The 57671-nt window shown below is 34.1% G+C and carries 51 protein-coding genes, 1 pseudogene and 1 riboswitch (2 of these 53 cut by a window edge); of the genes and pseudogenes, 39 read left to right on the forward strand and 13 right to left on the reverse strand.

The genetic code is table 11. The features are described from left to right. Positions 1–870, forward strand: partial view of a class I SAM-dependent methyltransferase gene (locus ACX9TM_RS09735; protein ID WP_002025623.1) — the 3' portion only. It extends 1176 nt beyond the left edge of the window; the window shows 870 of its 2046 coding nt (coding positions 1177–2046); the start codon falls outside the window, past its left edge; the stop codon is at positions 868–870. 117 nt (positions 871–987) lie between these two features. Next, positions 988–1263, forward strand: a pseudogene (locus ACX9TM_RS09740) (SPASM domain-containing protein); the annotation flags it as partial. Positions 1264–1380: 117 nt separating this feature from the next. Here ACX9TM_RS09740 and ACX9TM_RS09745 read toward each other — a convergent pair. Beyond that, entirely contained in the window at positions 1381–1911 is a 531-nt protein-coding gene (locus tag ACX9TM_RS09745) for a GNAT family N-acetyltransferase (RefSeq protein WP_065382331.1), read from the reverse strand. A 144-nt stretch (positions 1912–2055) separates the two neighbouring features. Between ACX9TM_RS09745 and ACX9TM_RS09750 the strand changes: the two genes are divergently transcribed. From ACX9TM_RS09750 to ACX9TM_RS09760, 3 genes are all read left to right on the forward strand, one after another. Next, a complete protein-coding gene (locus ACX9TM_RS09750) occupies positions 2056–2754 on the forward strand; it encodes a response regulator transcription factor (RefSeq protein WP_000414514.1) in 699 nt (232 codons plus the stop codon). Beyond that, positions 2720–3820: a HAMP domain-containing sensor histidine kinase gene (locus tag ACX9TM_RS09755; protein WP_171287436.1), complete on the forward strand. Its 1101-nt coding sequence runs from the start codon at positions 2720–2722 to the stop codon at positions 3818–3820. Before ACX9TM_RS09750 ends, ACX9TM_RS09755 begins: the two co-directional genes overlap by 35 nt. Before the next feature lie 71 nt (positions 3821–3891). After that, positions 3892–4752, forward strand: coding sequence for a M23 family metallopeptidase (locus ACX9TM_RS09760; protein ID WP_065382332.1), 861 nt, complete (start codon positions 3892–3894; stop codon positions 4750–4752). 60 nt (positions 4753–4812) lie between these two features. Here the strand turns inward: ACX9TM_RS09760 and ACX9TM_RS09765 are convergent, their stop codons facing one another. Further along, a complete protein-coding gene (locus tag ACX9TM_RS09765) occupies positions 4813–6108 on the reverse strand; it encodes an Nramp family divalent metal transporter (RefSeq protein ID WP_001030679.1) in 1296 nt (431 codons plus the stop codon). A 478-nt stretch (positions 6109–6586) separates the two neighbouring features. Between ACX9TM_RS09765 and trhO the strand changes: the two genes are divergently transcribed. Next, entirely contained in the window at positions 6587–7546 is a 960-nt protein-coding gene (gene trhO / locus ACX9TM_RS09770; protein ID WP_000246231.1) for an oxygen-dependent tRNA uridine(34) hydroxylase TrhO, read from the forward strand. 200 nt (positions 7547–7746) lie between these two features. Here the strand turns inward: trhO and ACX9TM_RS09775 are convergent, their stop codons facing one another. Beyond that, complete coding sequence (locus tag ACX9TM_RS09775; protein WP_025710134.1) at positions 7747–9222, reverse strand: hypothetical protein; 1476 nt, start codon at positions 9220–9222, stop codon at positions 7747–7749. 175 nt (positions 9223–9397) lie between these two features. On the opposite strand from ACX9TM_RS09775, the gene panE reads away from it, so the two are divergent. After that, positions 9398–10342 (forward strand): 2-dehydropantoate 2-reductase, encoded by a 945-nt coding sequence (panE, locus tag ACX9TM_RS09780; RefSeq protein ID WP_072770018.1) that lies wholly within the window; start codon positions 9398–9400, stop codon positions 10340–10342. 63 nt (positions 10343–10405) lie between these two features. On the opposite strand, the gene ACX9TM_RS09785 is transcribed toward panE, so the two are convergent. Further along, entirely contained in the window at positions 10406–10534 is a 129-nt protein-coding gene (locus ACX9TM_RS09785) for a hypothetical protein (RefSeq protein WP_000031873.1), read from the reverse strand. A 140-nt stretch (positions 10535–10674) separates the two neighbouring features. Continuing rightward, positions 10675–10820: riboswitch (cyclic di-AMP (ydaO/yuaA leader) on the forward strand. A 144-nt stretch (positions 10821–10964) separates the two neighbouring features. Between ACX9TM_RS09785 and ACX9TM_RS09790 the strand changes: the two genes are divergently transcribed. The 4 genes from ACX9TM_RS09790 to nheC all read left to right on the forward strand — a co-directional run bounded on the left by ACX9TM_RS09790 (position 10965) and on the right by nheC (position 16978). Then, entirely contained in the window at positions 10965–12791 is a 1827-nt protein-coding gene (locus tag ACX9TM_RS09790; RefSeq protein WP_000254887.1) for an APC family permease, read from the forward strand. Between the two features lie 593 nt (positions 12792–13384). Further along, a complete protein-coding gene (gene nheA, locus ACX9TM_RS09795; protein WP_048538214.1) occupies positions 13385–14545 on the forward strand; it encodes a non-hemolytic enterotoxin NHE subunit A in 1161 nt (386 codons plus the stop codon). Positions 14546–14582: 37 nt separating this feature from the next. Beyond that, on the forward strand, positions 14583–15791 hold the full coding sequence (nheB, locus tag ACX9TM_RS09800; protein ID WP_000162975.1) for a non-hemolytic enterotoxin NHE subunit B: 1209 nt from the start codon (positions 14583–14585) through the stop codon (positions 15789–15791). Between the two features lie 107 nt (positions 15792–15898). Further along, complete coding sequence (gene nheC, locus ACX9TM_RS09805; protein WP_001171990.1) at positions 15899–16978, forward strand: non-hemolytic enterotoxin NHE subunit C; 1080 nt, start codon at positions 15899–15901, stop codon at positions 16976–16978. 594 nt (positions 16979–17572) lie between these two features. Here the strand turns inward: nheC and ACX9TM_RS09810 are convergent. Next, the gene (locus tag ACX9TM_RS09810) at positions 17573–19348 is read right to left on the reverse strand and encodes a M60 family metallopeptidase (RefSeq protein WP_061113362.1); all 1776 of its coding nucleotides are present in this window, start codon (positions 19346–19348) and stop codon (positions 17573–17575) included. Positions 19349–20535: 1187 nt separating this feature from the next. Between ACX9TM_RS09810 and ACX9TM_RS09815 the strand changes: the two genes are divergently transcribed. The 4 genes from ACX9TM_RS09815 to ACX9TM_RS09830 all read left to right on the forward strand — a co-directional run bounded on the left by ACX9TM_RS09815 (position 20536) and on the right by ACX9TM_RS09830 (position 24817). Further along, positions 20536–21765 carry an aminopeptidase gene (locus ACX9TM_RS09815; RefSeq protein ID WP_065382558.1) on the forward strand — a complete coding sequence of 410 codons (1230 nt, stop codon included), beginning with the start codon at positions 20536–20538 and terminating at the stop codon, positions 21763–21765. A gap of 146 nt (positions 21766–21911) precedes the next feature. Next, positions 21912–23282 carry an alpha/beta hydrolase family protein gene (locus ACX9TM_RS09820; RefSeq protein ID WP_072770307.1) on the forward strand — a complete coding sequence of 457 codons (1371 nt, stop codon included), beginning with the start codon at positions 21912–21914 and terminating at the stop codon, positions 23280–23282. A 263-nt stretch (positions 23283–23545) separates the two neighbouring features. Continuing rightward, entirely contained in the window at positions 23546–24130 is a 585-nt protein-coding gene (locus tag ACX9TM_RS09825) for a TetR/AcrR family transcriptional regulator (protein WP_000710981.1), read from the forward strand. Positions 24131–24193: 63 nt separating this feature from the next. Continuing rightward, positions 24194–24817 carry a GNAT family N-acetyltransferase gene (locus tag ACX9TM_RS09830; protein ID WP_065382478.1) on the forward strand — a complete coding sequence of 208 codons (624 nt, stop codon included), beginning with the start codon at positions 24194–24196 and terminating at the stop codon, positions 24815–24817. 283 nt (positions 24818–25100) lie between these two features. Here the strand turns inward: ACX9TM_RS09830 and ACX9TM_RS09835 are convergent, their stop codons facing one another. Continuing rightward, the gene (locus ACX9TM_RS09835) at positions 25101–25412 is read right to left on the reverse strand and encodes a heavy metal-binding domain-containing protein (RefSeq protein ID WP_000637505.1); all 312 of its coding nucleotides are present in this window, start codon (positions 25410–25412) and stop codon (positions 25101–25103) included. Positions 25413–25561: 149 nt separating this feature from the next. After that, positions 25562–26212, reverse strand: coding sequence for a CPBP family glutamic-type intramembrane protease (locus ACX9TM_RS09840; RefSeq protein ID WP_063219851.1), 651 nt, complete (start codon positions 26210–26212; stop codon positions 25562–25564). A gap of 624 nt (positions 26213–26836) precedes the next feature. Here ACX9TM_RS09840 and ACX9TM_RS09845 point away from each other — a divergent pair. From ACX9TM_RS09845 to ACX9TM_RS09875, 7 genes are all read left to right on the forward strand, one after another. Continuing rightward, positions 26837–27427: a TetR/AcrR family transcriptional regulator gene (locus tag ACX9TM_RS09845; protein WP_025687223.1), complete on the forward strand. Its 591-nt coding sequence runs from the start codon at positions 26837–26839 to the stop codon at positions 27425–27427. Between the two features lie 366 nt (positions 27428–27793). Continuing rightward, positions 27794–28741 (forward strand): DNA-binding transcriptional repressor DeoR, encoded by a 948-nt coding sequence (gene deoR / locus ACX9TM_RS09850; RefSeq protein ID WP_000409781.1) that lies wholly within the window; start codon positions 27794–27796, stop codon positions 28739–28741. Between the two features lie 304 nt (positions 28742–29045). Then, positions 29046–29717, forward strand: coding sequence for a deoxyribose-phosphate aldolase (deoC, locus tag ACX9TM_RS09855; RefSeq protein WP_001017440.1), 672 nt, complete (start codon positions 29046–29048; stop codon positions 29715–29717). 99 nt (positions 29718–29816) lie between these two features. After that, entirely contained in the window at positions 29817–30998 is a 1182-nt protein-coding gene (locus tag ACX9TM_RS09860; protein WP_000876188.1) for a NupC/NupG family nucleoside CNT transporter, read from the forward strand. Between the two features lie 36 nt (positions 30999–31034). Continuing rightward, positions 31035–32336: a pyrimidine-nucleoside phosphorylase gene (locus tag ACX9TM_RS09865; RefSeq protein WP_001983022.1), complete on the forward strand. Its 1302-nt coding sequence runs from the start codon at positions 31035–31037 to the stop codon at positions 32334–32336. 33 nt (positions 32337–32369) lie between these two features. After that, on the forward strand, positions 32370–32765 hold the full coding sequence (locus ACX9TM_RS09870; protein WP_000358533.1) for a cytidine deaminase: 396 nt from the start codon (positions 32370–32372) through the stop codon (positions 32763–32765). A gap of 208 nt (positions 32766–32973) precedes the next feature. Next, positions 32974–33453, forward strand: a complete 480-nt coding sequence (locus ACX9TM_RS09875) for a CcdC family protein (RefSeq protein WP_000561074.1) — start codon at positions 32974–32976, stop codon at positions 33451–33453. Between the two features lie 47 nt (positions 33454–33500). On the opposite strand, the gene ACX9TM_RS09880 is transcribed toward ACX9TM_RS09875, so the two are convergent. Continuing rightward, on the reverse strand, positions 33501–33731 hold the full coding sequence (locus tag ACX9TM_RS09880; RefSeq protein ID WP_000789782.1) for a DUF896 domain-containing protein: 231 nt from the start codon (positions 33729–33731) through the stop codon (positions 33501–33503). A gap of 188 nt (positions 33732–33919) precedes the next feature. Between ACX9TM_RS09880 and ACX9TM_RS09885 the strand changes: the two genes are divergently transcribed. Beyond that, complete coding sequence (locus tag ACX9TM_RS09885; protein ID WP_000842980.1) at positions 33920–35203, forward strand: aminopeptidase P family protein; 1284 nt, start codon at positions 33920–33922, stop codon at positions 35201–35203. 94 nt (positions 35204–35297) lie between these two features. On the opposite strand, the gene ACX9TM_RS09890 is transcribed toward ACX9TM_RS09885, so the two are convergent. Next, positions 35298–35933, reverse strand: a complete 636-nt coding sequence (locus ACX9TM_RS09890) for a pentapeptide repeat-containing protein (protein ID WP_000687265.1) — start codon at positions 35931–35933, stop codon at positions 35298–35300. Between the two features lie 362 nt (positions 35934–36295). On the opposite strand from ACX9TM_RS09890, the gene ACX9TM_RS09895 reads away from it, so the two are divergent. After that, on the forward strand, positions 36296–37936 hold the full coding sequence (locus ACX9TM_RS09895; RefSeq protein ID WP_489574224.1) for a multicopper oxidase family protein: 1641 nt from the start codon (positions 36296–36298) through the stop codon (positions 37934–37936). A gap of 51 nt (positions 37937–37987) precedes the next feature. On the opposite strand, the gene ACX9TM_RS09900 is transcribed toward ACX9TM_RS09895, so the two are convergent. Then, positions 37988–38533 (reverse strand): hypothetical protein, encoded by a 546-nt coding sequence (locus ACX9TM_RS09900; RefSeq protein WP_065382249.1) that lies wholly within the window; start codon positions 38531–38533, stop codon positions 37988–37990. A 333-nt stretch (positions 38534–38866) separates the two neighbouring features. On the opposite strand from ACX9TM_RS09900, the gene topB reads away from it, so the two are divergent. Together topB and ACX9TM_RS09910 are read left to right on the forward strand one after the other, a co-directional pair. Beyond that, positions 38867–41011, forward strand: a complete 2145-nt coding sequence (gene topB / locus ACX9TM_RS09905; protein WP_000766771.1) for a DNA topoisomerase III — start codon at positions 38867–38869, stop codon at positions 41009–41011. A gap of 204 nt (positions 41012–41215) precedes the next feature. Beyond that, on the forward strand, positions 41216–42463 hold the full coding sequence (locus ACX9TM_RS09910; protein WP_001024720.1) for a DUF4153 domain-containing protein: 1248 nt from the start codon (positions 41216–41218) through the stop codon (positions 42461–42463). Between the two features lie 204 nt (positions 42464–42667). Here ACX9TM_RS09910 and ACX9TM_RS09915 read toward each other — a convergent pair whose 3' ends face one another. Further along, positions 42668–43633, reverse strand: coding sequence for an arsenic resistance protein (locus ACX9TM_RS09915; protein WP_000103809.1), 966 nt, complete (start codon positions 43631–43633; stop codon positions 42668–42670). Positions 43634–43925: 292 nt separating this feature from the next. On the opposite strand from ACX9TM_RS09915, the gene ACX9TM_RS09920 reads away from it, so the two are divergent. The 5 genes from ACX9TM_RS09920 to ACX9TM_RS09940 all read left to right on the forward strand — a co-directional run bounded on the left by ACX9TM_RS09920 (position 43926) and on the right by ACX9TM_RS09940 (position 49407). Beyond that, positions 43926–44618, forward strand: coding sequence for an FMN-dependent NADH-azoreductase (locus tag ACX9TM_RS09920; RefSeq protein WP_000522528.1), 693 nt, complete (start codon positions 43926–43928; stop codon positions 44616–44618). Positions 44619–44856: 238 nt separating this feature from the next. Then, entirely contained in the window at positions 44857–46215 is a 1359-nt protein-coding gene (gene brnQ, locus ACX9TM_RS09925) for a branched-chain amino acid transport system II carrier protein (RefSeq protein ID WP_001284786.1), read from the forward strand. An 84-nt stretch (positions 46216–46299) separates the two neighbouring features. Beyond that, a complete protein-coding gene (locus ACX9TM_RS09930; protein WP_000750850.1) occupies positions 46300–46719 on the forward strand; it encodes a VOC family protein in 420 nt (139 codons plus the stop codon). A 328-nt stretch (positions 46720–47047) separates the two neighbouring features. After that, entirely contained in the window at positions 47048–48697 is a 1650-nt protein-coding gene (locus tag ACX9TM_RS09935; protein ID WP_065382370.1) for a copper resistance CopC/CopD family protein, read from the forward strand. An 89-nt stretch (positions 48698–48786) separates the two neighbouring features. Then, entirely contained in the window at positions 48787–49407 is a 621-nt protein-coding gene (locus ACX9TM_RS09940) for a YcnI family copper-binding membrane protein (protein ID WP_065382369.1), read from the forward strand. Between the two features lie 42 nt (positions 49408–49449). Here the strand turns inward: ACX9TM_RS09940 and ACX9TM_RS09945 are convergent, their stop codons facing one another. Further along, positions 49450–50355, reverse strand: coding sequence for a DMT family transporter (locus tag ACX9TM_RS09945; protein ID WP_000192812.1), 906 nt, complete (start codon positions 50353–50355; stop codon positions 49450–49452). Positions 50356–50452: 97 nt separating this feature from the next. Here ACX9TM_RS09945 and ACX9TM_RS09950 point away from each other — a divergent pair, with 97 nt between their 5' ends. The 7 genes from ACX9TM_RS09950 (at position 50453) to ACX9TM_RS09980 (ending at position 56427) form a co-directional block, all read left to right on the forward strand. Next, positions 50453–51322: a LysR family transcriptional regulator gene (locus ACX9TM_RS09950; RefSeq protein ID WP_000156743.1), complete on the forward strand. Its 870-nt coding sequence runs from the start codon at positions 50453–50455 to the stop codon at positions 51320–51322. A gap of 120 nt (positions 51323–51442) precedes the next feature. After that, positions 51443–51874, forward strand: coding sequence for an Rrf2 family transcriptional regulator (locus tag ACX9TM_RS09955; protein WP_000704073.1), 432 nt, complete (start codon positions 51443–51445; stop codon positions 51872–51874). A gap of 70 nt (positions 51875–51944) precedes the next feature. After that, complete coding sequence (locus tag ACX9TM_RS09960; RefSeq protein WP_000216673.1) at positions 51945–52595, forward strand: DsbA family oxidoreductase; 651 nt, start codon at positions 51945–51947, stop codon at positions 52593–52595. A gap of 57 nt (positions 52596–52652) precedes the next feature. Next, positions 52653–53255, forward strand: a complete 603-nt coding sequence (locus ACX9TM_RS09965) for a nitroreductase family protein (RefSeq protein WP_001277021.1) — start codon at positions 52653–52655, stop codon at positions 53253–53255. 126 nt (positions 53256–53381) lie between these two features. Continuing rightward, positions 53382–53513: a hypothetical protein gene (locus tag ACX9TM_RS09970; protein WP_000997344.1), complete on the forward strand. Its 132-nt coding sequence runs from the start codon at positions 53382–53384 to the stop codon at positions 53511–53513. Between the two features lie 111 nt (positions 53514–53624). Further along, a complete protein-coding gene (locus ACX9TM_RS09975) occupies positions 53625–55235 on the forward strand; it encodes an amidase family protein (protein ID WP_065382189.1) in 1611 nt (536 codons plus the stop codon). Between the two features lie 178 nt (positions 55236–55413). After that, on the forward strand, positions 55414–56427 hold the full coding sequence (locus ACX9TM_RS09980) for an AI-2E family transporter (protein ID WP_065382190.1): 1014 nt from the start codon (positions 55414–55416) through the stop codon (positions 56425–56427). A gap of 86 nt (positions 56428–56513) precedes the next feature. Here ACX9TM_RS09980 and ACX9TM_RS09985 read toward each other — a convergent pair whose 3' ends face one another. After that, complete coding sequence (locus ACX9TM_RS09985) at positions 56514–57458, reverse strand: L-lactate dehydrogenase (RefSeq protein ID WP_000715321.1); 945 nt, start codon at positions 57456–57458, stop codon at positions 56514–56516. Between the two features lie 200 nt (positions 57459–57658). Here ACX9TM_RS09985 and ACX9TM_RS09990 point away from each other — a divergent pair, with 200 nt between their 5' ends. Then, positions 57659–57671, forward strand: the beginning of a protein-coding gene (locus ACX9TM_RS09990; RefSeq protein ID WP_065382191.1) for a flavin monoamine oxidase family protein. It continues 1424 nt past the right edge of the window; the window shows 13 of its 1437 coding nt (coding positions 1–13); its start codon is at positions 57659–57661; its stop codon lies beyond the right edge, outside the window.

Below are 57671 nucleotides of genomic sequence, written 5' to 3' on the forward strand. Positions count from 1 at the left end.
GCATATGATAGATTCCATAACGAAGAAGTGTATCTGGAGCATATGAATAGCTCGGCTGATGATAAACGAATTATTCTTGATTATATAAAGGGAGATACGATTGTAGATGTCGGAGCCGGTGGTGGTGTCATGCTAGACATGATTGAAGAAGAGACCGAGGATAAACGAATCTACGGTATCGATATTTCCGAAAACGTGATTGATACGTTGAAAAAGAAGAAGCAGAACGAGGGGCGTTCTTGGAACGTCATTAAAGGGGATGCAATCAATTTAAGCAGCTCATTTGAAAAAGAATCGGTTGATACGATTGTATATTCTTCTATCCTTCATGAGCTGTTCTCTTATATCGAGTATGAAGGTAGGAAATTTAATCATGAAGTAATTAAAAAGGGGCTGCAGAGTGCTTATGAGGTGTTAAAGCCAGGAGGCCGTATTATCATTCGTGATGGCATCATGACCGAAGATAAAAGGTTAATGCGGGTGATTCGTTTTAAAGATGCAGGCGGAATGAAGTTCTTAGAGCAGTATGTCCAAGAATTTAAGGGGCGTATAATCCAGTATGAGGTACTTGCAGACAATACAGTCAAAATGCCTGTTAATGATGCAATGGAGTTCTTATATACGTATACTTGGGGTGAGGATTCCTTTGTTCATGAAGTGCAGGAGCAGTTTGGAATTTTTACGCCAAACGACTATAAGGACTTCGTAAAGGGTATCTTTGGAGATAAAGTAAATATCGTTCAAGCTATGAACTATTTGCAGGATGGATATACAAACCATCTTAGCGAGAAAATCGAGTTTACAGATGAGTCTGGGAATGCTGTTACGCTACCAGATAGTACGTTCTTTATGGTTTTAGAAAAGAGGTAATGATGTTGAAAGACTTTAAAAATATAATTTTAAGAAACTTAATTTAATAGTCTTCAGTTAAATAGCGTATTTTTAGAGTAATGAAAAATTCCTAATTTCTTAACTTTATACCGAGAAACATATCCAAGTGGGGTATTGACGATTAAAACCGGGAATATTAGAACAAATTCGCTAGCTGAAATCTATCGAAACTCCCCTGTTTTTCAAAATCTTCGTAATCCTGACAAGTATAAGGGAAAGTGTGGTGTTTGTGAGTTTCGATATGTTTGTGGGGGATCTCGTTCTAGAGCATATGCAATGACGGGGGATTATATGGAAAGTGAGCCTTTCTGCGTATACGTACCAAAAGCATTGCGAAAACAGAAAAAGAACATAAAAAAGGGCTATGAGTAAAAGCTTACTCACAGCCCTTTTTTAATGTTTTATAATGTATAGTACTTCGCATCCGTCATTAAAAATTCGCTACCTATAACTGTTGTACTGAAACAAGTTTTTTACACATGTATTCTACTAAACCGATTTTAATAAAGAATAAAAATTCGTATCATAGGGAATGTCATCTTGATACATATAATTTTTTAGAACTCCTTCTTTTTCAAAACCTAGTTTTAATAGCACTTTATTGGAAGCTTCATTTTCAAGAAATACAATTGCCCCAATCCGCTTTAAATGAATCGTATGGAAACCGTATGATATAACCTCAGAAACAGCTTCAGTCGCATATCCTTTTCCCCAGTGTTCAGGCAAAAAGGCATAACTTATATTGGCTCGTTTATGCTCAGAAGACCAATCGTGAAAACCAATGGTACCGATGAGTTCTTTCTTGTCTTTTAATTCGATTCCCCATTTTATACCGTTTCTTGCATTGTAACTCAACTTAAAGTTATGAATGATTTGTTTCACTTGATTAACATCTTGTAACGGTTTTTGGCCATAATAGCGCAGTACATTAGTATTAGAAAAGCATTGTAGTATACGCGGTGCATCTTCTTCGGTAAGTTCTCTTAAAATAAGTCTTTCAGTTTTTAATAAAGGAAACATATTTTCGCTCCTTTTCACATGAAAATAGAATGTATTTGTTATTATATAATTTAATCTGAAAATAAAGATTATTCAAGGTGTAAGGGTAGATTTGATTTATGATAAACTTAGATGTGGAATATATTTCAAAAAAGAGGTTTGGAAATGGAAAAAAATTCGATATTAATTGTAGATGACGATAAAGATATTATTCAATTTATTAATGTGAATTTAAAACAAGAAGGTTTTAAAGTTTTTAGTGCTCATAACGGAGAAGAGGCTTTAGAAATAATAAATAATAACAGTATTCAACTTGCTATTTTGGATATTATGATGCCTCAAATGGATGGTATAGAACTTTGTAGAAGGATTAGAGAGAAACATAGTTTACCAATTATGTTTTTAAGCGCGAAATCATCGGATGTAGATAAGGTAATTGGATTTAGTACTGGGGCAGATGATTATATTGTGAAGCCGTTCAGTACAATTGAATTTATCGCAAGAGTGAAAGCTCAATTAAGAAGGTATACATATTTCAATCAAAATGCTCCCCAAGTAATGGAAAAGAAAATAAATATTAGAGGTTTAGAAATAGATGAAGTGTCGAGAACAGTAATGTTATATGGAGAAAGAATCAATCTTACGAAAACTGAATATGATATTTTTCACTTAATGGCAGCTGCAAGGAATCGTGTGTTCACAATTGAAGAAATATATGAGAGCGTTTGGAACGAAAGAGCCTATGAAAGTAATAATACAGTAATGGTTCATATTGCAAGATTGAGAAATAAAATTGAAGAGAATCCAAAAGAACCGAAGTTTATTCAAAATGTTTGGGGAGTCGGATATAAAATTGAAGATTAAATCATTACAAGGCATTAGAGCTAAGTTTTTTATCGCATTCATATGTAGCATCTTGTTAGCGACTGTAAGTATAATAGTGTTTCAAATTTTAGTTGGAAATATATATAGTCATGTTACTGCATTAGAAGAAAAATATTCATTTTTATATTTTATAGTTTTTTTGATTTTTACTACAACATACTTTGCATGTATGACAAAAACACTGATGAAAAGGTTGTCTCAAATTAACAAGAACCTGAAGGAAATAAGTGACGGTAATTTTGAAATACATATACCTATTTTGAAAAATGACGAGATTGGTGAACTAGCGGCAAATGTTAATAGAATGGCGAAAAGCTTAAAAGAGTCTATCGAGAATGAAAAAAAATCACAGGAAATGAAAAATGAAATGATTAGTAATATTTCTCATGATTTACGAACGCCAGTAACATCTTTAATCGGTTATGCGGACCTGTTAGGAAATAAACTTCATTCGAATGGAGAGGAATGTGAACAGTATGTAAGTATATTAAAGCGAAAAAGTTATGAATTAAAACATCAAATAGATGATTTATTAGAATACTGTCAAATAAATTATAGAGAGATTGAATTACATAAAGATGAAGTAGATATGAAAGCATTAATTGAACAAATCATGATTGACTTTGTACCACAATTAGATGATGCTAATATGAGCTTTTATATTAAAAGTGATGAAGTGCTGCATGTAGAAGTTGATGTAGCACTTATAGTGAGACTATTTGAAAATGTAATAGGTAATAGTATTATGTATGGAAAAGATGGAAAGGAAATTGCAATTGAAATTTCCAATAAAACAATGAATGTTGAAGTAGAAATTAAAAATTTTGGACAATGCATTCCGAAAGAGGACCTTCCTTACGTTTTTGAGAAATTTTATCGTAGTGAAAAATCACGTAGTTCTCATACGGGCGGGAAAGGAATAGGACTTGCAATTTCAAAAAGTATAGCCGATCTCCATCAAGGGGATATCACTGTACGTAGTAACGATAAAGAAACAGTTTTTACTGTGAAATTACCGCAGTATAAAAAAGTAAGAAAGTCGTAAGTATTTCTTTTATATGTTGTAATTTTTACTTTGTATCATTGAGAAAAAGGATATGAGAGTAGGGATGCGACATGTGGAAGAAATTTTTATTAGTAATTATAGTTTCTTTTTTAATTATAAGTTGGATCTTAGTTTATGTAGCTAATGGTGTTACATCAGTTTTTGTTTGGTGGAGTATTCAGGCTTTTAGTTTTATTTCAGTTTTCCTTTTGGTAGGATCAGTAATAATATTTTTTTGGAAAGGCATTTTTAGAAAACGGATAGATAGAACGCTATTTTTAATCATTCTGTTTTCTATCATTGGAGCTTGGCCTGTCGGTTGGTTTGCTAATATAGGTAGAATTGCTTATCCAGCAGATATACAATCTATGAGTCCTAAAGCAGTAGTTCGTTTTCCTTTGAATGAGCGAGCATTAATAGGTTGGGGTGGTGATCGGTTAGAAATGAACTATCACGTTATAAAACCAAATGAAAGGTGGGCATATGATATTCTCATTCCACCTGCTGAAGTGAAAAGTAGTAAGTTAGAGGATTACGGAATATATGGAGCGAAAGTAATGGCACCAGCTTCTGGGACGGTTGTATCAATTAATAATAATGAACAAGATTTAGTTCCGGGATCGGATAATTTTCAGTCAATGGCTGGGAATCATATTTATTTACGACTAGATGAAACGGGCACATTTTTAATTCTTGCCCATTTAAAGAAAGGATCAATTAATGTGAGAGAAGGACAACATGTAAATGAAGGAGAATTTCTTGCTCAAGTCGGTAACTCAGGAAGTTCAAGTGAGCCGCATTTACATATTCATCATCAAAGGCAAGATCCGTCCAAGGTAAGTATGTTTTTTGCGGAAGGATTGCCACTTTACTTTCGAACTGAAAATGGTGTCATGATGCCGGAAAGAGGGACATACACAAGTGGTAACTAGAAGAAAATCATTTCATCCAAAAAGGGTAATCCAAATTAAAATTGGAATACCCTTTTTTCATTACCCTACAAATGTTTGATACAGTAAGAAGATATTTAAAACGATAACGAGTGCTGCAATTATCCAAGCGATAAATGTTGTTATACGGTGGTTAACGAGTGCACCCATAATCTTTTTGTTACTTGTAAACATAATAAGTGGCACTAGTGCAAATGCAATACCGAATGATAAGACGACTTGGCTCATGACTAGAGCGTAAGTTGGATTTACACCTAAAGCGATAATAACTAATGGTGGAATCATTGTAATAAATCGGCGTAAGTATAACGGAATATGCATGCGAATGAAACCTTGCATAATAATATCACCCGACATTGTACCGACAGAAGAGCTAGATAGTCCTGCTGATAAGAGCCCAATTCCAAACAAAGCAGCTGATACAGGACCTACTAAGTTGGTAAATTGAGTGTAAGCAACATCTAAATCTTCAACGTGCAAGCCGTTTTTAAAGAATAGTGCAGCAGCAACAATTAACATACTTGCATTAATTGCTCCAGCAATAACCATTGCAATAATAATATCGATAAATTCGAAACGAAAAATCTTTTTCTTTTGTTCGTCAGTTGTTCCGACCACACGGCGTTGTGTTAATGCAGAATGCAAGTATATTGCATGCGGCATAACTGTCGCACCTAAAATCCCTGCTGCAAGTAATATACTGTCTACACCTTGGAATTTTGGAATAAATAGTCCTGAAAGAAGGGGACTTAATTCTGGTTTTGCATAAAAAACTTGAATCCCAAAAGCAATTACTACAATGAAAATCATTCCTGTAATAATAGCTTCTAGTGGACGAAATCCTCTACGTTGAAATTCAAGGATAATAAATGATCCGGCTGCTGTAATTAAAGCGGCAGGTAGCATCGGGATTCCAAATAGTAAGTAAAGCCCCAATGCAGCTCCAATAAATTCCGCTAAATCTGTAGCCATAATAACTAGTTCACCTTGTATCCATAAACCGATAGACACAGGCTTTGGAAAGTTTTCACGAGCTATTTCGGGTAAATTGTTTCCTGTAGCAATTCCTAATTTAGCTGATAAAGTTTGGATTAATACAGCCATTAAGTTAGAGGCGAGTATAACCCATAATAGTAAATATCCATATTGTGAACCAGCTGCGATATTTGTAGCAAAGTTGCCAGGATCAATATAAGCAACGGACGCTATAAAAGCGGGTCCTAAAAATGGTAACAGTCTTTTCCAGCCTTTTGTTTCTCCACTTAAAGCTAAGTGAGCTGATTGTACGGTTGTACTTTCAGAAGGGAGATGTTCATCTTTTGTTATATCTTTATTCATAGTAGTTTTCCCCTTTAAAATGTTAACTTGATGAAATTATTGTATTTATTCTTACTCATTATTTCAATACATTTAGATATGTTATATGATAATTTCATTTGAACACGAAAGTTTCCTTAATGCAAATTATATGCCTTTATGCAATGGATGGTGTGATAACGTAAAATAAATTGGGAGTTTATGGTGTGATGACGTGGGGAAACATAATAAATTAAAGGGTCAATTTTGAAATTTATGTGAACATAAAGCCGATAATCCAGCATATTAATTGATGGAATTGCATTTGTATGATATATAATATATTGGGATTACAACATAACCATAGTGTTTTGATGTGTAATCTTGTTTTTTATTTTTGTTAACTGATAGAAAATAGTATAAAGAAAAGAAAATGGGATTCATTTTCTTATTATATATGTTTTGATATGAACGTTAACTTATACATGATTTTAAAAATTAGATAGGTGGTAGAATTACATTGGCAACTACAAAACCATACAGAGTATTACTATATTACATGTACACAACAATTGAAAACCCAGAAGAATTCGCGGCAGAGCATTTAGAATTTTGTAATTCACTTGAATTAAAAGGAAGAATTCTTGTAGCGAAAGAAGGTATTAACGGAACTTGTTCTGGAACTGTAGAACAAACAGAGAAATACATGGAAGCAATGAACAATGATCCACGTTTTGACGGTATCGTATTTAAAATAGATGAAGCTGATGGTCATGCATTCAAGAAAATGCACGTGCGTCCTCGTCCAGAGTTAGTTACACTTCGTCTAGAAGATGACATTAACCCACACGAAATAACTGGGAAGTATTTAGAGCCAAAAGATTTTTATGAAGCAATGAAACAAGAAGATACAGTTATCATTGATGCACGAAATGATTATGAGTTTGATTTAGGTCACTTCAAAGGTGCGATTAAACCTGATATCGAATCATTCCGTGAATTACCAGATTGGATTCGTGAAAATAAAGAAGTACTTGAAGGTAAAAAGATTTTAACTTATTGTACAGGCGGAATTCGTTGTGAGAAGTTTTCTGGTTGGTTAGTTCGTGAAGGCTATGAAGATGTAAGTCAGCTTCACGGAGGAATTGTAACGTACGGAAAAGACCCAGAGGTACAAGGTGAGCTTTGGGATGGACAATGTTACGTGTTCGATGAGCGTATTGCTGTACCAGTAAACCAAAAAGAACATGTTATCGTTGGTAAAGACCACTTTACAGGTGAACCTTGTGAGCGCTATGTAAACTGTTCAAATCCAGAATGTAATAAGAAAATTTTATGTTCTGAAGAAAACGAAGCGAAATATTTACGTGCATGTTCTCATGAATGTCGTGTAAGTCCACGTAACCGCTACGTAATACAACATGAATTAACGGAAGAGCAAGTAGCTGCTGCATTAGAGCAAATCGAAGCAGGGAAGTAAACTGAATTCGTATAATAAAAGGGGTACTCCAAGTTTTATTTTGGAGCACCCTTTTTTTATTATCCGGTCCTGTCATTTGTCGGTAAGTCGATATATTAAAAAAATCGCTGATATATTTCGAGTTGCGCCGATATAATCGGAAAATCGCTCATAAAAATTTCACTTAATGCAGCGCGCCAAGAATTTGAAAATAACCTTTTTTAATTTTTATCTTCTTTCTCTTTAACGGCAGAAAGTACAGTTTGTTTTACCCAAGCTTTTCTTCGTTTATGCTGTAGACCCCATTGGTATAAACTTTGGGCTCCTAAAATAAGTGAAATGACAATGCCGCTAATCGCAATTAATAGAGCGAAAAATTCAAGAGGTGACGATATTTTGTTTGAATCGGTGTTTCTTAAAAGGTCAATCATAGTAAACCCTAACATTTGGCCCACTACAGAGTAGAGCGTTAAAATTAATAATAAGAGGCTATCTTTTTTAGAGGCGACATTTTCTTGATATTTAAACAAACTATCAAGATTTTGTTTCGCGTTCGAGTATAGAACCTCAATATTAAAAAGTTTTCTTAAACGAAAGAAAATATCTTCACTTTGTGATTGGGATACTAATTCTAAAGAAAAATAATTAGCAGTGAACGAATTGATCGAATAAATTAATTTCTCTATTTCATTAGTATCTTGTTCAATGTTTAGCTCAGCATAGGCGTTAGCCATTTTTAATAAAACAATTTTATGGAATAGGTTTAATAATAAAGCGTAATAAAATTCTCCGTACATTTGACTAGCAAGTTTAGCGATTTTACGTTCTCCTTCATTTGTTACACATGTAAAAATATGTTCTTCCATTATGAAATAACGATTTGGAGCCCATCTCTGGTAAGCGTGTTTTTTTAAATAGTCATGAATGTAAGGAAGGTTATTTGCGCTCACATATGGCTTACCATCACTTGTTAATCCGGAAAGACTAGAAGTACGATAAACATCCACTTCATTAAGCTCCATACCTTCTTTTAGTGACAATAAAGTTTGGACGTACATTCTTTGGTCTTCGAAGAAAGGGAAGGTTTGAAAGTATGAACTTCTTAATCTCTTCTTTTCAAAGAAATCAGTTACACCATGAAATAAATAACCAAAAATGAATTTTTCAACTTGGGAATACTTTTTTCCGTTACATTCAATACAAATAGTCTCATTTGTATCATTTTTAGTTTCAAGTACACGGAAGCGAGCAGCGAATTCGATTGCTTCAGATAAAGTCATGTTTGGAGCAGTGTTTACTTCTGTTCGAATTGTTAAGAAGCCAAGTTCATAAGGACAAAGTGTGACATCAATAGAGTGTATCTTGAATGGAATTGAAATAAGGTTTGTTGTTAAATGTCCAGTTAAGTTAAGGTCCTTTGAATAACGTTGCAAGCCCTTTTGATGCTCTGAGTGAGGAAAGAGAATTTTATTTGTAAATGAAAGATAGTATGCTTCCATATTTTGATGTGAAACTTTAAACTCCCCATAATATGTATTTTCATCATCGAGATGATCGAGCCGAAAAGGACGAAAATCGTTTTTTTGTAAGAAAGGGAACATCTCTTGTTCATATCCAGCTTTAAACGAAAACGGGAATATAAATTGAAATATAGCTGTTGCTACACCTTTTTCCTCAATTGATTGTATTGCCTCCATCTACATTGTGTCCTTTCCATATATGCTATAGAAACAACATGCCCAAATTTATTTGAAAATAACCACTCTTTTATACTCAATTGAGAGTGAAAATTCAGCTTATTTAGCAGGGAACATGTATAATGTTATGTATACTAAAAGTTATAAAATTGTATTTTGAAAAGGGGGATGCTGTATGCGGATTTTAGTATTAGGCGCTGGTGGAGTCGGAGGATTTTTTGGTGGCAGATTAGTCGAGAAGGGAGAAGATGTCACGTTTCTTGTTCGTAGTAAACGGAAAAAACAATTAGAGGAAAGAGGACTTGTAATCCGAAGTGTTAACGGGGATTTTTCCTTCCGACCGAAATTAATAACGAAAGAAGAGCGAACTTCTCCATTTGATGTTATTTTATTTTCAACAAAAGCGTATCACTTAAACGAGGCAATTCAAGATTTGAAGCCGTTTGTTGGCGAAAATACTGTAATCATTCCATTGTTAAATGGTATCGCTCATTTATCGCTATTACAAAAAGAATTCGGCGAAGAAAAAGTAATTGGCGGTTTATGCTTTATCGAGACGACGTTAAACGATCAAGGAGAAATTGTACAAACCAGCGCTGCCAACAGACTTGTGTTTGGAGAAATTAAGTCTCAAAATTCAGAGAGAGTAAAGCATATTTCTAAAGCATTTTCAGGTACGAAATCTAGTTTTGTTTTAAGTGAAAATATTACGCAAGATATGTGGCATAAATATTTATTTATTACTGTAATGTCAGGTGTGACAACGTTAATGCGTGCACCAATTGGACCAATCCGTGAAAGTGAAGGCGGCCGTGATTTTATCCGTAATGTGTTTGAGGAATCTGTACAAATCATGAGAGTATTAGGAGCTCCAGTAAAGGCTAATATTGCCCAGGAACATATGAAAACGATTGATAAAATTTCGTATGATATGAAGTCATCAATGCAACGTGATATGGAAAAGGGTTCGTTTATTGAAGGGAAGCACTTGCAAGGATATTTACTGGATGTAGCAGAGCAATTTTCTATAGCGGCACCATTATTAGGCACTATATATCAAAATTTAAAGGTGTATGAAGAGATGACCTTTAACAGATCTGTAATAGAATTAGATGTATGAAAAAATAAAAAAGATAGCAATATATAAGTGTATTGCTATCTTTTTTATTTTTTGTATGACAAATTATTTATTTCTTTTCGTTCTATCTGTCAAATTTATTTCCTGTTCACGTTTACCATATAACTGATTAATTTCATTTGCTACTGCATCTAAATATGAATCGGAAAAAATAGGCTTCTTTTCTTTAGACATATGGGTCTCCTTTGCGGATTTTTTAGTATTCATTATGTATATTTCTCAGTGGATTATGCGCAATCATTTTAATTTTTTTCTTATTAAAAATTTTTGTTTACTTTTTGAAAATAAAGGAGTATTATAATCCACAGTTTCAATTTTCTAAATCGCTGAAACCGCATGGTACGGGGGACCCGTTTTTACGGATTAGTACATAATCCGATGGGGTGAATCCTTGAAAAGGTAGGGCTACTCATAGGCCCGAATCCGACAGCTAACCTCGTAAGCGTTATATTGAGAAGGAAGGTGGAGCTTGTGCGACAAAAAAAATAATGTCTACAAGTCTATTTCGCTATGGCTTGTAGACATTTTTTGTTTTCTGAGGAAATCGTTTACTGGCTGTAACAAGCAGTAAAGTTCGTACAAAATTATTGGAGAGTGGACAGCATTGGTTTCATCTATTAAAAGATTTTTAATTGGAAGACCGTTAAAATCAACGGAGCTTGGAGAACAGAAGCTTAATAAAACGAAAGCTTTAGCTATTTTATCTTCTGACGCATTGTCATCAGTTGCTTACGGTCCAGAGCAAATTTTAATTGCTTTAGCAGGTGTTGGAGCGATCGCTTATTGGTATTCCATTCCGATCGCTGTTGGGGTATTAGTATTATTGACAGCCCTTATTTTATCTTATCGTCAAATTATTTTTGCTTATCCGCATGGCGGGGGAGCGTATGTTGTATCAAAAGAAAATTTAGGGATGAATCCAGGCTTAATTGCTGGAGGATCTTTATTAGTTGACTATATTTTAACTGTTGCGGTAAGTGTGTCCGCTGGTACAGATGCAATTACGTCTGCATTTCCTAGCTTACATGCACACAACGTAATTATTGCGGTTATATTTGTTATATTAATTACGATCTTAAATTTAAGAGGAGTAACGGAATCAGCTTCCGTTTTAGCATATCCTGTTTATTTATTCGTTTTAGCATTATTTATATTAATTGGTGTAGGCATATATAATATTTTAACTGGTCATGTTTCACCCACTTTACATGCGCCGATTGGTACACCAGTTGCAGGGATTAGTTTATTTTTATTACTAAGAGCATTTGCATCAGGTAGTTCTGCTTTAACAGGTGTTGAAGCAATTTCAAATGCAATTCCGAACTTTAAAGATCCTGCGCCAAACAATGCTGCAAAAACATTGCTTGCAATGGGTGCATTACTTGCTGTGTTATTTTCAGGAATTGTGTTTTTAGCCTATTATTACGGAGTGACTCCGAGTAAAGAAGTAACAGTTGTTTCTCAAATTGCTGAACAAACATTTGGACGTAATTTCATGTACTATTTCATACAAGGTACAACAGCTTTAATATTAATTCTTGCTGCTAATACAGGTTATTCTGCATTTCCTTTATTAGCGGTTAACCTGGCAAAAGATAAATTCATACCGAGAATGTTTACGATTAGAGGAGACCGTCTAGGTTACTCAAACGGTATTATTATACTTGGAGTTGCTTCGATTATTTTAATTGTAGCTTTCCAAGGACAAACAGAACATTTAATTCCACTATATGCAGTAGGTGTATTTATTCCATTTACACTTTCTCAAACAGGAATGGTATTAAAATGGCTTCGCGAAAAGCCTGAAGGATGGGCTTTAAGATTAACGGTTAATTTAATTGGTGCAGTTATTAGTTTTATCGTAATGAGCATGTTCTTTTTAACTAAATTTGCACAAGTTTGGTCGATTCTTATTTTCTTACCAGTTATTATCTTCTTATTCCATCGAATTAAGAAGCATTATGATGCAGTGGGTGATCAATTAAGTTTAAAAACTTGCGAGCCTCTTATTCCGATTGAGGGGAATGTAATTGTCGTTCCTGTAGCAGGTATGACGCATGTAGTAGAAAATTCATTGAACTATGCGAAGTCTCTTTCGGCAGATCAAGTTATCGCTGTATATGTTGCTTTTGACAGAGAAGAAGAAAAGAAATTTGAAGAGAAATGGAAGAAGTGGCAACCTGAAGTAAGGCTTGTTACATTACATTCTCATTATAGAAGTATTATTCAGCCGCTAACGAAGTTCATTGATACAGTGCAATATAAGGCAAGTGAATCGAATTACCGCGTTACGGTCGTTATACCACAGTTCATTCCGAAAAAAGGTTGGCATAACATTCTTCATAATCAATCCAGTTTACTCATACGTGCGTATTTACTTTATAAAAGAAATGTTGTTATTACGACAGTTCCATATCATTTGAAAAAATAAGAAGATTTTTTAAGGATAGTTTCATGAAAATGAAGCTATCCTTTTTGTGTATATGCTATGCATAATTGCATATGGATTTAAAAATTATATTAATATAATTTTATCGGTTATTTGCAAGTAGTGTTTTCTGTTGTGATATGTAGATATTTCAATCGATAAAGTGAATCGGATTATATTTTGAAATAAGGACATGAAAGCTTGAAAATAAAGGGAATGAAAATACTTCTTTACGTTATATAAACAGCTGTGTTTAAATGACCTTACAGTACAAAACTTATATGAAAACAAAACGAAATTTCATATTTACGTATGTTGTTTAGTTTAAAATGAATAATATTTTTATGTAATATATTCACTGTGTGAATGTGGGAATTTCGATGAAATAGAAAATTTATACAATATTATTCATACTAAACACATATGAAAAGTTTTATAACAATAAGTAAGTACTGTAGCAATAACAGTTGGGAGAGATGGTTCATACATAGATCACGGTGAGAACGTTCTCTATTTTAACCATCTCAAATTATGGGCAAGAAAATAGAATAATAAAATGCGATAGTAATAGTTGCTAATACATAGGAGGAGTTAAAGTGAAAAAGACTTTAATTACAGGGTTATTGGTTACAGCAGTATCTACGAGTTGCTTCATTCCTGTAAGCGCTTACGCTAAGGAGGGGCAAACGGAAGTGAAAACAGTATATGCGCAAAATGTAATTGCTCCAAATACATTATCCAATTCAATTAGAATGTTAGGATCACAATCACCGCTTATTCAAGCATACGGATTAATTATTTTGCAACAGCCAGACATTAAGGTAAATGCGATGAGTAGCTTAACGAATCATCAAAAGTTTGCAAAGGCGAATGTACGAGAGTGGATTGATGAATATAATCCGAAGCTAATTGACTTAAATCAAGAGATGATGAGATACAGCACTAGATTTAATAGCTATTATAGTAAGCTCTATGAACTAGCAGGAAACGTAAATGAAGATCAGCAAGCAAAAGCAGATTTTATGAGTGCATATGGAAAATTACAATTGCAAGTACAGAGCATCCAAGAGAGTATGGAGCAAGATTTATTAGAGTTAAATCGATTTAAAACCGTATTAGACAAAGATAGTAACAACTTATCAATTAAAGCCGATGAAGCAATAAAAACATTACAAGGATCAAGTGGAGATATTGTGAAATTAAGAGAAGATATTAAAAGAATTCAAGGAGAAATTCAAGCTGAACTAACTACTATTTTGAATAGACCTCAAGAAATCATTAAAGGTTCTATTAATATCGGTAAACAAGTATTTACAATCACAAATCAAACTGCACAAACGAAAACAATTGATTTTGTTTCTATCGGTACTTTAAGTAATGAAATTGTAAATGCTGCAGATAGTCAAACGAGAGAAGCAGCTCTTCGCATTCAACAAAAGCAAAAAGAGTTATTACCACTTATTCAAAAGTTATCACAAACTGAAGCAGAGGCGACTCAAATTACATTCGTTGAAGATCAAGTAAATAGCTTTACAGAATTAATTGATCGTCAAATTACAACTTTAGAAACGTTATTAACGGATTGGAAAGTTTTAAATAATAATATGATCCAAATTCAAATGAATGTTGAAGAAGGCACGTATACAGACAGTAGTTTACTTCAAAAACATTTCAATCAAATTAAAAAAGTAAGTGATGAAATGAATAAGCAAACAAATCAATTTGAAGATTACGTTACAAACGTTGAAGTACATTAAACAGAAAAATAATTAGCGATATAGGGAGAGAAGAAAAATGACAAAAAAACCTTATAAAGTAATGGCTCTATCAGCACTGATGGCAGTATTTGCAGCAGGAAATATTATGCCGGCTCATACGTATGCAGCTGAAAGTACAGTGAAACAAGCTCCAGTTCATGCGGTAGCAAAAGCTTATAATGACTATGAAGAATATTCATTAGGACCAGAAGGCTTGAAAGATGCAATGGAAAGAACAGGTTCAAATGCTTTAGTAATGGATCTGTATGCTTTAACAATTATTAAACAAGGTAATGTTAACTTTGGAAATGTATCGACTGTTGATGCAGCTTTAAAAGGAAAAGTGATTCAGCACCAAGATACAGCTAGAGGAAATGCGAAGCAATGGTTAGATGTATTAAAGCCACAGCTTATTTCAACGAATCAAAACATCATTAACTACAATACGAAATTCCAAAACTATTATGATACTTTAGTTGCTGCGGTAGATGCAAAAGATAAAGCGACTCTTACGAAAGGCCTAACTAGATTATCAAGTAGTATTAATGAAAATAAAGCACAAGTGGATCAGTTAGTAGAAGACTTAAAGAAATTCCGAAATAAAATGACGTCGGATACGCAAAACTTCAAGGGTGATGCAAATCAAATTACATCTATATTAGCTAGTCAAGATGCAGGGATTCCCCTTCTGCAAAATCAAATTACAACGTACAATGAAGCAATTAGTAAATATAATGCAATTATTATCGGTTCATCTGTTGCGACAGCTCTAGGACCAATTGCAATTATTGGTGGTGCAGTAGTTATTGCTACGGGTGCAGGAACACCGCTAGGAGTCGCATTAATTGCAGGTGGTGCAGCAGCTGTAGGCGGTGGTACAGCTGGTATCGTATTAGCGAAGAAAGAACTTGACAATGCACAAGCTGAAATTCAAAAAATAACTGGACAAATTACAACTGCTCAATTAGAAGTAGCTGGGTTAACGAACATTAAAACACAAACTGAGTATTTAACAAATACGATTGATACTGCAATTACAGCGTTGCAAAACATTTCAAACCAATGGTATACAATGGGATCAAAATACAATTCTTTACTTCAAAATGTGGATTCAATTAGTCCAAACGATCTTGTTTTCATTAAAGAAGATTTAAACATTGCGAAAGATAGCTGGAAAAACATTAAAGACTATGCAGAAAAGATTTATGCTGAAGATATTAAAGTAGTAGATACGAAAAAAGCATAATCGAATACGAATCGTTAGGGCGTTAAGTGTTGATGAATGATTTGAAGCTCCTGTTCAGTTGTGAGCAGGAGCTTTTGATATCCTTATAAAGAGAATAGGTGAAAAATATGCAGAAACGATTTTATAAAAAATGTCTTTTAGCGGTAATGATTGCTGGGGTGGCAACGAGTAACGCATTTCCTTTACATCCTTTTGCAGCAGAACAAAATGTAACGGTGCTACAAGAAAATGTGAAAAACTATTCTCTTGGACCAGCAGGATTCCAAGATGTAATGGCACAAACGACATCAAGCATATTTGCAATGGATTCATATGCAAAATTAATTCAAAATCAACAAGAGACGGATTTAAGTAAAATAAGTTCGATTAATAGTGAATTTAAAGGGAATATGATTCAGCATCAAAGAGATGCAAAAATTAATGCGGCATATTGGTTAAATAATATGAAGCCTCAAATTATGAAAACAGATCAAAATATTATAAATTACAATAATACTTTTCAATCGTATTATAATGACATGTTAATAGCGATTGATCAAAAGGATAGCGGAAAATTAAAAGCGGATTTAGAAAAGTTGTATGCGGATATTGTAAAGAATCAAAATGAGGTAGATGGATTATTAGGAAATTTGAAAGCTTTTCGCGATAGAATGGCGAAAGATACAAATAGTTTCAAAGAGGATACAAATCAGTTAACATCGATATTGGCAAGTACGAATGCTGGTATTCCAGCTCTAGAGCAACAAATAAATACATATAACGATTCGATTAAAAAGAGTAATGATATGGTCATTGCTGGTGGCGTACTTTGCGTAGCTCTAATAACATGTCTTGCTGGCGGGCCGATGATTGCGGTTGCGAAAAAAGATATCGCAAATGCAGAAAGAGAAATCGCCAATTTAAAAGATAGAATTTCAGGAGCACAAGCAGAAGTCTTAATTTTGACTGATGTAAAAAATAAAACAACAAACATGACAGAAACAATTGATGCAGCAATTACAGCACTACAAAACATATCAAATCAATGGTATACAGTAGGTGCAAAATATAATAATTTACTACAAAACGTAAAAGGAATTACTCCAGAAGAGTTTACGTTTATAAAAGAAGATATACATACAGCGAAAGATAGCTGGAAAGATGTAAAGGATTATACAGAAAAATTACATGAAGGTGTGGCAAAGTAAACAGTGGACTAGTTCTGCTGTTTATTTTTTTATCTTGTTTTTTTGTAAGGGTTGAACTTGCAATTATATATAAGTTTGTCATGTATTTTTATATTTTTTATAAATTCTAAAAGGACATTCCCTATTGTTGGTATGATAGACAGAAACTGTTTTTTTAGAACAGGAGACAATAAATAGGGAAAATAACATTAGGATTATTAGTTATATTTCTACTTATATTTATGTACATGTCTTTAGTAGGAGGTGAGAATAAGGGTTCCTTAACTCCTAATCTGATTTCAAAGGAAAAATATTTAGAAATTGATTCTGTTGCTGGAGGTACATTTAGAGATTATGGTCAAGAAGCAGTGTTTGAAAAACTAAGTAGTCAGAAAAATGTTGAAACAAAAAAGATTTTTTGAGGAAGAAATTTTTGAAGAATCATTATAGACTTTTACTTTATTAGTATTAACTGAAACTTATTCACTTTATTTCCTATCAGAAATTATAAAGTGAAAACAGAACATGAAATACGCAAAAAATATCACAGGGCAGATCCTCAAAATATTTCAAAATCCACCCTGTGATCATATACTCATTTACAAGTGAAAATAATTAATACCCTAAAATATCTACTTCAGCTGCTGAAGCAAATCCATTCTGTCCTTTCGTTACTTCCACTTTTACATACTTTGCAGTAACTGGGGTAAATGTTGCCGTTTTCTTATCACTATTATTTTCCCATGTTCCTGATGATATTTTGTCATACGTAATGCCATCTACACTCGTATAAATATTGTAAGTTAAAATACGGCCATTTTCTGACCAATCTTGCCTTGGAAGATATGCCAATTGTGAAATGGTACGTGTATCACCAAGTTCTAGTGTCAAATTGTAAGGATATTGATTTGGTGTCCAAGTACTATGCCAAAATGTATCTGTTTTTCCATCTATCGCCTTACTAGCTGAGCCCGTTGATTCCTCACTATTTGCACTTGCCTTCATTATTTTTTTTGACAATACAGCAAGTGGTTTAACAGGTTTAGCATCCGTCGCTTCCCATATAGGTGCAATTAATGTTGGATTGTTTAAAGCTTCTACTTTTTGTCTCGTTTCTTGTGTTGCTTTCAATCCCCATTTATCAAAGAATGGCAGTACATTTTGTTTTGCTATTTTCGATGTATTGTAAATAAATGCCTGTATTTTATCCTCGTCTGTTTTGGGAAGTTGATCCTCTGGTATCTCACGATATAATTTGTGGAGATTTGGATAAAAATCATCCCCATATGCCAAATGAAGTTGCCAAAGCATAACAAGTTTTACAAACAGGTCGTCAATATTTTTATATTCCTTATTTGTTTGTTTTAAATACGCAAAAGCTCTATTATAATCTCCCTCTGTATCTAAACGTGTTGGTATATTTGGGTATATTTTCTTGAATGCAGCTAAAGAATATAGATTATTAGTTACTTCACCCATACCTCTTAAATCATTCCACGTCCATGGATATTGTTGTCGTGCATGTCCCGCTTCATGCATTTGTCCCCACCCAAACTCATTGACATTTAAAGTACTTTTGATAGCTTCACCAGCAGTCGTAAAGACGGCTCCATCCCAACTGGCATACATGCCCCAACTTTGTGCGTTAGGATTTTCTACAAAGGCCCAAATACGACGAGTTGAACGATGTAAAGGATTAGGATCTGTTTCAGATAGCCCTGCTAACTTGTCTTGCGCTCGAATCATTTCATCATATTTATTTAATAGGGGCACAGGATCTTGATTTACAATATATTTATTGGCACTATCACGAGTTACAGTTAGCACCGCTCGTTCTGATTTCAATTGTACTGCATGTGCATTTGGATAGTTGTTCATCATGGCAATCCAGTCTGCTTTTGTGTGTTTCCCTAATACAAAGAAAGGAATAGGGCTACCGCCTTGCGTTACTTGCACCTTAACTGTTCCTGTGCTTTGAAAATTATCTAACCCTAATACGCCGCCGTTTGGTGAAGAGATGGTATTAGAGCCAGGTGAAAGATCAATTTCTTTTCCCCATTCTTTATCATATTGATGTGTCCCAATAATGGCTCTAATCTTTTGCGTTCCTGATACTGTAATTGTAACCTGTTCATTAGGTTTCACATATATGCCTGTTGGCATATAATTTTTTTGCTCACTTCTTTTTTCTCTTTTTGCTTCATCCCAAAAACTTCCTGTACCTGGAAGGTCAAACTCTCTTTGTTCAAATTGAGTTGCAGTTTGTGCAGTTTCAGCATGTACATCTAAATTGTTTGACATAATAGGTGTAAATAACGTGGTTGCTAAAATAGCAGATGTTGCAAACACCTTTATAGTTTTTTGTAATCTATAATTCTTTCTTCTGTTCATATAGATCAGTCCCTTCGTTAAAATTCATTATTACTTACATACGAAATATCAGTTTTTTCACTAATGCCGAAAGTGGATTTTTTAAATTCACACTTATAAAAAAATGTTGATGATATTTTTAGATGAGTAAAAAAAGCATAGTAACACTTCAAGTTCCCTTCCTGATTAATTTAGAAACACATTACCTTCATTGATTTCTTAAATCACTCCTCTAAGTAAACAATTAAGATAAATGTCCTATCTCAAAGCTCCTTTCCTAATTTTGGGATTACGAATTAAGTATAGTTCAAAAACAAAGTTATACAATTGAGAAAAATTAAAATGTTTTAAAATTACATTCTCGTAAAATTTTTAACATTTACTAAAAAATATTTGTTATAGAGAGGAGATTCACATACCCATCAAGCTAAACTTTTGAAATATCTCCAAAACGAAAATTCTATCTCTTCATAATTATTCATACAATCCGATTCAGTTTTCCTTTCTATGGGGGCAATTTAACTCTTAACTTGATGGGCATGTGGCGTTACCTCTAGGAGATAGCTTCATCTAGATAGGATAATGTAAACATGAAAAAATAGGTAAAGCGGAAACACGTTTGTTTATTTGCAAAATGAATAAAAAGAAAACCCCCTTGCAGATAAATGTAAGAGGGTATTTTTGAGCAGTAATTTCGTATCCATGTGTGCGTAAAAATTTTTCCGTTATCGCTCCCTTTGATAGAATCTATTTTTATATGGTTTTTTACCGAATTTTTTAAAAATTAAATTTTATGGCTTGATAATTCATTTAAAATGATTTAATCTTATGTCAAATGATATGTTTATCTATCAAAAATGCTTTTGTAAAGATAAAGGAGTGATTGAGAATGTTAAACGCCCCATTGATGGTAAGTCTTTAGGTACAGCAGCATTGAAAAGATTGGGAAGAACTGAGTGAGCTTTCACAATAAAGAACTCTATAACTTTATGTAGTGTTTGATACCCTTCGATTAGATTTTTTGAAAAACAAATCAATATTAATTGAATCAAAGTTTAGAAATTTAATATATGAGTAGTAGAAAAAATCCATTAGTTGTTATCATGTTCTAATAAAAAATGGGAAATGGAAATTCTGAGAAAACCTGTTCAGAAAGTAAGTTAGTGAGGGGAATTCAAAACCAATTTAATAAAAGCGAGGTAAATAATATGACTTTTGAAGAAAAATTACAAGCATATGCAGAACTTACGGTGAAAATCGGTGTCAATATTCAACCAGGGCAATACTTATTAGTCAATACATCAGTGGATGCATTGGATTTCGCCCGTATAGTTGTGAAAGAGGCTTATAAGGCTGGGGCAGGGCGTGTTCATGTTAATTTTTCGGATGAAGAAATGGAACGTGCTTACTTTGATTATGCCTCAGATGAAGAATTTAATCGCTTCCCAGAGTGGATAGTCAAAATGAATGATGAGCTGATCGAACGTAAAGGAGCACTATTAATGATAGATGCTACAGATCCTGATAAATTTACAGGTATTTCATCTGATCGTCTAGCTACCTATCAAAAGGTAGCAGGAGCTGCTCTGAGAAACAATCGCAACGCCGTAATGAAGGATTCAATAGCTTGGTCGATGGTAGCAGTTCCTTCACCAAAGTGGGCATCGAAGGTGTTCCCGGATTTAGCAACTGAGGATCAAGTACCAGCATTATGGGAGGCTATTTTTAAAGCTGTTCGTATTGGTGAAGGCAGTACTATTGAAAAATGGCGTGAACATGTAACAAATTTAGAATCTCGTGCGGTCCTACTGAACAATAAAAAATATATGAAGCTTCACTATACAGCGCCAGGTACTGATTTAACAATTGCATTAGCACCACAGCATAAATGGGTTACTGGAGGTGGTAAAACTCCTGATGATACTATCTTTATGGCTAATATGCCGACAGAAGAGGTTTATACGTTACCGATGAAACAAGGTGTAAATGGCTATGTAAGCAATACAAAACCATTAGTTTATCAAGGGAATATTATCGATGGCTTTAAACTGACATTTGAAGAAGGAAAAATTGTTAAAGCTGGAGCACAGGTAGGACACGATTTATTACAAGAGCTTATTAATGTGGATGAAGGCTCTTGCTATTTAGGTGAAGTAGCACTTGTACCACATGAATCACCAATTTCAGCATCGGGAATTTTATATTTTAATACATTGTTTGATGAAAATGCATCGAACCATTTAGCGATTGGTAAAGCTTATCCAACTTGCTTAGAGGGTGGAAGAGATTTAGAAAACGATCAACTTGAAACGTTAGGGGCAAATATTTCAGTAACACATGAGGACTTTATGATTGGCAGCAGTGAGATGGACATCGACGGTATTCTACCAGATGGAACTGTAGAACCAATTTTCCGTAAAGGTAGCTGGGCATTTTAAGTTTTTAATTTGAATAAAGGAGTAGAGTGGATGAAACGGTTACTAAGCATAATTAGTGCAACTATATAGGTGTTTCATCTGCTTTTGCTTAGGCTGAAAACTACCTCTTTAATTAGAAATAAAATGCATGCAAAGGAGATAGGCCAATGAATTTCTGGGAAGTTGTTTTGATAGTAGTGAATTTTAGTCTATTGAGTTGGATACTGTTAATAGGCAGAGAAACGAAAAAGTGGTCTAAATTAGCTACTTTGATTGCCGTTGTAATGGTTACAGTTCAGTTATTGGCAGAAGGTTTTAGGGGGCAGATGATTCCGGCATATGTATCCCCAGTTATCTTAATTTTATGCTATTTATTAGCTGGGCGGAAAAAGGGCTTTAGAAGTTCGGGTATATTCATAGTTAAGACTTCGTTACTATGTATCTATTTGTCTGTAGCAGTTGCGCTACCCTTACTTATGCCAGTATTTTCATTTGAAGAACCAACTGGTCCACATAGGGTCGGTACGAAGCTATATCATTGGGTTGATCATCAGAGAAATGAACCATATTCAAAAAATCCAAACGATCGGCGCGAACTGATGGTGCAAATTTGGTATCCTGCAGCTGAAAAAAGCAAGGGGGATCCAGAACCTTATATTCGTAACATAAATGAGCTCTCCAAGGGATTGGAAAAAACATTGTCTATTCCTGCATTTGCATTCAGCCACATGGAATTGGTAAAGTCTCATTCGTTTATGGATTTACAACTCTCAGACTCAGAGAATCACTATCCCATATTACTCTTCTCTCATGGTTTTAATGGTTTTCGTAATCAAAACACGTTTCAAGTTGAGGAGTTGGCTAGTCAAGGATATATTGTTCTAAGTATCGATCATACCTTTGATGCTGCAGCTACCGTCTTTCCAGGTGGTCGAACTGCTTACGTACAGCCCATCAATTTAACTGATGAAGGAGATAGTCACATAAAATTATGGGAGGAAGATGTCAGCTTTGTCCTTAATCAGATAGAGAAACTTAACGAAAACGATGAGACCGGTTTCTTTACAGGAAGACTGGATACCTCGCGAATTGGAATGTTTGGCCACTCTTACGGTGGAGCTACCGCAGCACAAATACTTGCAAAAGATTCTCGTGTCAAAGCAGCTATCAATATGGATGGTACATTGTATGGTGAAATCTTGCCTGAAAGTGGCATTGGAAAACCATTTCTGCTCATGAATGCAGAAGAGCCTGATGAAGCAGATCCCTTTGAAGTGAGGGAGCGATACGGACGCGGGTTAGCTGGCGGTGGTATGTCAATGGTCATTCCTCATACGGATCATACAAGCTTTACCGATTTACATTTGTTCTCACCTCTGTTGCAGAGCCCAGGTGAAAATCCAAAGGAAGTTCATCGTATTATTAACGAATTCAGCCTGGCATTTTTTGACCAGTATGTAAAACAGAAGGATGACGGCTCAACCCTTAAAAGGCTGATAACCCAATACCCGGAAGTGAATTTTAAAATAAACCGATAACTTTATGCAGAAAGTAACTCGTACCATTTCCTTTGGCTCTTGTATTTATTACATTAAAGAATTTAATTTCTTCATCGTTATCTAAATAATGAAATGCTAAAAATGAAACATTCAAAGTACTATCAGTTTCAGGAATATAATTCTTTTTGAAAAGCTACATTCAGCAGCTGGACACTTTATTTGAGATTGTTTATTATAATATCAAATGATATATTTATCTATCAAAAATGACGACTTTATACAGAAAAAGGGAGAGATTGACGATGAAGAAAGACTTGTCAGCGTTGAAGGAAGCGAGATTTAATGCAATTCTTGATTCAGCTACTATATTGCTTGTTGAAAATCCTACTGCTTCGATGAATGAAATTGCGGAATATGCGGGAATTGGAATTGCTACACTCCATCGCTACGTCGAAAGCAGGGAGAAATTGATGCTGTTCTTGGGCCATCGGGCTATACAACTGGTAAGTGATACTGTAAACCAGATTCCACTGGATGAGGAAAGAAGCGAAAACTATATCCCGGAACTTATTGAAGCGTTAATCCCTTTAGGTGACAAAATCTATTTTCTAGGTCATGATGCATCTGTATTTAACAACAAAGAATTAGGTGAAGCAGAAGAGAAGCTGAGGGAACCCTTAAGACGCGTTATTGAATTGCTACAACAAAGAGGTTACTTTCAGCAAACAGTTAGCAGCGAATGGATTTTGAATACGCTTTATGCTCTGCTTTTCCATACCTGGGAACAGGTACATGAAGGAAATGTGGCTAAAAAATCTGCTGCAGAGCTTGTTTTAAATACATTTTATTATGGTTTCAAAGCTAAGGATGAATTGAGAGGGAAGTGAACTGATTCAAATCCATGATAATTAATATTAATAATATAGAAAGTGAAAAGGAGCAATAGGATAATGAATAAAATCTCTATTGTAAAGGCTGTTCATCAATCCATGGTCGGCGCCCAGCTAAATGTAATGGCATTGGAATACATGGCGTTTCCACTTGCAGGATCTGAGGAGAAGAACACAGTCGATTGGACATTTTGTAAGCTATGGCGGCAGGAGAACAACCGTTTCAGTCATCAATACGCCTATGAAGCTCAAATGGATGGGAAAACTTTAGGGATGATTACTTGCTATCCCATATCCGTTTTAAATCGTCTTGCCTGGCCGACTTTTAAACAGCTGCTTTCGTTCCGAAAGCTGGGTTTTGTTGTTTATAACATTCTGAATATCAAAATGCTTTATTCCATGTTTACCTTGAAGGAGGGAGAAGATGACGAGTTTCACATCGGAACAATTGCCTTACTGCCCGAAAGTCGAGGACTAGGGATAGGTACCAGACTAATTGAGTTTGCTGAGGAACAAGCTTCGCTGCAAGGCTTTGCCAAATGCTCTCTGACGGTAAAGAAAGAGAACCAACTTGCCATTAAATTGTATCAGAGGATAGGCTACCAGATTACAGGTGAAATCAATAAACCAAAGTTATCGTTGTACAGAATGGTCAAAAACGTAGAACCTTACAACCATTTATAAAAAATTTGTACAGTATTAGAGGGTACCAGCACATGCCCATAAGCTTAAGGATTCAAAATTACCCCAAAGTAAAAAATGTACATTTTTTACAAGTTAACACAAAATTTTAGCTTGATAGTGAAGGGATGAGGCTTCTATATAAAAAAACACAGTTTACACTCAAACTGTGTTTTTTCGACGTATAATGCTTTATCAACATCTCTTTTTATTCTTTAAAATCTGCAACAGAACCAGGCCCCTCCTCAAAGTATAAATTCCAAGGGAGGACCGTTTTTTAATTTACTTATATACGTACAGCTGTACCACTTACAGCAACCATTAACATTCCATCACGTACAACTTCGTAATCTACGTCAATACCAACGATAGCGTTCGCACCTTTTTGTTTTGCAAGTTCTTTCATTTCGTCCATTGCAATATCACGAGCGTCTTTTAGCTTACTTTCATAAGCACCAGCACGGCCACCGACAACATCACGAACTGAAGCGAATAAATCGCGGACAATGTTTGCGCCCATAATAGCTTCACCATTTACAATATCAATATACTCAATAATTTCTTTACCTTGAATTCCAGAAGTTGTTGTTACAATCATGACCGACACTCTCCTAATAAGTTGTAGTTTTGATAAGATTTCTTATGCCTTAGAAAAAGTGGTTCTGGTACCCAAAATACTCGATAGAAACATAGAGTATTTTTGCATCAAAACCTTCAATTACATATGTCTTGTTATGACATATGCAATTAAATAAAAGGAATAAAATTGTTTAACATATGTATCGCTATAACATATGCAAGGGATCTATTAGAAATAAGATAAGCCGCAGTAAGCATCACCGTGCCAGGTAAATATATAGCAAGATCCGAAAGTTGATTTGAATGAAGACCTGCAAAAATTATAATCGAAACGATGGATGCAATAGCAGTACCAACATATTCCGAAAAATGATTCACTAATATATGACGAAATATGATTTCTTCAATTATTGGCCCTATAATCCCAAATAGAAGTAATGTGAATATAATAGGCACCTCTGCGCCCCTTGTAAGGACCTGTTCTTGGTTCTCTGGCTGACCTATGTTTAGAAAATGCATAATAGAATTTTCCACAATTACCATAAGTAAAACCACCATAGGAATGCTTACTATTTTCAAAATTGTTTTCTCTTTAAAATAAGTAAAACTTTCAATAATTTCTTTCCTAAAGAAAATTATTCCTACAATAGCAGGTACAGTCAAACCGATGGCACTAAGAGCAAATTCTGATTCAACTAAATTACTGTTAGTTAAAAGTGATAGGCCAAATAATATGAACAAGCCAATTTGGAGTAGTGCAAACATTGTATAAACTATTAGCATAATAATTTCTTTTTTATTCATTTTTATAAAGTTCACTTTATTGCCCCCGTAATTAAATTACCTATAATCTTTGATTTTTCTTTCTGCATAACGTTCTCCTTCTAAATATATTTATATTAAAAACCGGACGGTTCGGTCTGAATCGAAATCTAATGATACTACAAGTTTCTAGTTTTTTAAACCCTTTTAACGAAATCAAAATGGTAAAAAGCAAATATATTTATATCTCAGTTGCTTTGTTACAATTTAATTCCAATAATCATTAATGATTAATCTTTTATAGAATGAAGTGAGAGTGGGGTGGTTCAAACACTTTAGCTAAACATATTAATAAAAATTATATATAATAATCATAGTCTATACGTTAAAATTAACTATATATTTTTACACCTTCTACAATTGTAGGTGAAATTAGTTGTATAACAGGACTGAATTAAATAATTGGACATGTTAATTTTGACAGAAAATTTATTTGAATGATATAGATAATACAATTTGATTACCTCTTTTCAAACTGTATTGTTTGAGGTTCACATAATATAGGGATGGATAATATATTTTTGTTCCAAACTTATTTATACTTACAAAAAAATTCAAGAAAATAGATGGTAAATATCACCTGGAATATTAAGCTCGTTTTTATTAGGAGGATTACAAAGTATGACTAAAGTTGATAAGATTAAAGAAAAAATTATTGAAACATCTTTATATTTATTTAATACTAATGGGATAACTCGCACATCCATACAGGATATAATGACAGCTACTGAACTACCTAAAGGATCTATTTATCGTAGATTCAAAAGTAAAGAAGAAATTGTCCTTGCTGCCTATGACAAAAGTGGTGAGATTATGTGGAGTCATTTTCATAAAGCAATGGAAAATAAAAAGACAGCAATTGATAAAATCCTTGCAATTTTCCTTGTATATCAAGATGCAGCTAATAATCCTCCTATTGCTGGAGGCTGTCCATTACTTAATAGCGCAATTGAAAGTACTGGAGTATTTCCAGAATTACAAAAAGCAGCAGCAAAAGGTTATGATGATACAGTAATGTTAATGGCTTCTCTCATAAAAGAAGGAATAGAGAAACAAGAACTTAAAGAAGATATAGATATTATATCGCTCGCTTCTTTTCTTGCATCTTCAATGGAGGGAGCTATTATGGCAAGTCGCGTATCTAACGATAATATACACCATCATTATTTTATTGAACAAATAAAACATCATCTTTTCACTTATTCTAAATAAGTGAGAACTTGCAGTGTTTCCATCCGATTTTTATAAACTTAAATTGAATAAATACCCCTTATGAACAGTATCTTTTGTTTATGAGGGGTATTTGAATAGCTTTTTAGACGATATTCATGTTTCTTATTGAACGGCTTTGTTATCGTTACTACAGAAAAAGCAATAAAGAATTACATATAAACCGATTTATATGTTTTAAGTGTTTCTATATTGGGTTTGTAAATCTACACAATAAGGTTTCATTGTATATAATAAGTGGAATAGAAGTTTAGTTAGATAAAATCCGGTAGTCGAATTTTTTTGCATAAAGCTGTATAATGCTTGTAACGAAAGGGAAATACAGGAAGGGATTTGTAATGAGTTACTATGGAAAAAGATAAACAACAATTAAGCGTTGAAGTTGCAAGATTATATTATCAATCAGATTATAGTCAGCAAGAAATTGCTAACAAATTAAATATTTCAAGACCGACGATTTCTAGATTGTTAAAGTACGCGAAAGAAAAAGGGTTTGTTCAAATTAGCATCGCCGATCCATTTGCGGATTTAGATAACGTTGGGAATTTACTGAAAGAAAAGTACAACTTGTTAGAGGCACATGTTGTATTTTCTCCAGTACCGGAATATGCAACGATTACAGAGTATATAAGTAAATATGCTGCTGAGTATATGGAAAAGACGGTTAAAAACGGTGATATTGTTGGTGTAAGCTGGGGCATGACTATGTATGAAATCGCTAGAAAAATCGTACCGCAACATGTAAAAGGGGTAGAGGTTGTCCAGCTAAAAGGTGGTATTAGTCATTCAAGTGTAAATACATATGCGAATGAGACGATAGCTTTATTTGCAGATGCTTTTCAAACGACGCCAAGAAATCTACCTCTTCCAGTTATATTTGATAATGCAGTGACAAAAGAATTAGTGGAGCAGGATCGACATATTCATCACATTATCGAAATGGGAAAACAAGCGAATATTGCAATTTTTACTGTAGGAACAGTGCGAGACGAAGCGTTATTATTCCGATTAGGTTATTTCGATAAGGATGAAACAAATTTACTCAAAAAACAATCGGTCGGTGACATTTGTTCACGTTTCTTTGATGGAGACGGAAATATTAGTAGCGAAGAAATCAATAAGCGTACCATTGGAATTGAGTTAGAGGAACTGAAATTAAAGAAACGCTCTATTTTAGTTGCAGGTGGTAATAGAAAAATAAAAGCAATTGATGGTGCGTTACGTGGCGGGTATGCGAATGTATTAATTATCGATCAGCATACAGCAAAAGAACTGTTACATTATCAAAAAGGTTAGAAATAAAAGGAGTTCTCAAAATGTTAATTTTGAGAACTCCTTTTATTTTGTTATGTATGAATGATAGGAGTCTTTTTTGAACACAATTTGCCTTTTTAAAAATAATTATGGATATGGAGATACATACTACCATTGTTAACATAGAAAATTTGATTATATAGGAACTGTTCTTTGTTAGAATGCGCTTTATTTACTACAAGAAAATGCTTTTTAAAAAAGAATGAACAAAATTTCAAAAGTGTATTTACATTTGTTCAACTAAGAGTTAGAATGAAGTTGTTAAAAGATATGAGGAGTGAAGATAATGAACATTGCAAAGTTAATTGACCATACAATTTTAAAAGCTAATACTACTAAAGAAGATGTTATGAAAGTAATCGAAGAAGCAAAGGAATATAAATTCGCTTCTGTTTGTATTAACCCAACATGGGTAAAATTAGCGGCTGATGAACTAGCTGGACATGATGTAGACGTTTGTACTGTAATCGGTTTCCCATTAGGAGCAAGCACTACTGAAACAAAAGCATTTGAAACAAAAGATGCTATCGCAAAAGGTGCAACTGAAGTTGATATGGTAATCAACGTAGGCGCTTTAAAAGATGGCGATAACGAATTTGTTGAAAAAGACATTTATGAAGTAGTACAAGCAGCAAAAGGAAAAGCTCTTGTAAAAGTAATCATTGAAACTTGCCTATTAACAGATGAAGAGAAAGTACGTGCTTGTGAATTATCAGTAAAAGCTGGTGCTGATTTCGTAAAAACTTCAACTGGATTCTCAACTGGCGGAGCAACTGCTGAAGATATCGCATTAATGCGTAAAACAGTAGGACCAAACGTTGGTGTAAAAGCATCTGGCGGTGTTCGTACACGTGAAGATGCAGACAAAATGGTAGCTGCTGGAGCTTCTCGCGTTGGAGCAAGTGCTAGTGTTGCAATCGTATTAAATGATGCAAAAGGTGCTACAGATAACTACTAATCGATAAAAGCTTAAAGCAATAGATATACGTTTAAAGTATATCTATTGCTTTAATAATTGAAAAAAATGTAAGCGGATACGAATGGGAGGAAACGGCTTATGAAATACTTAATCGGTGTTTTTGGCCTCGTATTGATTTTAGGTATCGCTTGGCTTGCTAGTAATGATAGAAAGAAAGTCAAATATCGTCCAATCATAACGATGGTTATATTACAATTCATTTTGGGGTTTCTATTATTAAATACAAGTGTAGGGAATATATTAATTAGCGGAATAGCAGATGGTTTTGGAGAGCTATTAAAATATGCCGCTGACGGTGTGAATTTCGTATTTGGTGGATTAGTAAATCAAAAAGAGTTTTCGTTCTTTTTAAGTGTATTAATGCCAATCGTATTTATATCAGCCTTAATAGGTATTTTGCAACATATTAAAGTATTACCTATTATTGTGAAATCTATCGGTCTAGCATTAAGTAAAGTAAATGGAATGGGGAAACTAGAATCATATAACGCTGTTGCATCTGCGATTTTAGGACAATCTGAAGTATTTATTTCAGTTAAGAAACAACTAGGGTTATTGCCAGAGAAAAGAATGTATACATTATGTGCATCAGCAATGTCTACAGTTTCTATGTCTATCGTTGGATCATATATGGTGTTATTAAAACCACAATATGTTGTAACCGCTTTAGTGCTTAACTTATTCGGTGGTTTCATCATTGCTTCTATCATTAACCCATATGAAGTTACTGAGGAAGAAGATATGTTAGAAGTACAAGAAGAAGAGAAGAAGACCTTCTTTGAAGTATTAGGGGAATACATTATTGATGGATTTAAAGTTGCGATTACAGTAGCAGCTATGTTAGTCGGTTTCGTTGCTCTTATCGCATTTATTAATGCAGTATTTAAAGGTGTAATCGGTATTTCATTCCAAGAAATTCTTGGTTATGCATTTGCACCATTTGCATTTATTATGGGTGTACCTTGGCATGAAGCAGTTAATGCCGGAAATATTATGGCAACAAAATTAGTATCAAATGAATTTGTCGCTATGACAGATTTAGCACAAGGAAACTTTAATTTCTCAGATAGAACGACAGCGATTATCTCTGTATTCTTAGTTTCATTTGCAAACTTCTCTTCAATTGGGATTATTGCAGGGGCAGTTAAGAGCTTAAATGAAAAGCAAGGGAATGTAGTCGCAAGATTTGGTTTGAAATTACTATTCGGTGCAACATTAGTAAGTTTCTTATCAGCAACAATCGTTGGGTTATTATTTTAATAGATTTATATAATATAAAAAGGAATGGTGATTGTAATGAGAATGGTAGATATTATTGCAAAAAAACGTGACGGCAAAGAATTAACGACTGAAGAAATCAAATTCTTTATTAATGGATATACAGACGGAAGTATTCCTGATTATCAAGTGAGTGCGCTTGCAATGGCAATCTTCTTTAAAGATATGACAGATCGCGAACGTGCAGATTTAACGATGGCGATGGTTGAGTCTGGAGAAACGATCGACTTATCAGCAATTGAAGGAATTAAAGTAGACAAACATTCAACTGGCGGTGTTGGTGATACAACAACATTAGTATTAGGACCGTTAGTAGCTGCTTTAGATGTACCAGTAGCAAAAATGTCTGGTCGTGGTTTAGGACATACAGGCGGAACAATTGATAAATTAGAAGCGGTAGAAGGATTCCACGTTGAAATTACGAAAGAACAATTCATTGATATTGTAAACCGTGACAAAGTAGCTGTTATTGGACAAACAGGAAACTTAACACCTGCAGATAAAAAGATTTATGCATTACGCGACGTAACAGGAACTGTTAACTCAATTCCTTTAATCGCAAGTTCAATTATGAGTAAAAAAATTGCAGCTGGTGCTGACGCAATCGTACTTGATGTAAAAACAGGTGCTGGTGCATTTATGAAAACAGAAGAAGATGCAAAAGAATTAGCACATGCAATGGTACGTATCGGAAATAATGTAGGACGTCAAACTATGGCTGTTATTTCAGATATGTCACAACCACTTGGTTTTGCAATTGGTAACGCTCTAGAAGTGAAAGAAGCGATTGATACGTTAAAAGGTGAAGGTCCAGAAGATTTAACAGAATTAGTACTCGTATTAGGAAGTCAGATGGTCGTACTTGCGAAAAAAGCAAATACATTAGAAGAAGCTCGTGAAATGCTAATTGAAGTGATGAAGAACGGAAAAGCAACTGAGAAGTTTAAAGAGTTCTTAAGCAATCAAGGCGGAGATAGCTCAATTGTAGACAATCCAGAAAAAATGCCACAAGCGAAGTATGTAATTGATGTACCTGCAAAAACTTCAGGTGTTATTTCTAACATTGTTGCAGATGAGATTGGTATTGCAGCTATGTTACTTGGTGCAGGTCGTGCAACGAAGGAAGATGAAATCGATTTAGCAGTAGGATTAATGTTACGTAAAAAAGTTGGCGATGCAGTAAAAGAAGGCGAGCCTTTCGTAACAATCTACGCAAACCGTGAAAATGTAGAAGATGTAAAAGCAAAAATTTATGAGAATATTTCTATAGCTGAAACAGCAGTGGCTCCTAAATTAGTTCATACAGTTATTACTGACTAATCATCATTTCATTTACTTTGAGGGGGAAATAATATGGATAAGAAAAAATATATTGAAGAAGCAAACAAGATGTTATCGAAAGCGTATATTCCGTATTCTAAATTTCCTGTTGGCGCAGCGTTAGTTACGAAAGAAGGGAAAATCTATACTGGTTGTAATATAGAAAATGCTTCTTATGGTTTATGTAACTGTGCAGAAAGAACAGCAATATTTAAAGCGGTATCAGAAGGGGAGCGCGATTTTAGTTACTTAGTTATTACAGGAGAAACTGATGGACCGATTTCACCATGTGGTGCGTGTAGACAAGTAATTGCTGAATTCTGTGATCCGAAAATGCCTGTATTACTAACGAATGTAAAAGGTGATGAAAAAGAAGTGACTGTTGAGCAATTACTTCCAGGTGCTTTCACAATTGACGATTTAAAATAAGTTAAAAAGCCATTTTGCAATTATTAATTGCAGAATGGTTTTTTTTGTTCATATTCCGTTCATAAACTTTGCGTAAAATGATTGCAGCGAATATGGAAAGTTTACAGCAGGAGGAATATAATGAAGAAATTCTATAATGCGGCATGTAGTTACTTATTGGTTTATGATTTTGCTAAAAAAGTCATTTAAATAGATAGGAGTGGAAAGTATGATAGCACTTTTATCAAGTGTCGTAGCAGTTTGTATGGCTGTTGGGGTAATGTTTCTACGTTTTAAAGCAGCGAAAAAGCCGGTAACGAAAAAGAAAATTATATTGCCGCCAATTTTTATGAGTACAGGCGCAATGATGTACTTTTTACCAGAGTTTCGATTAACATCGTTAGAAATAGTCGAGGCAATTAGTATAGGGCTTATTTTCTCTATTTTTCTTATTAAAACAACTAAGTTCGAAATAAAAGGCGAACATATATTTATGAAACCGTCAAAAGCATTCATATTTATTTTAGTAGGCTTATTAGCTGTACGCGTGGCATTAAAGTCATATTTAAGCCAATCAATTGATTTGGCAGAGTTAAGCGGAATGTTTTTCTTACTTGCATTTGCGATGATTGTGTCGTGGAGAATTGCGATGTATCGCTCGTTTACTAAATTAGAAAAGACAATAAACAGAGCTGGAATTTCTATATAGGAAATCCAGCTCTGTTTATGTTTTATTAAAATTCTTTAGCTCGGAACTCATTTGCTTAATTTTAAACGTATTTGAGCATCTTGTAATGCAGCAGGTGTAACGTTAAGACCATTTTGATCAACAATTTTTGTGTTTAATAAAATGGAATCTAGGCTTCCACGAAATGTTTCTGTATAGTTTTGACGTAACATTTGTTGTTCTTGTTTTTCATCAACTGTTAATCCAGTTGCTTTTTCTTTTTTTGACAATTCGTTAATACGGAATAAAATGTTTTTCATTTGATTCACCTCTAGTTAGATTTAATTATATTAGTTACTTACTAATATATAGTAATTTTAACGCTTAATTTTTATTATGTCAACACCATCTAAAAGGTTAAAAATTGACGAAAAATTATAACAATAATAAAATGAATAACAGAGGACAATTAGCTTTACAAGCATACATAGAACACTAGGGGGATATTATGAAATCAACATTTTTCGCTCAAAATAGAGAAAGACTAACGAAAACATTACCTGATGAATCCGTTACGATTTTATTTGCGGGACAAGCACCGCATATGTCAGCTGATGCACATTATAAATTTGTACCGAATCGTAATTTTTACTACTTAACGGGAATCGATGAACCAAATGTTATTTTTATGCTGAAAAAGTTTGGGAATAGTGTAGAAGAGACACTTTTCATTGAAAAATCAGATCCAGTAATGGAAAAATGGGTTGGGAAGACAGTTTCTAGCGAAGAAGCAGAGGGAATTTCAGGTATAAAGAAAGTTGTATATTTAGATAGCTTTGAAAAGACAATGTCAAATATACTTTTTACAGAAAATGCGAAGCATCTATATTTAGATATAGAACGTCGTGATTGGAATGGTACGGAGACAAAAACATTAGCATTTGCTAAACATGTAAGAGAAAAATACCCACACGTAACAATTGGTAATGTATATCCGAACATTTGTGAATTACGAGTATTTAAAACAGAGGAAGAAATTGAAATTATTAAAGAAGCGATTGCTGTAACGAAAGATGGTATTTACAATGTGTTAAAAAATGCAAAAGCAGGCATGATGGAGTATGAATTAGAAGCTCAATTTGATTTTACACTGAAATCATCTGGCATTAAGCACCATGCGTTCAATACAATTTTGGCGAGTGGGAAAAATGCTACAGTTCTTCATTATGAAGATAATGATGCACAAATTCAAAATGGTGACTTAGTATTACTAGATTTAGGTGCTCAAAAAGACTACTATAACGCTGATATTAGTTATACATTCCCGGCAAATGGAACATTCTCTAGTCGTCAAAAACAAATTTATAATATTGTATTAAAAGCATTAAAAGAAACAACAGCGCTTATTAAGCCAGGATTAAAGTTCGCTGCATTAAATGAGCATACAAAAAAGGTACTGGCAGAAGAGTGTAAAGCAATTGGTTTAATTCAAGAAGATGAAGAGTTATCAAAATACTATTATCATGGTGTCAGCCATTTCCTTGGTTTAGATACACATGATGTAGGAACATATAAAGATAGAATGTTAGAAGAAGGTATGGTTATAACAATTGAACCTGGTCTTTACATTGAAGGAGAATCAATTGGAATTCGTATTGAAGATGACATTCTTGTAACGAAAGACGGGTATGAAAACTTGTCAAAAGATATCATTAGAGAAGTTGAAGAAATTGAAGAATTTATGAGTGTAAATAATGAACATGTAAAAGGAAACCAAGCTGTAGTTAAATAATAAAAGAGTCATCACTAATTTATTTGAACTTTATCTCGAATCGTGGACAATTAAAAAATCCATGATTCGGGATAGGGTTCTTTTCTTCGAAATACTAATCTTTAATTATTAATCCTAATAAAGTAGCAAACTGAACAGCTTGATATGTTGATACTTTACATCCTCTTAAATCGTTCACTGAAACTGTAAGTGTATCAAAGGTAGAAGAACTAATATCTATCCCCTTCAGTGATGTCTGATCAAAATTAGCTTCATCAAGACTACATAATTGGAATTCAACTTTTTTAAGTTTACAGTCAAAAAAATCTGCATTATTTAATGAAGTTTCATTAAATATAATTTTTTCTAGTTTAGAATTTCCAAATGCTGCTAAATTCAAAATTGAATTCTCAAATTTAACATTTCCTAAGCTAGATTCTGTGAAATTTACTCCGATTAATTTACTATTTTTAAATTCGACTCTGTGAACAGAAGAATTGCTTAAATTAACATTTGATAAATCACAGTTTTCAAAACAAACATCTGTAATATCAATATTGCTAAAGTCTGTATTAGTGAATTTACAATTCTTTATCACTGCATCATACAATCGCACTCTATCTACACATTCATTTTCAAAAGTGGAGTCTATAATTTCACAGACTTCTAATGTTGGATCTTCTTCATAAAAAATATCTTGAAAATTCTTTGAAGATAACTCTGGTGAAATTTTTGGTCTATCAATTTTCATCGTATATCAATCCTCTTCTATTTGATATATTTGTGTAATTTGAGTCCATTGTCTGTAAAGAACATTAGTTCTTATTATACAAAAATCTAAGTTCTTTTGTGAAGAGCATTTTAGCTACATTTTTCTTATTTAATAATAGCAGTGTTATTGTTTCTTAAGAAATAACGTCAAAACAAATACGAGAACGGCTAATATAGTCGCTACAAGGAAAGCATTATGTATTTCTAAAATATTCGCCTCTTGTAATGTCTCCGCTTTTAGTAATCTTCCAATTAGCTTACGTAAGATCTAATTACATCTCCTTATTTTCTTGAAAATCAACCTCTATAATGATTTCGAAAAAGAAAAAGGGGGGATTTTCCATGAAGCGATTTGTATTAGCAGTCATTACAGTCTCTGTAATATTTTTAATTGCTGCCTGTTCTGTGACGACAAATACAACAAATGATCATAAAAATATGAATGATAAAAAAACACTACAGACTGAAACAGCTACAACACCATTGAAAGTTGAAAAAGGACCAGAAGTTACTTTAATAGCGAAAGAAGAAAAGCAAAAATTAAGTAACGGTGTTATTGTTCCAGTCTGGACATTTAATGGCTCATCTCCTGGTTCAGAAATTCGGGTGAAAAAAGGTGAAAAGGTGAAAGTGACATTAAAAAATGAATTATCTGCACCAGTATCTATTCATTGGCATGGATATCCTGTCCCAAATAACATGGATGGAATTCCAGGCGTGACACAAGATGCAGTTGAACCAGGAAAAAGTTTCACTTACGAATTTGAAGCGAACGTACCAGGAACGTACTGGTATCACTCGCATCAAGATTCTGTAAATCAATTAGATAGAGGTTTGTATGGAGCGCTCATTGTAGAAGATACAAAGGAAAAATATGATAAAGATTACACATTAATGTTGGATGAATGGGTTACAGATAAAGAAGAAATGAATAAGCAGTTAAAAGAAATGACAAAAGGGCAAATAGGTAATAAATCTAAAGGTAATGAAAATGGGGAAAAGAATGATGATAAGAACGGCATGGCTCATTCTGATATGAACATGGGCAGTGATAAAAAAGACTCTAGTAATATGGAAGGAATGGACCATGGAAATATGAAGATGGAAGGTCATGATATGAGTATGTACGACTTATTCACAATCAATGGAAAAAGCGGTGATTTAGTAGCGCCATTAAAAGTGAATAAGGGAGATAACGTTCGTCTTAGACTCGTCAATGCTGGTTATCTATCACATGATATACATGTTCATGGCCATGATATAAAAGTAATTGCGACAGATGGTCAACCAATAAACGATCCAAAAGTTATAAAGGATAAAGTAATTTCAATCGCACCGGGTGAACGTTATGATATTGAATTTACTGCTAATAATCCTGGGAAATGGTATGTTGAAGACCATTCGAAAAATAAAGGTGCAAAAGGAATGAAAGCTGTTATTGAGTATGATGGCAGCAAAGAGATGAAAGATAAAGCAGACGAAAAAGAAAAATTACCGAAAGTAGATATAATGAAATATGGTACTAAAAAATTAGGTAGTTTCACATTAAATCAAGAGTATACTGCCACATATAATATGGACTTAAATACGCAAATGAATGGAAATGAAATGGTATATACAATTAACGGAAAGGTATTTCCGGATATTGACCCAATTCAAGTAAAAAAGGGTGATTTAGTAAAAGTGAAGTTGGTAAATCGTTCTAAAATGGATGATCACCCAATGCATTTACACGGACACTTTTTCCAGGTGTTGAGTAAAGATGGAAAACCGATAGAAGGTTCTCCAATTGTGAAAGATACATTGAACTTAAAACCGGGAGAAGAATATGAAGTAGCCTTTGTAGCAGATAATCCGGGCGATTGGATGTTCCACTGTCATGATTTACACCATGCTTCAGCTGGGATGGTAACAGAAGTAAAATATACAGATTACAAATCGGATTATGTTCCAAACCGAAACATTCCTAATAAGCCAGAGTAATATTAAGCAGTTATCCTATGGATAGCTGCTTATTCATTTTTGTTGCAAGTACTAATGTATGTGTTGATCATGCCCGGATGTAGGTGAGGGAGTATGATTTGGGAATGTCGCGAATACGGCAACGATAATTACTACACTAATTGAAAGTAATAACAAAAAACGCTGTTGGATAAAAGTAGAAAAGTTCTCCGATAATAATTGAATCACACAGGACATAGTAATCGTTATAGTAAGTAAAAGGCTAATGAACAATATACTATGAGCTTGTTGAGCGTTTAACATTTCTGTAATCATTGCTCCCATCATACTTGCCATTAATCCAGAGAACATTCCTTCTAAAGCAGTATATAGGTGAAAACGTAGACCGATTGAGAAACCGATAAAACCACTAATTAAAATACCAAGCAAAGTAGAATATAGTAATTCCTCCTTAAAGAGAATGCCTAAGTAAAAACCAATACTTAAACCGATACTCATACTAAAAGACATAATAAATACCATATACTCCATTAGGGTACCCTTACGTTTGGAAATATAGGATGTAATAAGAATCGAAGTACAGCAAAGTGTTAAGGTAGTTAACGTATAAGCAAACATTATGATACCTCCTTGTCCTATCGTTCATTTCATCATATGTTTATATGGAGGGTACTTATGCTTATTAATATCTGCATATTATCTGCACAATTTCATAGATGTAGGCAAAGAGACGTTTGATTTTTTAGGGCGTCTTTTTTAATTATAAGCATGTGAAAGAAATTGTTATATTATGAGTTTCTATTGTGAAGCCATAAAGAATAAGCGTATAATATTATAGGTCTCCCATTTGCGAGACAAACCGCGAATGATAAATAAGATTGTTGTTTTATCATCGCTTCTAAACATATAGACAATGAAAGTAACACTGGAATACAGATAGGGAGTTATAAAATGAAATTAATTATTGCCGAGAAACCAGATCAAGGGTTGGCTCTTGTTTCACAGTTTAAATATCGCCGGAAAGATGGATATTTAGAGGTAGAAGCGAATGAGTTATTTCCAAATGGAGCGTACTGTACATGGGCAATTGGTCATTTGACGCAGTTATGTAATCCAGAGCATTATCACGCAGAGTGGAAAAAATGGTCACTTAATACATTACCGATGATTCCAGAACGTTTTCAATTTGAAGTAACAAAGTCAAAGTATAAGCAATTTAACGTTGTGAAACAGCTGTTACATAATCCACAGGTAACAGAAATCATTCACGCAGGAGATGCTGGGCGTGAAGGGGAACTGATCGTACGAAATATTATTAATCTTTGTAACGTGCAAAAGCCGATGAAACGTCTATGGATTTCATCTTTAACGAAGCAAGCTATTTACCAAGGATTTAAAAATCTACTTGATGAATCAGATACAATTAATACGTATTACGAAGCATACACAAGATCTTGCGCTGACTGGGTTGTTGGTATGAATGCATCACGTGTCTTTAGTATTTTGTTAAAGAAAAAAGGAATGAATGATGTATTTTCTGCTGGTCGTGTCCAAACACCAACGTTAGCATTGATTGTAAAGCGAGAGAAAGAAATTGAAAACTTTAAGTCAGAGCCTTTCTGGGAAGTGTTTGCAACCTTTAATATAGAAGGAAAGAAATATGACGGAAAATGGGAAAAGGATAATGAATCCCGCTTAAAAGATCCTGATATGGCGAATAAAATTGCGGCATTTTGCCAAGGGAAACCGGCTGTTGTGAAGGAAATGAAAACGGAGCGTAAAGAGTTTCAGCCGCCGCTTTTATTTAACTTATCATCACTGCAAGCAACGGCAAATAAAGCCTTTAAGTTTTCACCGAAAAAGACGCTTGATATAACGCAAGCACTATATCAAAAAGGGATTGTTTCTTATCCACGTTCAGATTCTAACTATGTTACACAAGGAGAAGCAGCGACGTTCCCTGATATTTTACAGAAGTTGAGTCAGTTTGATGAATATAAAGGCTTATTACCGGCTCCGGTTGAATCCATTATGAATAACAAGCGTTATGTAAATGAAAAGAAAGTAACAGATCACTACGCAATTATTCCGACAGAGCAAGTTACAAACCCAAGCAGACTATCAGGTGATGAAAAGAAAATATACGATATGATCGTAAGAAGGCTTATTGCAGCTCATTATGAAGTTGCAATCTTTGACTATACAACGATTGTAACGCTTGTAGATGAACGTGCTGAATTCATTTCAAAAGGAAAACAGCAAATTCAAGAAGGTTGGCGTAAAGTTATTTTCCAAGACGATAAAGATGACGAAACCATTCTTCCAATTGTAGCTGAAGGCGAAGAAGGAAAAGTTGTAAAGGTGAAAGTGAAAGAAGGAAAAACACAGCCACCGAAGCGCTATACAGAAGGACAACTTATTACGTTAATGAAAACAGCTGGTAAGTATTTAGAGAATGAAGAGCTGGAGAAAGTATTAAAGAAAACAGAAGGTTTAGGTACGGAAGCGACTCGCGCAGGTATTATTACGATGCTGAAAGACCGTAAGTATATAGATGTAAAGAAAAACCAAGTGTATGCGACTGATAAAGGAAAAGTATTAATTACCGCAATTGGTGATAAAATACTAGCTTCACCAGAAATGACTGCGAAATGGGAACAACGTCTTGCGGAAATTGGTGAAGGTACAGCTTCACCAGCTACATTTATGGAACAGACGAAAAAGCTATCAGCTAAAATTATTGAAGATGCAGTGGAAATGTCTGAGAAGTGGGATTTCACTGGACTACATGTTGAATCGATTGAACGAAAAGGATCGAAATTTACAACGGGTAAAAAGGTTGGTAGCTGTAAAAAATGTGATGGCGATGTAATTGATAAGTCAACGTTTTACGGTTGTTCTAACTATAATACAACGCAATGTGATTTCACCATTTCAAAGAAGATATTAAGTAAAACAATTTCGCAAAAGAATATGACAAAGCTCTTAAAAGGTGAAAAGACTGATTTAATTAAAGGCTTTAAAAAGGGCGAGAAAACGTTTGATGCGAAATTAGAGTGGAAAGATAATAAGATTAATTTTGTATTTGAGAATTAATTTGTTAAAAGAGCATGACATAAAACTGTCATGCTCTTTTGTTTTTCTTTTATATAAAATTTAACGATAAAAAAAATCCTTTAAATAATAATTTTTTATTGTAAAACGATAAAACTTGTATTAAAATCAAAATCATAATAAATGAGTGAGGTGCTTTTGTTAAAAGGTAACAACCTTATTTTTAAAATTAGAGGAGGTATAACTATGAACATTAACAATTTGATTGTTAAAAATATGGATAACCCCCATGAGTTGGAGAAGATGTATAGAAAAGATCCGAAAGCTTTTAAAAAAGCATTCTCACAAGCATGGGACCAAAACCCTGATTCTCAAGTTCTAGGTGCTTGGTATGAAAGGTTGCATTTCAAGGAGAAAGTAAATAAAGAAAAAACATCTTTGTTTCAAAAAGGTTTCTTATTCATGGGCCTTTTAGCTATTCTGGCCGGCATAAGCACCAGGATCATTTTCCACTTTGTTGAGCAGGAAGCAATTGCTCCAATTAACTTGGCTTTTGGTGTAATTCCCTTTATTGCTGCTTATTTTGTTTACAATAATACTCCGAAAAAAAGTATTATTTATTCCCTTGCAGCGTTGTTCCTAATTTCCGGGTATTATCTTAATACGCTGCCAGTAAATTATAAAGACAGTACCATACTTGCGTATTTACATCTTCCTATATTTTTATGGGTCTTAGTAGGGCTTGCATTTACAGGAAATGAATATTCAAAAGGCAGTACAAGATTAGCCTATATTAAATTTAATTTAGAATATTGTCTTCTCTACGGGAGCATGGCAGTGAGCGGAATGATACTTGCGGTATTCACCATGCGTTTATTTAGCTTTGTTGACTTAGATATAGGAGAATTCTATTTTAGTAATGTTGTTTTATTTGGAGCAGCGGCTCTCGCTATTGTGACTGCATACTTAGTATCAATGAATCTTAAGCTTGCTAAAAATATTACACCATACATATCTAAAATTTTTAGTCCTCTCGTCCTGATTACCTTGCTTATCTATCTTATAACGGTAATTTGGATCGGGAAAAATCCATTCTTGGATCGCAATTTCCTAATGGCCTTCAACGGAATACTGCTTGGCGTATTGGCTGTTACTATATTTTCTATCGTTGAGAGTGACTCGGACGAGAAAAAGAACATTTCAGATTATATAAATTTTTCCTTAATTGTTCTGGCGCTTATTATTGACACTGTCGCATTGTCAGCCATAGTATTCAGACTTTCTTCTTACGGGATTACACCTAATAGACTTGCTGTTTTAGGAGTAAACATACTGATTTGGGCAAATCTCATTTGGATTATGTTTGCCTATATGCGTTTCTTGCAAAATAAATCAGGACTAAAAGCTATCCAAGATGCCGTTACGAAGTATTTGCCAATATACGGACTTTGGGCAGCTTTCGTTATATTTACGTTTCCTATCATTTTTAATTAGAAAGGATCTGTTAATGCGGGAGTGGTGAGGGCTAATAATCATTGGGGGATGAACAAAACCCCCAATGATTAAAGTTTCACTTTATTACAATTGGTATTATTACGTTTGTAGTTTCGGTAATTTCATTTGTATTGATAAATAAGAAGCAAGTGTTGTATGTAATCTTTCCATAATAAAAACCGTCCCAAAATGGGACGGTTTTTATTATGCGTATTGCCGTTTTTTCTTAATAAGCAACAAAACTTGTGAAACAAAAGCTAGTACCGGTAACTCAATCAACGGTCCAATAACGAGTGCAAGTGCGATAAGAGGCTCGTCTGGAAAAGCTGTTACAGCGATAGCGAGTGCAACAGGTGAGTTTCTTGCTAACGTTGTTAAGCTTAGACTTACTGTATCTTTGTAAGATAAATGCATGATGCGCCCGATAAATTGTCCTAGTAAGAAATTAATGATGAAGAACAATAGAACAGGAACGAGTAATAATAAAACGACATTCATATTTTGCAGTAAATATTTACCTTGTGATGCAAACATCGCTACTATTGCTAAACTTAAAAATACAATTTGAGCAGAGCTGAAAAACGGAATGAGTTTATTCTCGAGAGTTTCAGCTTTTTTCATTTTATTCATAATGAACTTTGTAGCGTGTGCAAGTATAAATGGTAAGACGATTACGATAACAATACTTTCTACTAAAACAGAAATCGCTACAGTTTTCATGACACCAGCAAATAAAAATAAATAAATGGGAAGGAGCAGTACTTGCAAAATTAAATTTACAGGTAAAATTGCAGTAGAAAGTGCTACATTACCTTTCGCTATTTCAGTAAAGATTAAGTACCAATCTGTACATGGAGTAACCATTAACATTATAAATCCAACCCAAAGTGCTGGATGATCGGAAAGAAATAGTGCTCCTAACCCCCAAGCGAGTAAAGGTGTCCATAAGAAGTTAATAGTAAGACTTGTTCCAGCAAATTTTAAATTGCGAAATCCGTTTTTTATTTCTTTTAATGGAATGCTGAGGAATAATCCATATAGCATGAAAAATAAGAAGGGGACAATAAATTTGTCTGAATACGTATGTATCATATTAAATTGTCCGAGTACGATGCCGCATGTAACAGCAAAAAGAATAATAAAAGTTTGAATCTTTTCTATAGTGCTCATGAATAAATCCTTTCTATATATGAATTTTCCTCTCAAAGTTTATTATACAAGTAATAAAGATGTATTTGGTGTTCAATTGTATTTTAGTTAATATTTTTAATTTGAGATTTTATTTTTTATCAGAAGTTACTTGACTAAAGTAAGTGACTATATTACAATCACTTACATAAGGTAATTAAATAACAAAAAGTTGTGATAGCGTAACTTAAGGTATCTATTGGAACTTTTTCTTAGAATAAGAATTTTTATGATGATGAATAATGAATATGAAAAGAAAGATTAGGTGAAGAAAATGGGACTATTTAGCTCATTATTTGGTAAAAAAGAAGAAAATACGAATGTAGAGGGGAATAAAAAAATGTCAAAAGTATTATTTGTAAAAGCAAACGATCGTCCAGCGGAGCAAGCAGTTAGTTCAAAAATGTATGAAACATTTGTAAGTACTTATAAAGAAGCAAATCCAAATACAGAAATTACGGAATTAGATTTATTTGCATTAGATCTTCCTTATTACGGAAATATCGCGATTTCAGGTGGATATAAACGTAGCCAAGGCATGGAGTTAACTGCTGAAGAAGAGAAGGCAGTTGCTACAGTAGATCAATATTTAAATCAGTTTTTAGAAGCTGATAAGGTTGTATTTGCATTCCCATTATGGAACTTTACAGTACCAGCGCCATTAATCACATATATTTCATACTTATCTCAAGCTGGAAAAACGTTTAAATATACAGCGAATGGCCCAGAAGGTTTAGTTGGTGGTAAAAAAGTAGTTGTGTTAGGTGCTCGTGGTTCAGATTACTCTTCAGAGCAAATGGCTCCTATGGAAATGGCAGTTAATTACGTAACAACGGTACTTGGATTCTGGGGAATTACAAATCCAGAGACAGTTGTAATTGAAGGACACAATCAATATCCAGATCGTTCACAACAAATTGTTGAAGAAGGTCTAGAAAACGTTAAAAAAGTAGCAGCAAAATTTTAATTCATGATAGTAAATGGAAAAACCAACATGGATGACCATGTTGGTTTTTTAGTCTATTTTTCATGTTAAAAAATGTATATTTATAAAATAAAAGAAAAGTTCGAAAATAGTATTGCAAAATATTATATAGCAAACTATAATGAGTTCAAGAATAGTTGATACTTAAATTAAATATTCAGAAAATTCAATTAGTTAAAATTGGAAAATGAGATAAGGAAACTTGAATGGGGGTTATATTATGGCGAATAAAGTACCGTTTTCGTTCATAGTAGTTATTGGATTAATGTTATTTGCACTATTTTTTGGAGCGGGAAATTTAATTTTCCCAGCGATGCTTGGTCAATCAGCAGGAGAGAATGTATGGATTGCTAACGCTGGATTTTTAGTAACTGGTGTTGGATTACCATTACTAGGTGTGCTAGCATTTGGTTTTTCAGGTAAAGATGATTTGCAGTCGTTAGCTAGTCGTGCTCACCCAGTGTTTGGGATTGTGTTTACAACAGTTTTATACTTAGCGATTGGTCCGTTATTTGCAATACCGAGAACAGGAAATGTTTCTTATGAAATTGGTCTTAAACCGTTTATGCCAGAAGGAGTAGGTTCTACACCTTTAATTCTTTTCACAATTATATTCTTTAGTATCACTTGTTTTTTTTCGCTAAATCCCGCGAAAATTGTCGATATTGTTGGAAAAATCTTAACACCAATTAAGTTGACTTTCATCGGTATTTTAGTAATCGTTGCTTTTATACATCCGATTGGAGATATGCAAGCACCAGTGGAAGCTTATACATCACATGCATTCTTTAAAGGATTCCAAGAAGGATACTTAACGATGGATACGCTTGCATCATTCGTATTCGGGATTATCATTATCAATGCTATTAAAGAAAAAGGTGCGAAAACGAAAACACAAATTATGGTCGTTTGTGCAAAAGCGACAATTATTGCAGCATCTATTTTAGCAATTATCTATACAGCACTTTCTTATATGGGTGCTTCAAGTGTTGCAAAGCTTGGACATTTAGAGAACGGCGGAGAAGTATTAGCGAAAGTTTCTAACTACTATTTCGGATCATATGGCGGAGTATTATTAGGATTAATGATTACAGTAGCTTGTTTAACAACTAGTGTGGGACTTGTATCAGCATGTTCTTCATTCTTCCATAAGTTATTCCCAAATGTTCCTTACAAAGCAATTGCAATCACGCTATGTGTATTTAGTGCAATTGTTGCAAATGTAGGATTAACACAGTTAATCGCAGTTTCTGTTCCAGTATTAACAGCAATTTATCCACTAGCAATCGTATTGATTTTCTTAACATTCTTCCATTCATTATTCAAAGGAAGAGCTGAAGTTTATCAAGTGAGCTTAATCGTAACATTTATCATCAGCTTATTCGATGGATTAAGTGCAGCTGGAGTTAACATTGAAGTAGTAAGCCAAGTGTTCACTAAATTCCTTCCGATGCAGGAAGTAGGATTAGGCTGGATCTTCCCAGCGATTATCGGTGGATTTATCGGATATGGACTTAGCATTTTAAAAGTGAAAAACCAAGTTCAACCAGCAACTAGAGCGGATAAGAAAATAGGTTAAATAAAAAAAGTTATAGAACTTGTTTCTATAGCTTTTTTTGTTACTATTAATAATGAGAAAAAATAAAGTAGTAGGGGAAATAAAATGAAAAAAACAATTGATCATATCGGAATCGCAGTTCGTGATATAGATAGTACGATACGTTTTTATGAAAATGTGTTACTAGGAACTTTAATAGATCGTTACGTAAGTGAAGCTCCTGGTGTGGAAAGCGAAGTAGCCATTCTTGAAGTGGATGGAGATAGAATTGAATTACTTGCACCGACGAATAATACGACATCTCCAATTGCCCGTTTTATTAAACAAAAAGGTAAAGGTGTTCATCACGTTGCGTATCGTGTCGATGATTTAGATGTGGCTCTAGAAGAGTTAAAAGAACAAGGTATTCGGACATTAGAGCATACACTACGCATTAATAAGCACGGTAGAAGGTTAATTTATCTTAACCCAGCGGATACTGAAGGAACGATTATCGAGTATTGTGATTATCCGGAAGAGAAATAGAAGAGGGATATTTTTTTAAAGGTGTTACGTAATAACGTAATACCTTTTTATTTATGTATTTCACATTTTCTTCACAAATGATTCACGATAACTTTTCTTCTTTGATAACTTACATAAATATATTTTATGATATAATAACAATCGACTTTAAAAATGTAAGTTGCATCTATCATAATAGTTACTATTATATTGGAAGTTTAGAGGTGGAAGAGAAATAAAGAGTTATACTTTCTAGAAGTTTATATTTAATCAGGTTAATATTTTGCCCAGAATCAAACTTTGGAAGTTAAAGTAATGAAAATAGAGCAATGAGGAAGAAAGAAGTGAAATGAGTGTGAAAGTAATGAGAAGATTAGGGACATGGCTATTACTTGTGTGTGTGCTTATCATATTGATCCCGCAAAGTGCATCTGCTCATGCGTACGTTGTGAAATCAAACCCTACTGAAAATGAAACATTGAAGAAAGCACCATCTGTTGTGAAAATCGAGTTCGATGAGGACATACAAATCTCAAGTTTTAATACATTGTACGTGAGAGATACATCAGGTAAAAGGGTCGATTTAAAAGATGCTCATATTGATAAAAAAAATAAAAAGCTATTAGAAGCTGGATTGAAAGAGAATCTTAAAAATGGTCTCTACTCTATTCAGTGGAAAGCTATTTCAGCTGATGGACATCCCATTCAAGGAGTTATTCCATTCCGTATTGGATTAGCGGAAGCTGGAGCAGATGATATACAAGTAGAAGAGATGGGATATGTTCCGCAAATTGATATGATCATGGAACGTGGAATTTTATATACAAGTTTCTCACTATTTATAGGAGTGCTATTCTTTAATCTTATTATGTATAAAGGGAATGCAACCTCGGTTCGATCAAGGAGTAAGAACATAATATGGATTTCCTTATTAGGGATATTTACTAGCTTGTTATTCAATCTACCACTGCAAGCGAAAATAAATGCTGATGTTTCATGGCTAGAAGCATTCAATCCTTTACTATTAAAAGAAACGTTACAGCTTTCTGTTTTTAGTTATGTTTGGATTACTCAAATGGTTCTCATTAGTTCGCTTATAATCGTTACGTATTTTGCGATGAGGCGTGAGAAGCTATCGTCTTTTAAAGTATGGAGTATTCCAATAGTGCTGTTTATTGGAATACTTGTTATGAAAGCATTTAATAGTCACGCATATGGTTTAAAGTTTAAAGATATTGCTGTTGTTATGGATTTTTTACATTTATTCGCAGCTTCATTATGGATTGGTGGTTTATCGTCTACTATTCTTCTGTTACGTAAAGAGGATAACAAATGGAATATGTATTGGGATATGATTAAGCGTTTTTCACCGTGGGCAACATGCGCTGTCATTGTGATTTTAATAACAGGTCTTTTTAACAGTACATTTTTTATTCCAACAATCCACTCGTTATTTGATACGAAGTATGGATTAGCTTTACTAGCAAAGATACTTTTATTCGTTTTCATGGGGATATTGGGAATTATTCATTATGTGAAAGGGAAAATGAGAGCGGAGCAAGGATTAGGTGCTACGGTGAAAGTAGAGTTTATCATTGGAATTATCATTTTCGTCATCGTAGCTTTTATGACAAACGTACAAACACCACCGATGCCTCCTACTGGACCTTTTACAGAGAGTAAACAATTAGATAATGGATATGAAATGACGCTAAATGTAAGTCCTAATAGAGTAGGACAAAATATATTCCATATTACTTTAAAGGATGAGAACGGACAACCCGTTACTGATATGGAACAAATTATATTAACGACTCAATCGTTAGATATGAATATGGGAAAAGGATCATTTAAAGTTTCGGCAGTTTCACCGGGAGAATATGAAGCAGAAGGTATGTATATTAACATGACAGGAAACTGGAATATACAAGTACATGGATTAACGAAATCGCTTGATAGCTTCGATACGGATTATAAATTTATTGTAGGTGGCAGATAAAGTGAAACTTTAAGCAGCCCTCATCAATTGGGCTACCCGGCGAATAGCGGGATAAAGAGTAGGGATAGATAAAAAGGAGCTAATTGAAAATGGAACGTATAAAAAAATTAGGAACAACAATGATCGCAACAGCAATTACAATGGGAATGTTTTCGTTACCTGTTAGTGCGCACGTTACTGTGAAGCCAGCAACTTCTGACATCGGTTCTTGGGAGACTTACACGATAAAAGTACCAGTTGAAAAGAATATAGCAACAACAAAAGTTACACTGAAAATACCGTCTGGTGTGGAATTCCAACAGTATGAACCAGTGCCAGGGTGGAAAATGGAAGAGCAGAAAGATAATGCCGGAAAAGTGAAAACTGTAGTATGGGAAGCAATAGGAGAAGGGGTTTTACCCGGTCAGTTCCAGCGATTTACTTTCGTCGCTAAAAATCCGGATAAAGAACAAAAAATAGCTTGGGATGCATATCAACAATATAAAGACGGAGAAATTGTTGAATGGACAGGCGATGAGAAAGCTGAAAAACCGCATTCACTTACTACAATTGCAAAAGGTACGTCATTAACAGGAGAACATGGTGAAGTATCTAATGTAGAAAAGAATGAAGGTACTAGTAATATGCAGTTGATAGCAATTGTTTTATCTATTTTGGCAATTGTATCTTCGGTAGGTGCGTGTGTTTTTGTAGTGCGTCGTAAAAAATAAGATATAAAAAAGAGCCTACAAATAGTAGGCTCTTTCTCATATTTATTTCACTTCAACCTGCTGCCTTACAGCAAGTGTTTTCGGCTTTATATTTACAAAACAAATGCTCACAACAATAAATAATAGGCCAATAAATAAGCTCATTGTAATGGCTTCATGTAAGAAGATTGAACTTACAATAATAGCGATAAGGGGAATAAGGAATGTATAAGCCCCTACTTTACTCGCTTCACCAGCTCCAACGAGTGTGAAGTATGCAAGCCACCCCATTGCAATAACAAAGAATGAAATAAAGAGTAGTACACTAACAAATGGCATACTCCAAGCAATACTAGACCAACTTTCAAATTCTGAGCCAAATCCGATTAAACAAAGACCACCGATAAGAAGCTGAATTGTTACCATCCAAATGGCATTAACACGGTGACCAGTCTTCTTAATGAATACTGTGCCAAGTGCCCAGCCAATAGCGCATCCTAACGCGAGAAGGATTCCAATAACAGAAATATGTCCTGTTAAACTGCTTGAGCTAATAACACCTACACCAATAAATCCAAGAACAAGCCCGAAAATTTTCAAGCCGTACATTGATTCTTCAAGCCATATCCACGAGAAAATACCGAGTAAAACTGGTTGTAGAAATACAATGGCGGAAAATAACCCAGCAGGCATATATTGAAGACCAACAGTTTGTAACCCGTAAAATATAATGATGTTAAGTAAAGAAGAAATAACATATAAATGCCACGTTTCTTTTAAATGTAATTCTTTATATTTGGGTAGAGCGAAAAGGAGTAAAATGAATCCTCCAATTAAAGTTCGAACGCCTGCAAATAAAACGGGTGGTGTATAATGCAGGGCAAACTTAGATAAAGGCCAATTGATTCCCCACATGAAAACGAGAAAGGTAAGGATTATGGCCGTCTTAGTTCGAGAAAGCTGTGTCACGGTAAGACCTCCTTGTTGTTATTCATTTCACTATGATATGATATCGAATGTAATAAATAAAATGAATCTTTTTTATAAGGAGTATAAGTGATTAGTTATGACTATTACACAACTGCAAGTATTAATAAAAACTATTGAGTTAGGTAGTTTTACGAAGGCTGCCAGGGTGTTAAATATGACGCAGCCAGCTGTAAGTCATGCCATTTCAAGTATTGAGTCAGAGTTAGGAGTTACGATTCTTATACGTGATAAACGACAAGGATTACTCGTTACGGATGTAGGAAACAGAATTCTTGTACATATTAGAGAGATTTTGAACGGTGTAGAGAAGATTGAACAAGAAGTTGCGATGGAGAAAGGACACGAAGTGGGGACGATTCGAATTGGGAGTTTTCCGAGTGCTTCTGCACATTTCTTACCGAAAATGATAAACCATTTTAAGGAGAAGTATCCGAGCTTAGAGGTCGTTCTTTGTGAAGGAACAATTAAAGAAGTTGAAGATTGGTTAATATCGAGGGTTGTTGATATAGGAATTGTTATTTTGCCTAATAAAGAGATGGAGATTGTCCCGTTAACGAAGGGAAAAATGGTTGCTATCTTAAGAGAGGATCATCCTCTTTGTAAGAAGGACTCTATTACAATTCGTGATTTGGAGAATGAACCGATCATATTATGTAAGGGCGGATACGAACCACCCATCATTGATATGTTTAAACAAGCCAACGTACCACTTCGGGCTGAGTATGTAATTTCTACCGTTACTACAGCTTTAAATATGATTCAAGAAGGATTAGGCATTGCAATATTAGCTGAATTATCTTTAACGAATTTACCACAGAATGTGCAAACGAGAGAATTGGAGCCGCAAGTATGGAGAGAAATTGCTTTAGCTGTTCCTTCATTAAAGGATTCTTCAATCGCTGTACAGCTATTTATTGAAGAATTTCAAGCGCTATTTGCAGAATAAAAAGGGGTGTCTCATATATCATAATGGGGCACTTTTTAATTTACTTATAAAAAATCTATGAAAAGGATTGACTTATTTTTTGGTTGTAACTATAATGATTACATCGAGGTGGTGATTACGATGAAAATTAGTAGCCGCTTTTCCATAGCTGTTCATATTTTATCTATTTTGAAAAACAATCCATCTTCACTTTGTACTTCAGACTATATGGCTGAGAGTGTCAATACAAATCCAGTAGTCATTCGTAAAATCATGTCGTACTTGAAACAAGCTGGCTTTGTTTACGTAAATCGTGGACCGGGTGGCGCGGGATTACTAAAGGATTTACATGAAATCACATTGTTAGATGTGTATCATGCAGTGAACGTAGTCGAAGAAGACAAGCTATTTCATATTCACGAGCAACCGAATCCAGATTGTCCAATTGGGGCGAATATTCAAGCGGTGTTAGAAATTATTTTAATTCAAGCACAATCCGCGATGGAAGAAGTTTTGAGAAATATTACGATGGGGCAGTTGTTTGAAACTTTGCAAGAAAAAATGAATGCTTAAATAATATTTATATTTTTTTATCATTAATGTAACTGATTTGATTACAACGATAAGGTAAGGTGTAAAAGTTATGACTGTAAAAATGAAAGTATACTCAGATTTTATATGTCCGTTTTGTTTTTTAGCAAAAGGTCCATTAGATGAGGTAGCGAAAGAGAAAGATGTAGAGATTGAATGGATGCCATTTGAATTACGTCCAAGTCCATATTCAAAAATAGATCCATGGAATGAACCAGAAAAATTAGGTTCATGGGATGCTTTCATTCTTCCGACAGCGAAGAAGTTAGGAATTGATATGCGCTTGCCACGTGTTTCACCACATCCATATACACATTTAGCTTTCGAAGGATGTCAATTTGCGAAAGAACGTGGACTAGGTAATGAGTATCATCACCGCGTATTCACAGCATTTTTCCAAGAAGAGCAAAACATTGAAGATATTGATGTGTTAACAAAATTAGCGGTAGAAGTAGGACTTCCTGAGGCGGAATTTAAAGATGCTTTAGTAACTCGTAAATATAAAGAAAAGCATCAAGAAGCAATTCAACACGCATATGATGAAGCGAATATTATGGCTGTTCCAACTGTCATGATTGGAGATGAAGTCATTCAAGGGCTTGCTAGTAAAGAAACACTAGAAAGGGTCATTGATAAAGAAATTGAAAAGGATAAAACAAATTCATTTGAAGGTATGCAATGTAATACCGATGGATATTGCTAATTTGCTTGTTATGAAATAACAAAATAAATTATAAAACAAACATTTGGAGGAATTAAAATGTCAGCAACTACAACAAACTTAAAAGAAGCAATCGTGAACCGCCGTTCAATTCGTAAAGTAACAAAAAACGATGCAATTACGAAAGAAAGAATTGAAGAAGTGTTAAAAACAGCTTTACACGCACCAACATCTTTCAATATGCAAAGTGGTCGTATGGTTGTATTAATGGATGGAGAGCATGAAAAGTTTTGGGATATCGTTAAAGAAACACTAAGAGCACGCGTACCAGCAGAAAACTTTGAAGCGACTGTAGAAAGACTAAAAGGCTTCCATGCAGGTGTAGGAACAGTTCTATTCTTTGAAGATCAAGCAACTGTAGAAAAAATGCAAGAAAATGCCCCATTATACAAAGATCAGTTCCCATTCTGGTCTCATCAAGGAAATGCGATGTTACAACATACTGTGTGGATGCTATTATCTGCTGAAGGAATTGGGGCGTCATTACAACATTACAACCCAATCGTAGATGCTGAAGTGAAAGAAACTTGGAACATTCCGGCAGAGTGGAGCTTAGTAGGTCAAATGCCATTTGGTGAACCAAACGAACAACCAGCAGAAAGAACGTTCTTGCCTACTGAAGATGTAGTGAAATTTTATTAAGAAATACAATATGTAACGAGAAGGAAGCTGTGCTTAAAAACAGCTTCCTTTTTTGTAGTGGTGTTAATTTATGCGCATTTAGGGAAGAAATATAAGAAATAATACGGTGAGAAGGGAATTAGAAAAATGAATGATGAGAAAAAATATACAGTGGTAGGTACTGATGTTGAGGAAGTAAAGCGTTTAAATAAAAATTCAGGATTAACGTATAATCAAGTGAAAGAAATGTTAGCAAAGCAAATGCAAAAAAAGAAGTAATTAGATTGAAATCTTTCATTTTTTCATTTAGCATTTTGATTGGAGAGAGTTAAGTAAAAGGTAACTCTCTTTTTTGTATAGCTAAGCATCTTATAGAGTGGAGGAAGCAACATGAAGAAATGGGTAAAGGTAACGCTGTCTATCACTGGAGGCATTGTCTTATTAGCGTGTGCCGGCGGATATTACGTGTATAAAAATTATTTTCCAAAGGAACCTGAGCGTATTGTATATGATAAAGAAAGAGTGCTACAACCGATACATAATCAGCTTAAAGGAATCAATATAGAAAATGTAAAGATAAAAGAAAGAGAAGTCGTAAATGCGACTGTAGATGAGCTTCAAAAAATGATTGATGATGGAAAGTTGTCATATGAAGAATTAACGAGTATTTATCTCTTTAGAATACAAGAACATGATCAAAATGGAATAACATTAAATTCTGTTACAGAGATAAATCCTAATGCGATGGAAGAAGCAAGAAAGTTAGATCAAGAGCGGGGTAGAAACAAAAATTCGAATTTATATGGTATTCCTGTCGTTGTAAAAGATAATGTACAGACGGAAAAAGTGATGCCGACTAGTGCAGGAACTTATGTATTAAAAGATTGGATTGCAGATCAAGACGCAACAATTGTGAAGCAGTTGAAAGAAGAAGGAGCATTTGTTTTAGGAAAAGCGAATATGTCTGAGTGGGCGAACTATTTATCTTTTACAATGCCAAGCGGGTATAGCGGGAAGAAAGGACAAAATTTAAACCCGTACGGTCCGATTACATTCGATACTTCAGGATCAAGTTCAGGATCTGCTACAGTAGTTGCAGCAGATTTTGCGCCGCTTGCAATTGGAACAGAAACGACGGGATCGATTGTTGCACCAGCGGCGCAGCAATCAGTAGTTGGGTTACGTCCATCTTTAGGTATGGTAAGTAGAACAGGAATTATTCCATTAGCTGAAACTCTTGATACAGCAGGACCTATGGCAAGAACAGTAAAAGATGTAGCAACGTTATTTAATGCAATGATAGGTTATGACGAAAAAGATGTTATGACAGAAAAAATGAAAGATAAAGAAAGAATTGATTATACAAAGGATTTATCAATAGATGGATTAAAAGGGAAAAAGATAGGGCTTCTTTTTTCTGTAGACCAACAAGATGAAAATAGAAAAGTAGTAGTAGAAAAAATTAGAAAAGACCTTCAAGATGCAGGTGCGATATTAACTGATAATATCCAGTTAAGTGCTGAGGGTGTAGATAATTTGCAAACATTAGAATATGAGTTCAAGCATAATGTAAACGACTATCTTTCACAGCAAAAGAATGTACCGGTAAAATCGTTAGAAGAGATTATAGCGTTTAATAAAAAGGATAGTAAAAGACGAATAAAATACGGACAAACATTAATTGAAGGGTCTGAAAAATCTGCTATAACGAAAAAAGAGTTTGAAAACGTAGTGCAAACGAGTCAAGAAAATGCAAGAAAAGAGCTAGATAGGTATTTAGTAGAAAAAGGTTTGGATGCTCTAGTTATGATTAATAACGATGAAGTCCTTCTATCAGCTGTAGCTGGTTATCCGGAATTAGCGGTTCCTGCTGGATATGATAAAAATGGAGAACCAATCGGTGTAGTGTTTGTAGGGAAACAGTTTGGTGAAAAAGAGCTTTTCAATATTGGATATGCGTATGAACAGCAGTCCAAAAATAGAAAATCACCTAGTTTATAAAAGATTATATGAAAAATAACTGCCACCGAAATTATGTTGGTGGATTCCAGTTAAACGAATCTAACAATATGAAAAGAAAAAAAGGATTCTTCTCAATTAGTAAGAAAGATTGTCTATAGGAGTTCATAAAATGTAATATATTCAATTTCCATCCATTGAAGGGGGAGGTTAATTCTTAATGAATGAAGTAAAGAGTTTCTTTCGAAGTAGAGGGTTTCAACGGTTTCTCGTTTTAATAATAGTAGCGCTTGTATTATACGCATTAAAAAGTATGATTAATTTAATATTAATTACGTTTATACTGACGTTTTTAATGGATCGATTTCAACGTTTTATTTCAAGAAAATTGAAAGTAAACCGGAAAATTGTTATTGCATGTTTATATATAATACTAGTTTCCTTTATAGGCACAACATTATATAAATATTTACCTGTGCTGACGATACAAATTTCACAATTAATTTATCAATTTAAACTGTTTTTTCAAAATCCACCTGATAATGAAATCGTTAAATATGCACTTTCGACAATTAATGGGATGGAAGTATCAAAATATATAGAACAAGGTGTAGACGTCATATATCAATCAATAGCAAATATAGGAAAGGTAAGTTTACAAATATTATTATCTCTAATTTTAAGCTTATTTTTCTTATTAGAAAAAGAGCGTATTATTACATTTACATCAAAGTTTAAAGATAGTAAGTTAAAAATCTTTTATGGAGAAATTGCATATTTTGGTGAAAGATTTGCAAGATCGTTCGGCAAAGTAATTGAGGCTCAGTTTTTAATTGCCGTTGTAAATTGTATTCTTACTGTCATTGCATTAATCGTTTTAGGATTTCCACAGCTACTTGTATTAGCTGTTATGATTTTCTTACTAGGGTTGATTCCTGTTGCAGGTGTGATTATTTCTTTGTTTCCACTTTGTATCATTGCTTACAACGTAGGCGGAGTTATGTACGTAGTATACATACTCGTATTCATAACAGTAATCCATGCTCTTGAAAGTTATTTTTTAAATCCGAAGTTTATGTCTGCAAAAACAAATTTACCAATATTCTACACATTTATGATTCTTATCTTCTCAGAGCATTTCCTTGGAATATGGGGGCTTATTATCGGGATACCAATCTTTATCTTTTTATTAGATGTACTTGATATAAATAATGAGGATGCGATTAAAAAATAAGAAATGATAGAAAATCACTAAAAAGTCATAGGAGATAATGAAAATAAAAAGCAATCCAAAATAAATTGGATTGCTTTTTATCTTAATTAAAGAACCGGAGCCATTGTTTCTTTCAATACTTGAACAGAGTGGTCGAATTTTAATTCTTCATCTTCACTTAATTCAACCTCTAAAATTTCACGAACACCGCCGCGATTTAAAACAGCAGGTACCCCGATATAAACATCTTTTTGACCGTATTGACCTTCTAAGTAAGCTGATACAGTTAATACACTATTTTCGTCGTTTAAAATTGCTTTTGTAACACGTAGAAGTGACATACCGATACCATAATAAGTTGCGCCTTTACGCTCAATAATATGGTAAGCTGCATCACGGACGTTTATGAAAATTTTGTCTAAATCTTCTTGATTATACGTGTTGTCTTTTTCAAGCAGTGTTTGTAGTTTTTGGATACCAACGGAAACATGGCTCCAAACTGGAAGTTCAGTATCGCCGTGTTCTCCGATAATATAAGCGTGAATGTTGTGTGGACCAATATCGAAGTACTCACCTAACATATAGCGGAAACGAGCAGAATCAAGCGTTGTACCAGAACCGATTACACGTTCTTTCGGTAAACCAGATTCTTTCCAAGTTACGTAAGTTAAAATATCTACAGGGTTTGTTGCGATTAAGAAGATGCCATCAAATCCGCTATCCATAATACTGCGAACGATTTGTTTGAAGATTTTAGCGTTTTTCTCAACTAAATCTAAACGTGTTTCGCCTGGTTTTTGTGGTAATCCAGCTGTAATAACTACAAGGTCAGCATCTTTACAATCTTCGTAGCTGCCTTTCCATACTCTAGTTGGAGCTGGTGCGAATGGAACAGCATGACTTAAGTCCATTGCTTCCCCTTCAGCTTTTGCCTCATTTACATCGACTAAAACAAATTCTTCAGCTACAGCCTGGTTAATCATGCAGTAAGCATAACTACATCCAACTGCTCCTGTTCCTACTAATACAACACGGTTAATACCTTTTTTCATTTCAAAATTCCTCGCAATTTCATTGATTTTATTATGTAAGATAATACGTCTTACTTCTATAGAGTCATATCTAGTTTATTACATTTTATAAAAGATATTCAAGTATTTGAAAATGTATCCGTGCAAATCCGCGAACAAAACATAGGAATTCAGTGAACCGAATATAATTCAGTAAAATCCTTTGTAAAAGGGGAAATGGCATGGGGAATCCAT

The organism is Bacillus sp. LH1 (genome assembly GCF_057924895.1).

What these genes read in the sequence shown, in the direction of transcription:
- ACX9TM_RS09745 (WP_065382331.1), bottom strand. Translation starts at nt 1,911, where the DNA reads ATGTTTCCTTTATTAAAAACTGAAAGACTTATTTTAAGAGAACTTACC.
- ACX9TM_RS09750 (WP_000414514.1), top strand. Translation starts at nt 2,056, where the DNA reads ATGGAAAAAAATTCGATATTAATTGTAGATGACGATAAAGATATTATT.
- ACX9TM_RS09755 (WP_171287436.1), top strand. Translation starts at nt 2,720, where the DNA reads ATGTTTGGGGAGTCGGATATAAAATTGAAGATTAAATCATTACAAGGC.
- ACX9TM_RS09760 (WP_065382332.1), top strand. Translation starts at nt 3,892, where the DNA reads ATGTGGAAGAAATTTTTATTAGTAATTATAGTTTCTTTTTTAATTATA.
- ACX9TM_RS09765 (WP_001030679.1), bottom strand. Translation starts at nt 6,108, where the DNA reads ATGAATAAAGATATAACAAAAGATGAACATCTCCCTTCTGAAAGTACA.
- ACX9TM_RS09775 (WP_025710134.1), bottom strand. Translation starts at nt 9,222, where the DNA reads ATGGAGGCAATACAATCAATTGAGGAAAAAGGTGTAGCAACAGCTATA.
- panE (WP_072770018.1), top strand. Translation starts at nt 9,398, where the DNA reads ATGCGGATTTTAGTATTAGGCGCTGGTGGAGTCGGAGGATTTTTTGGT.
- ACX9TM_RS09785 (WP_000031873.1), bottom strand. Translation starts at nt 10,534, where the DNA reads ATGTCTAAAGAAAAGAAGCCTATTTTTTCCGATTCATATTTAGATGCA.
- nheB (WP_000162975.1), top strand. Translation starts at nt 14,583, where the DNA reads ATGACAAAAAAACCTTATAAAGTAATGGCTCTATCAGCACTGATGGCA.
- nheC (WP_001171990.1), top strand. Translation starts at nt 15,899, where the DNA reads ATGCAGAAACGATTTTATAAAAAATGTCTTTTAGCGGTAATGATTGCT.
- ACX9TM_RS09810 (WP_061113362.1), bottom strand. Translation starts at nt 19,348, where the DNA reads ATGAACAGAAGAAAGAATTATAGATTACAAAAAACTATAAAGGTGTTT.
- ACX9TM_RS09815 (WP_065382558.1), top strand. Translation starts at nt 20,536, where the DNA reads ATGACTTTTGAAGAAAAATTACAAGCATATGCAGAACTTACGGTGAAA.
- ACX9TM_RS09820 (WP_072770307.1), top strand. Translation starts at nt 21,912, where the DNA reads ATGAATTTCTGGGAAGTTGTTTTGATAGTAGTGAATTTTAGTCTATTG.
- ACX9TM_RS09825 (WP_000710981.1), top strand. Translation starts at nt 23,546, where the DNA reads ATGAAGAAAGACTTGTCAGCGTTGAAGGAAGCGAGATTTAATGCAATT.
- ACX9TM_RS09830 (WP_065382478.1), top strand. Translation starts at nt 24,194, where the DNA reads ATGAATAAAATCTCTATTGTAAAGGCTGTTCATCAATCCATGGTCGGC.
- ACX9TM_RS09835 (WP_000637505.1), bottom strand. Translation starts at nt 25,412, where the DNA reads ATGATTGTAACAACAACTTCTGGAATTCAAGGTAAAGAAATTATTGAG.
- ACX9TM_RS09845 (WP_025687223.1), top strand. Translation starts at nt 26,837, where the DNA reads ATGACTAAAGTTGATAAGATTAAAGAAAAAATTATTGAAACATCTTTA.
- deoR (WP_000409781.1), top strand. Translation starts at nt 27,794, where the DNA reads ATGGAAAAAGATAAACAACAATTAAGCGTTGAAGTTGCAAGATTATAT.
- deoC (WP_001017440.1), top strand. Translation starts at nt 29,046, where the DNA reads ATGAACATTGCAAAGTTAATTGACCATACAATTTTAAAAGCTAATACT.
- ACX9TM_RS09860 (WP_000876188.1), top strand. Translation starts at nt 29,817, where the DNA reads ATGAAATACTTAATCGGTGTTTTTGGCCTCGTATTGATTTTAGGTATC.
- ACX9TM_RS09865 (WP_001983022.1), top strand. Translation starts at nt 31,035, where the DNA reads ATGAGAATGGTAGATATTATTGCAAAAAAACGTGACGGCAAAGAATTA.
- ACX9TM_RS09870 (WP_000358533.1), top strand. Translation starts at nt 32,370, where the DNA reads ATGGATAAGAAAAAATATATTGAAGAAGCAAACAAGATGTTATCGAAA.
- ACX9TM_RS09875 (WP_000561074.1), top strand. Translation starts at nt 32,974, where the DNA reads ATGATAGCACTTTTATCAAGTGTCGTAGCAGTTTGTATGGCTGTTGGG.
- ACX9TM_RS09880 (WP_000789782.1), bottom strand. Translation starts at nt 33,731, where the DNA reads ATGAAAAACATTTTATTCCGTATTAACGAATTGTCAAAAAAAGAAAAA.
- ACX9TM_RS09885 (WP_000842980.1), top strand. Translation starts at nt 33,920, where the DNA reads ATGAAATCAACATTTTTCGCTCAAAATAGAGAAAGACTAACGAAAACA.
- ACX9TM_RS09890 (WP_000687265.1), bottom strand. Translation starts at nt 35,933, where the DNA reads ATGAAAATTGATAGACCAAAAATTTCACCAGAGTTATCTTCAAAGAAT.
- ACX9TM_RS09895 (WP_489574224.1), top strand. Translation starts at nt 36,296, where the DNA reads ATGAAGCGATTTGTATTAGCAGTCATTACAGTCTCTGTAATATTTTTA.
- ACX9TM_RS09900 (WP_065382249.1), bottom strand. Translation starts at nt 38,533, where the DNA reads ATGTTTGCTTATACGTTAACTACCTTAACACTTTGCTGTACTTCGATT.
- topB (WP_000766771.1), top strand. Translation starts at nt 38,867, where the DNA reads ATGAAATTAATTATTGCCGAGAAACCAGATCAAGGGTTGGCTCTTGTT.
- ACX9TM_RS09910 (WP_001024720.1), top strand. Translation starts at nt 41,216, where the DNA reads ATGAACATTAACAATTTGATTGTTAAAAATATGGATAACCCCCATGAG.
- ACX9TM_RS09915 (WP_000103809.1), bottom strand. Translation starts at nt 43,633, where the DNA reads ATGAGCACTATAGAAAAGATTCAAACTTTTATTATTCTTTTTGCTGTT.
- ACX9TM_RS09920 (WP_000522528.1), top strand. Translation starts at nt 43,926, where the DNA reads ATGGGACTATTTAGCTCATTATTTGGTAAAAAAGAAGAAAATACGAAT.
- brnQ (WP_001284786.1), top strand. Translation starts at nt 44,857, where the DNA reads ATGGCGAATAAAGTACCGTTTTCGTTCATAGTAGTTATTGGATTAATG.
- ACX9TM_RS09930 (WP_000750850.1), top strand. Translation starts at nt 46,300, where the DNA reads ATGAAAAAAACAATTGATCATATCGGAATCGCAGTTCGTGATATAGAT.
- ACX9TM_RS09935 (WP_065382370.1), top strand. Translation starts at nt 47,048, where the DNA reads ATGAGTGTGAAAGTAATGAGAAGATTAGGGACATGGCTATTACTTGTG.
- ACX9TM_RS09940 (WP_065382369.1), top strand. Translation starts at nt 48,787, where the DNA reads ATGGAACGTATAAAAAAATTAGGAACAACAATGATCGCAACAGCAATT.
- ACX9TM_RS09950 (WP_000156743.1), top strand. Translation starts at nt 50,453, where the DNA reads ATGACTATTACACAACTGCAAGTATTAATAAAAACTATTGAGTTAGGT.
- ACX9TM_RS09955 (WP_000704073.1), top strand. Translation starts at nt 51,443, where the DNA reads ATGAAAATTAGTAGCCGCTTTTCCATAGCTGTTCATATTTTATCTATT.
- ACX9TM_RS09960 (WP_000216673.1), top strand. Translation starts at nt 51,945, where the DNA reads ATGACTGTAAAAATGAAAGTATACTCAGATTTTATATGTCCGTTTTGT.
- ACX9TM_RS09965 (WP_001277021.1), top strand. Translation starts at nt 52,653, where the DNA reads ATGTCAGCAACTACAACAAACTTAAAAGAAGCAATCGTGAACCGCCGT.
- ACX9TM_RS09970 (WP_000997344.1), top strand. Translation starts at nt 53,382, where the DNA reads ATGAATGATGAGAAAAAATATACAGTGGTAGGTACTGATGTTGAGGAA.
- ACX9TM_RS09975 (WP_065382189.1), top strand. Translation starts at nt 53,625, where the DNA reads ATGAAGAAATGGGTAAAGGTAACGCTGTCTATCACTGGAGGCATTGTC.
- ACX9TM_RS09980 (WP_065382190.1), top strand. Translation starts at nt 55,414, where the DNA reads ATGAATGAAGTAAAGAGTTTCTTTCGAAGTAGAGGGTTTCAACGGTTT.
- ACX9TM_RS09985 (WP_000715321.1), bottom strand. Translation starts at nt 57,458, where the DNA reads ATGAAAAAAGGTATTAACCGTGTTGTATTAGTAGGAACAGGAGCAGTT.